The 57,671-nt window shown below is 35.4% G+C and carries 50 protein-coding genes (1 of these 50 only partly in view); 32 read left to right on the top strand and 18 right to left on the bottom strand.

Going from position 1 to position 57,671, the window contains the following annotated elements; genetic code table 11:
* Positions 1 to 34: 34 nt before the first annotated feature.
* The 7 genes from LV89_RS03735 (at position 35) to pdxH (ending at position 3,542) form a co-directional block, all read left to right on the top strand.
* A complete protein-coding gene (locus tag LV89_RS03735) occupies positions 35 to 1,531 on the top strand; it encodes a glycine--tRNA ligase (RefSeq protein WP_109741531.1) in 1,497 nt (498 codons plus the stop codon).
* A 29-nt stretch (positions 1,532 to 1,560) separates the two neighbouring features.
* Positions 1,561 to 1,773, top strand: coding sequence for a hypothetical protein (locus LV89_RS03730; RefSeq protein ID WP_109741530.1), 213 nt, complete (start codon positions 1,561 to 1,563; stop codon positions 1,771 to 1,773).
* Positions 1,763 to 2,038 carry a type II toxin-antitoxin system RelE family toxin gene (locus LV89_RS03725; protein ID WP_109741529.1) on the top strand — a complete coding sequence of 92 codons (276 nt, stop codon included), beginning with the start codon at positions 1,763 to 1,765 and terminating at the stop codon, positions 2,036 to 2,038. The genes LV89_RS03730 and LV89_RS03725 overlap by 11 nt, the downstream gene beginning before the upstream one ends.
* An 82-nt stretch (positions 2,039 to 2,120) precedes the next feature.
* On the top strand, positions 2,121 to 2,249 hold the full coding sequence (locus tag LV89_RS03720) for an Rpn family recombination-promoting nuclease/putative transposase (protein ID WP_109741528.1): 129 nt from the start codon (positions 2,121 to 2,123) through the stop codon (positions 2,247 to 2,249).
* Positions 2,250 to 2,282: 33 nt separating this feature from the next.
* Positions 2,283 to 2,504 (top strand): hypothetical protein, encoded by a 222-nt coding sequence (locus tag LV89_RS24860; RefSeq protein ID WP_146199068.1) that lies wholly within the window; start codon positions 2,283 to 2,285, stop codon positions 2,502 to 2,504.
* Between the two features lie 136 nt (positions 2,505 to 2,640).
* Positions 2,641 to 2,805, top strand: coding sequence for a hypothetical protein (locus tag LV89_RS25480; RefSeq protein WP_170117750.1), 165 nt, complete (start codon positions 2,641 to 2,643; stop codon positions 2,803 to 2,805).
* A 92-nt stretch (positions 2,806 to 2,897) separates the two neighbouring features.
* Complete coding sequence (pdxH, locus tag LV89_RS03715; RefSeq protein ID WP_109741527.1) at positions 2,898 to 3,542, top strand: pyridoxamine 5'-phosphate oxidase; 645 nt, start codon at positions 2,898 to 2,900, stop codon at positions 3,540 to 3,542.
* Between the two features lie 65 nt (positions 3,543 to 3,607).
* On the opposite strand, the gene bshB1 is transcribed toward pdxH, so the two are convergent.
* Positions 3,608 to 4,327, bottom strand: coding sequence for a bacillithiol biosynthesis deacetylase BshB1 (gene bshB1, locus LV89_RS03710; protein WP_109741526.1), 720 nt, complete (start codon positions 4,325 to 4,327; stop codon positions 3,608 to 3,610).
* Between the two features lie 302 nt (positions 4,328 to 4,629).
* On the opposite strand from bshB1, the gene LV89_RS03705 reads away from it, so the two are divergent.
* Positions 4,630 to 5,262 carry an NAD(P)H-dependent oxidoreductase gene (locus tag LV89_RS03705; protein WP_211321141.1) on the top strand — a complete coding sequence of 211 codons (633 nt, stop codon included), beginning with the start codon at positions 4,630 to 4,632 and terminating at the stop codon, positions 5,260 to 5,262.
* Between the two features lie 338 nt (positions 5,263 to 5,600).
* On the opposite strand, the gene LV89_RS03700 is transcribed toward LV89_RS03705, so the two are convergent.
* Positions 5,601 to 6,725, bottom strand: a complete 1,125-nt coding sequence (locus tag LV89_RS03700; protein ID WP_158279502.1) for a peptidoglycan DD-metalloendopeptidase family protein — start codon at positions 6,723 to 6,725, stop codon at positions 5,601 to 5,603.
* A 104-nt stretch (positions 6,726 to 6,829) separates the two neighbouring features.
* Complete coding sequence (gene trxB / locus LV89_RS03695; RefSeq protein ID WP_109741523.1) at positions 6,830 to 7,765, bottom strand: thioredoxin-disulfide reductase; 936 nt, start codon at positions 7,763 to 7,765, stop codon at positions 6,830 to 6,832.
* A 323-nt stretch (positions 7,766 to 8,088) separates the two neighbouring features.
* Between trxB and LV89_RS03690 the strand changes: the two genes are divergently transcribed.
* From LV89_RS03690 to tcuA, 5 genes are all read left to right on the top strand, one after another.
* Positions 8,089 to 8,670, top strand: a complete 582-nt coding sequence (locus LV89_RS03690) for an RNA polymerase sigma factor (protein WP_109741522.1) — start codon at positions 8,089 to 8,091, stop codon at positions 8,668 to 8,670.
* 67 nt (positions 8,671 to 8,737) lie between these two features.
* Positions 8,738 to 9,307: an RNA polymerase sigma-70 factor gene (locus tag LV89_RS03685; RefSeq protein ID WP_109741521.1), complete on the top strand. Its 570-nt coding sequence runs from the start codon at positions 8,738 to 8,740 to the stop codon at positions 9,305 to 9,307.
* 197 nt (positions 9,308 to 9,504) lie between these two features.
* A complete protein-coding gene (locus LV89_RS03680; RefSeq protein ID WP_109741520.1) occupies positions 9,505 to 10,503 on the top strand; it encodes a FecR family protein in 999 nt (332 codons plus the stop codon).
* A 192-nt stretch (positions 10,504 to 10,695) separates the two neighbouring features.
* Positions 10,696 to 13,710: a TonB-dependent receptor domain-containing protein gene (locus tag LV89_RS03675; protein WP_109741519.1), complete on the top strand. Its 3,015-nt coding sequence runs from the start codon at positions 10,696 to 10,698 to the stop codon at positions 13,708 to 13,710.
* Between the two features lie 87 nt (positions 13,711 to 13,797).
* On the top strand, positions 13,798 to 15,288 hold the full coding sequence (gene tcuA / locus LV89_RS03670; RefSeq protein ID WP_109741518.1) for an FAD-dependent tricarballylate dehydrogenase TcuA: 1,491 nt from the start codon (positions 13,798 to 13,800) through the stop codon (positions 15,286 to 15,288).
* On the opposite strand, the gene LV89_RS03665 is transcribed toward tcuA, so the two are convergent.
* Complete coding sequence (locus LV89_RS03665; RefSeq protein WP_109741517.1) at positions 15,280 to 15,912, bottom strand: hypothetical protein; 633 nt, start codon at positions 15,910 to 15,912, stop codon at positions 15,280 to 15,282. The two genes, tcuA and LV89_RS03665, sit on opposite strands and share 9 nt — an antisense overlap.
* A gap of 59 nt (positions 15,913 to 15,971) precedes the next feature.
* On the opposite strand from LV89_RS03665, the gene LV89_RS03660 reads away from it, so the two are divergent.
* From LV89_RS03660 to LV89_RS03615, 10 genes are all read left to right on the top strand, one after another.
* Positions 15,972 to 17,147: a 2-methylaconitate cis-trans isomerase PrpF family protein gene (locus tag LV89_RS03660; protein WP_109741516.1), complete on the top strand. Its 1,176-nt coding sequence runs from the start codon at positions 15,972 to 15,974 to the stop codon at positions 17,145 to 17,147.
* Entirely contained in the window at positions 17,134 to 18,039 is a 906-nt protein-coding gene (locus LV89_RS03655; protein WP_109741515.1) for a DMT family transporter, read from the top strand. Before LV89_RS03660 ends, LV89_RS03655 begins: the two co-directional genes overlap by 14 nt.
* Positions 18,040 to 18,068: 29 nt before the next feature.
* Positions 18,069 to 19,328 (top strand): MFS transporter, encoded by a 1,260-nt coding sequence (locus LV89_RS03650; protein ID WP_109741514.1) that lies wholly within the window; start codon positions 18,069 to 18,071, stop codon positions 19,326 to 19,328.
* Positions 19,321 to 19,530, top strand: a complete 210-nt coding sequence (locus tag LV89_RS03645) for a hypothetical protein (protein ID WP_109741513.1) — start codon at positions 19,321 to 19,323, stop codon at positions 19,528 to 19,530. Before LV89_RS03650 ends, LV89_RS03645 begins: the two co-directional genes overlap by 8 nt.
* Before the next feature lie 130 nt (positions 19,531 to 19,660).
* The gene (locus LV89_RS03640; RefSeq protein WP_211321140.1) at positions 19,661 to 20,641 is read left to right on the top strand and encodes a FecR family protein; all 981 of its coding nucleotides are present in this window, start codon (positions 19,661 to 19,663) and stop codon (positions 20,639 to 20,641) included.
* A gap of 426 nt (positions 20,642 to 21,067) precedes the next feature.
* Positions 21,068 to 24,133 carry a TonB-dependent receptor gene (locus LV89_RS03635; RefSeq protein ID WP_109741511.1) on the top strand — a complete coding sequence of 1,022 codons (3,066 nt, stop codon included), beginning with the start codon at positions 21,068 to 21,070 and terminating at the stop codon, positions 24,131 to 24,133.
* Between the two features lie 167 nt (positions 24,134 to 24,300).
* The gene (locus LV89_RS03630; RefSeq protein WP_109741510.1) at positions 24,301 to 25,206 is read left to right on the top strand and encodes an AEC family transporter; all 906 of its coding nucleotides are present in this window, start codon (positions 24,301 to 24,303) and stop codon (positions 25,204 to 25,206) included.
* A 296-nt stretch (positions 25,207 to 25,502) separates the two neighbouring features.
* Entirely contained in the window at positions 25,503 to 26,771 is a 1,269-nt protein-coding gene (locus LV89_RS03625) for a cation:dicarboxylate symporter family transporter (protein ID WP_109741509.1), read from the top strand.
* Between the two features lie 391 nt (positions 26,772 to 27,162).
* On the top strand, positions 27,163 to 27,807 hold the full coding sequence (locus tag LV89_RS03620; protein WP_109741508.1) for a hypothetical protein: 645 nt from the start codon (positions 27,163 to 27,165) through the stop codon (positions 27,805 to 27,807).
* Positions 27,808 to 28,144: 337 nt separating this feature from the next.
* Positions 28,145 to 29,197: a sensor histidine kinase gene (locus tag LV89_RS03615; protein WP_109741507.1), complete on the top strand. Its 1,053-nt coding sequence runs from the start codon at positions 28,145 to 28,147 to the stop codon at positions 29,195 to 29,197.
* On the opposite strand, the gene LV89_RS03610 is transcribed toward LV89_RS03615, so the two are convergent.
* Positions 29,183 to 29,734, bottom strand: a complete 552-nt coding sequence (locus LV89_RS03610; protein WP_109741506.1) for a GNAT family N-acetyltransferase — start codon at positions 29,732 to 29,734, stop codon at positions 29,183 to 29,185. The genes LV89_RS03615 and LV89_RS03610 overlap by 15 nt on opposite strands.
* Before the next feature lie 63 nt (positions 29,735 to 29,797).
* Between LV89_RS03610 and LV89_RS03605 the strand changes: the two genes are divergently transcribed.
* The 4 genes from LV89_RS03605 (at position 29,798) to LV89_RS03590 (ending at position 37,931) form a co-directional block, all read left to right on the top strand.
* The gene (locus tag LV89_RS03605) at positions 29,798 to 30,571 is read left to right on the top strand and encodes a LytR/AlgR family response regulator transcription factor (protein ID WP_109741505.1); all 774 of its coding nucleotides are present in this window, start codon (positions 29,798 to 29,800) and stop codon (positions 30,569 to 30,571) included.
* 503 nt (positions 30,572 to 31,074) lie between these two features.
* On the top strand, positions 31,075 to 33,666 hold the full coding sequence (locus LV89_RS03600; protein ID WP_109741504.1) for a TonB-dependent receptor: 2,592 nt from the start codon (positions 31,075 to 31,077) through the stop codon (positions 33,664 to 33,666).
* Between the two features lie 267 nt (positions 33,667 to 33,933).
* A complete protein-coding gene (locus LV89_RS03595) occupies positions 33,934 to 34,224 on the top strand; it encodes a hypothetical protein (RefSeq protein WP_109741503.1) in 291 nt (96 codons plus the stop codon).
* 665 nt (positions 34,225 to 34,889) lie between these two features.
* On the top strand, positions 34,890 to 37,931 hold the full coding sequence (locus tag LV89_RS03590) for a TonB-dependent receptor (RefSeq protein WP_109741502.1): 3,042 nt from the start codon (positions 34,890 to 34,892) through the stop codon (positions 37,929 to 37,931).
* A 221-nt stretch (positions 37,932 to 38,152) separates the two neighbouring features.
* Here the strand turns inward: LV89_RS03590 and LV89_RS03585 are convergent, their stop codons facing one another.
* The 7 genes from LV89_RS03585 to dusB form a co-directional block, all read right to left on the bottom strand.
* A complete protein-coding gene (locus LV89_RS03585) occupies positions 38,153 to 38,953 on the bottom strand; it encodes an energy transducer TonB (RefSeq protein WP_109741501.1) in 801 nt (266 codons plus the stop codon).
* A gap of 105 nt (positions 38,954 to 39,058) precedes the next feature.
* On the bottom strand, positions 39,059 to 41,668 hold the full coding sequence (locus LV89_RS03580) for a TonB-dependent receptor (protein WP_109741500.1): 2,610 nt from the start codon (positions 41,666 to 41,668) through the stop codon (positions 39,059 to 39,061).
* Positions 41,669 to 42,410: 742 nt separating this feature from the next.
* The gene (locus tag LV89_RS03575) at positions 42,411 to 43,091 is read right to left on the bottom strand and encodes a pirin family protein (RefSeq protein WP_109741499.1); all 681 of its coding nucleotides are present in this window, start codon (positions 43,089 to 43,091) and stop codon (positions 42,411 to 42,413) included.
* 10 nt (positions 43,092 to 43,101) lie between these two features.
* Positions 43,102 to 43,860 (bottom strand): dioxygenase family protein, encoded by a 759-nt coding sequence (locus tag LV89_RS03570; RefSeq protein WP_109741498.1) that lies wholly within the window; start codon positions 43,858 to 43,860, stop codon positions 43,102 to 43,104.
* A gap of 240 nt (positions 43,861 to 44,100) precedes the next feature.
* Positions 44,101 to 44,802 (bottom strand): LytR/AlgR family response regulator transcription factor, encoded by a 702-nt coding sequence (locus tag LV89_RS03565; RefSeq protein ID WP_109741497.1) that lies wholly within the window; start codon positions 44,800 to 44,802, stop codon positions 44,101 to 44,103.
* Between the two features lie 3 nt (positions 44,803 to 44,805).
* Entirely contained in the window at positions 44,806 to 45,885 is a 1,080-nt protein-coding gene (locus LV89_RS03560) for a sensor histidine kinase (protein ID WP_109741496.1), read from the bottom strand.
* An 89-nt stretch (positions 45,886 to 45,974) separates the two neighbouring features.
* Complete coding sequence (gene dusB, locus LV89_RS03555) at positions 45,975 to 46,976, bottom strand: tRNA dihydrouridine synthase DusB (protein WP_109741495.1); 1,002 nt, start codon at positions 46,974 to 46,976, stop codon at positions 45,975 to 45,977.
* Between the two features lie 118 nt (positions 46,977 to 47,094).
* On the opposite strand from dusB, the gene LV89_RS03550 reads away from it, so the two are divergent.
* The 5 genes from LV89_RS03550 (at position 47,095) to LV89_RS03530 (ending at position 51,229) form a co-directional block, all read left to right on the top strand.
* A complete protein-coding gene (locus LV89_RS03550) occupies positions 47,095 to 48,030 on the top strand; it encodes a CPBP family intramembrane glutamic endopeptidase (RefSeq protein WP_109741494.1) in 936 nt (311 codons plus the stop codon).
* Between the two features lie 12 nt (positions 48,031 to 48,042).
* Positions 48,043 to 48,252, top strand: coding sequence for a putative signal transducing protein (locus LV89_RS03545; protein WP_109741493.1), 210 nt, complete (start codon positions 48,043 to 48,045; stop codon positions 48,250 to 48,252).
* A gap of 219 nt (positions 48,253 to 48,471) precedes the next feature.
* On the top strand, positions 48,472 to 49,305 hold the full coding sequence (locus LV89_RS03540) for a phosphatidate cytidylyltransferase (protein ID WP_109741492.1): 834 nt from the start codon (positions 48,472 to 48,474) through the stop codon (positions 49,303 to 49,305).
* A gap of 293 nt (positions 49,306 to 49,598) precedes the next feature.
* A complete protein-coding gene (locus tag LV89_RS03535) occupies positions 49,599 to 50,378 on the top strand; it encodes a carboxypeptidase-like regulatory domain-containing protein (RefSeq protein WP_109741491.1) in 780 nt (259 codons plus the stop codon).
* 122 nt (positions 50,379 to 50,500) lie between these two features.
* The gene (locus LV89_RS03530) at positions 50,501 to 51,229 is read left to right on the top strand and encodes an acyl-[acyl-carrier-protein] thioesterase (RefSeq protein WP_109741490.1); all 729 of its coding nucleotides are present in this window, start codon (positions 50,501 to 50,503) and stop codon (positions 51,227 to 51,229) included.
* A gap of 58 nt (positions 51,230 to 51,287) precedes the next feature.
* Here LV89_RS03530 and LV89_RS03525 read toward each other — a convergent pair whose 3' ends face one another.
* The 6 genes from LV89_RS03525 to LV89_RS03500 all read right to left on the bottom strand — a co-directional run.
* Positions 51,288 to 51,794: a HEAT-like fold family protein gene (locus tag LV89_RS03525; protein WP_109741489.1), complete on the bottom strand. Its 507-nt coding sequence runs from the start codon at positions 51,792 to 51,794 to the stop codon at positions 51,288 to 51,290.
* A gap of 54 nt (positions 51,795 to 51,848) precedes the next feature.
* On the bottom strand, positions 51,849 to 53,003 hold the full coding sequence (locus LV89_RS03520; RefSeq protein WP_109741488.1) for an endonuclease/exonuclease/phosphatase family protein: 1,155 nt from the start codon (positions 53,001 to 53,003) through the stop codon (positions 51,849 to 51,851).
* Between the two features lie 104 nt (positions 53,004 to 53,107).
* Positions 53,108 to 54,049 carry a DUF8428 domain-containing protein gene (locus LV89_RS03515; protein ID WP_109741487.1) on the bottom strand — a complete coding sequence of 314 codons (942 nt, stop codon included), beginning with the start codon at positions 54,047 to 54,049 and terminating at the stop codon, positions 53,108 to 53,110.
* Positions 54,050 to 54,216: 167 nt separating this feature from the next.
* Positions 54,217 to 55,605: a sensor histidine kinase gene (locus LV89_RS03510; RefSeq protein ID WP_109741486.1), complete on the bottom strand. Its 1,389-nt coding sequence runs from the start codon at positions 55,603 to 55,605 to the stop codon at positions 54,217 to 54,219.
* Positions 55,605 to 56,282, bottom strand: a complete 678-nt coding sequence (locus LV89_RS03505; RefSeq protein WP_109741485.1) for a response regulator transcription factor — start codon at positions 56,280 to 56,282, stop codon at positions 55,605 to 55,607. Before LV89_RS03505 ends, LV89_RS03510 begins: the two co-directional genes overlap by 1 nt.
* A gap of 222 nt (positions 56,283 to 56,504) precedes the next feature.
* Positions 56,505 to 57,671, bottom strand: partial view of an OmpA family protein gene (locus tag LV89_RS03500; protein ID WP_158279501.1) — the 3' portion only. Its footprint extends 741 nt past the window's final position; 1,167 of the gene's 1,908 nt are visible here — the last part of the coding sequence; the start codon falls outside the window, past its right edge — the gene reads right to left on this strand; it ends in the stop codon at positions 56,505 to 56,507.

Genomic DNA, 57,671 nt, shown 5'->3' with positions numbered 1-57,671 from the left:
TAACTGATTACTGATAATTGATAACTGAATAACAATGGCAGAGCAAAAACAACAAGATACCGCTTCAACGTTAAAAGACATTATTTCGCACGCCAAAGAATATGGCTTTGTGTTCCCTTCTTCTGAAATTTATGATGGTCTTCAAGCCGTTTATGACTACGGTCAGAATGGTGTTGAACTAAAAAATAACTTAAAAACGCTATGGTGGAAAGCCATGACAATGCTTAACGATAACGTAGTTGGTATTGATGCAGCGATTTTTATGCACCCGCTTACATGGAAAGCGTCTGGTCACGTGGATTCATTCAACGACCCGATGATTGACAACAAAGATTCTAAAAAACGTTATCGTGCCGACCAATTATTGGAAGCTAAAGCTGAACAATACGAAGCAGAAGGAACACCAGAAAAAGGAAAAGCATTATTAGAAGCGATGGCTGCTGCCATGACTGCCGATGATATGTCGGGTTTACGCCAAATTATTTTAGACGAAGGCATCAAATGTCCAATTTCAAATACAGCAAACTGGACGGAAGTTCGTCAATTTAACTTGATGTTCTCAACGCAAGTAGGTGCGGTTTCGGAAGATGCTTCTTTGATTTATCTTCGTCCAGAAACGGCACAAGGTATTTTTGTAAACTTCTTGAACGTTCAGAAATCAGGACGCATGAAGGTGCCTTTTGGTATTGCACAAATCGGTAAAGCATTCCGTAACGAAATTGTGGCTCGTAACTTCATCTTCCGTATGCGTGAATTTGAACAAATGGAAATGCAATTCTTTGTTCGCCCTGGCACTGAAATGGAATGGTACAACAAATGGAAAGAAACTCGTTTGAAATTCCACCAAGCCATTGGTTTACCTGCTGAAAATTTGAAATATCACGACCACGAAAAATTGGCTCACTACGCCAATGCTGCGGTGGATATTGAATATAAATTTCCATTCGGATTTAAAGAAATGGAAGGAATTCACTCACGTACTGCTTTTGACTTGACGGCTCACCAAGAGTTATCACGCAAAAAACAACAGTATTTTGACGCTGAATTAGACGAAAATGGCAAACCTTACGGAAATTATATTCCTTACGTTGTAGAAACATCTGTGGGTGCAGACCGTCTTTTCTTGGCTATTTTGTGTAACGCTTATACCGATGAAGTAGTTGGAGAAGGTGAAAATGCCAAACAAAGAACATATTTAAAATTCCATCCAGCAGTTGCCCCTATCAAAGCAGCCGTGTTGCCATTGGTGAAAAAAGATGGTTTGGCTGAAAAAGCACAAGATATTTACCATGCTTTAAAACGTTCATTTAATGTAACTTACGATGATGGTGGGGCAATCGGAAAACGTTATACTCGTCAAGATTTGATTGGAACGCCATACTGTATTGCGGTAGATTACCAAACAATGGAAGACGAAACCGTAACCATCCGTCACCGTGATTCAATGGAACAAGAGCGGGTTGCTATTGCTGACTTACGTGATAAAATTGGGTTTGCGGTGAGTATGGAGAGGGTTTTTGAGGTTTTGTAGGTAGAATTTTTACAATAAATTGTAATTCAATGAAAAGTATAGTCATAACTCCGCAAAATAATGATGAATTAAGAGCAGTTTCGAGTTTCTTGAAATTGCTTAAAATCAAATCTCAAATTCTTTCTGATTCTCAAAAAGAAGACATTGGGCTTTGGACTTTGATGCAAGAGGAAAAAGATTCTCCAATTTTAAATAAAACAGAAAAGGTGAATTTTGAAAATTGGTTGAGAAATGGAATATGAATATCAATCAAGTTTTGTCAGAGATGCAAAAAAACTGCCGAAAAATATCAAAGAAGGCATAGTTGAAATCATTGATAATATTCAATCTGCAGAACAGTTATCTGATATTGAAGGTGTTACTAAAATGGTGGGTTACAATAATTCATACCGTATAAAAGTAAAATCAATCAAAGATTTTAGAATTGGCTTTTTCTTGAATGAAGATGGAGTAATTATACTTTCCAGAATTTTAGCGAGAAAAGATATTTATAAGGTTTTTCCTTAAAATTTATTTTCCAAAAGGCTTCGTATTTATGCGAAGCCTTTTCTATTTTTATGATTATTTACACTATTAAAAATATCTAACTATGCCCCAAATAAATAATCCACATGATAAGTTCTTCAAACAAACACTTTCAAGATTAGATGTTACTCAGAGTTTTATCGAAGAAGTTTCACCTTCGGATATTCGAGAAAAAACAGCACCAATTCATTGAAAATGAACACATTACCTAAACGTAACCATCAACTTGACAAGCAATGAGTTAATCATTATCTTTACCAAAGTTTCAACAACAGTAAATAATATCGCCATGACAGCCGTAGAAGAAATAACAGAAAATCTAACCTTCAATCATATTAGAGGCTTATGGGAGAAAGGTTTAGATGCAAATTTCATTGCCGATGCCTTCAAACTTCCAGTAAAAAAGGTAGAAGCGATTATTAAGAGGTTAAAAAGCTCTTCCAATTAATTTAGCACTAACAAGAGTTCATTAATAAAAGAGGGAATTAAATACTTTCTCCTAATTTAAACAAATTTTCATTTCCACAAAAGCCCACGAATAATCCGTGGGCTTTTGTATTTTTGTACCTCAAACAAGACATTCCATGAAAGAAATAAAAAACGAATCTGATTATGAAAAAGCTTCTGACCGTGCAGATGCTATTTTCAACGCAAAAAAAGAAACGCCAGAATACGCTGAACTTCAAGATTTATTGAAGGCTCTGAAACAATACGAAGACGACTTTGTGAAAATGTTAAAAGGGATTTAGATGATATTTGTTAGGTTTTGAGAATAAAGAATGTACTAAATTGCAAACAAATCCTGAACCTAAAATTCATCCTTCGTAAACCCTAAAATAAAATGACAAAAACAGAATTAGCGGCTCTTAGAGAAAATTATACCAAAGGTAGTTTAGATGTAAAAGACGTTGCATCAACTCCTATCGAACAGTTTCAAGCATGGTTTGACGAAGCCGTAGCCAGTCAATTGCTTGAACCAAATGCCTTTTTACTTTCAACAGTATCGAATGAAAATAAGCCTTCTACACGAGTGCTTTTATTGAAAGGACTTGACAATGGTTTTACTTTTTATACCAACTATCTAAGTCGAAAAGGAACAGAATTAGCAGAAAATCCAAATGCTTGCATCACTTTTTTTTGGGTAGAATTGGAACGTCAAATAAGAATTGAAGGCACAATAGAAAAAGTTTCTGACGAAGATTCAGATACCTATTTTCACAGTCGCCCACGAGGAAGCCAAATTGGTGCTTGGGTTTCTAACCAAAGTATGATTATTGAAAATCGTGAGGTTTTGGAAGAAAGAGAAAAGCATTTAATCGAAAAATTCGGTGATGCTCCTATTCCACGTCCTCCGCATTGGGGTGGTTATAGACTCGTTCCCAACTATATTGAATTTTGGCAAGGTCGCCCATCACGTCTCCACGACCGTATTGCTTATACTTTATTGGAAAACGGCGAATGGAAAATAGATAGACTTTCACCGTAGTTTTAACCGCAAAGACGGGAAGACGCAGAGGAAAATTATTTGCGTCTTCCCGTCTTTGCGGTTCTTTAAATCAAACTCCCCAAATCCTTCACGCCCAATTTTTTATAACTTGTAAAGCCTTCGCCAAATTCAACACCAATGGCGTGTCCCATTTCACGATTACGAGCCTCCACAAATTTCAAAAATGCAGGTGATGAAAGATAAGATTCTGGGTCAGAAGACGTTGGGTCGTAAAATTGACTTCTAAAAGCTCTGATGGATGCTTCTTTTTTATCCCAAAATTCAGAAATGTCAACCACAAAATCTGGAGAAATATATCGGTCTTGAATGTAGTGATAAACATTTTTAGGTCGCCACTCCTTCTGTTGATTTCCATCATCTTCAAAAGTTTCTATCATTCTCAAACCCGACTTAAAACAAGCATCTACTGCTAATTCGCAACCTTTTATGTGGTCAGGATGGCGGTCGAAAGGTGCATTTGCCAAAACAATTTCAGGTTGGTAACGTCTAATGACACGGATTAATTTCATCAAATGCTCTTCATCATTGACAAAAAAGCCATCTCTAAAACCTAAATTTTCACGAGCATGAACACCTAAAATTTTAGTAGCCTCTGCTGATTCTGCCAAACGAATTTCGGGAGTTCCACGAGTGCCTAATTCCCCACGAGTAAAATCGACAATTCCAACTTTTTTGCCTTGGGCAATATGTGAACAAATTGTTCCTGAGCAACCTAATTCGGCATCGTCAGGATGTGCCGCCATTACGAGTATATCTAATTTCATGTTTTTATATAATCAATTATTAAAATGAAACTCTTTTGTTCTAAAAATGATTCATTAAGCATAAAACCTATTTAAAGATTCGGAAGTCAATACTTACTGACGCAACACAAAATATGACTTCAATAACCTCTGATGGGTTGCGTTAATAAGTACATTTTTCCGTAAAGATTACAAAAGACGAAAGTAAATAAGCCTGCCGATATTTCTGCTATCTCAAAAAAAAATTGATTTAATGAACTTATCAATGAATTCGATGTTAATATAGTGTAAATACATTTAATGTCATAACATTAGTTAATATCATGAATTTTATAGAACAATTAAATTGGCGTTATGCCACAAAGAGAATGGTTGCTGATAAAGCCGTTCCACAAGAAAAAGTTAATACGATTGTTGAAGCATTTCGTCTTTCAGCTTCATCTTATGGTCTTCAACCTTATAACTTATTAATAATTGAGGATAAAGAATTATTAAAGCAAATCCAACCGCTTGCCTTCAATCAACCTCAAATAGTAGAAACAAGCACATTATTGGTATTGGCAGTTTGGGACAAAGCAACCCAAGAACGCATTGATGCTTTTTTCAATTTAATCGCTTCTGAAAGAGGGATTCCTGTGGAAGCTTTAGCGGGTTACAAAGCTATGGTTGAAGGAAGAGTTAATGGAGCTGATGAAGCCAGCGTATTTAACTGGATGGCACGCCAAGCATACATTGCTTTAGGCACTGGTTTGGCAGCGGCAGCTATTGAAGAAGTAGATGCTACTCCAATGGAAGGTTTTAATCCTGATGCTTTAGATGAATTATTAGGTTTATCGGCAAAAGGTTTAAAAAGTGTAGTAATTGTACCTTTGGGCTACCGTGACGAAGCTAATGACCCATTAGCAAATGCCAAAAAAGTAAGAAAATCAACAGAAGATTTTGTGGTTTCTTTATAGTAATTAGGTCTTAGGAGTTAGGTTTTAGTTGAATTGATTTCATAGGTTATCAGCAAAGAGAATTCTCTTTCTATCGATGATTCAATGATAACAATCTAATAAACCAATCTATTTATACTAATTTAAAAAAGTTATTGCGTATCTGAGTCTCAACGGAAGTCGTCGTTCAAAACGACGACTTCCGTAAAGTACGCATCAAATCTTTAATATGGGTATTAGTTGTTTAAATTCCATTTTGGCAAAACAAAAAAGCGTGCTTTAAGTGTTAAAGCACGCTTTTTTGTTTTTATAAAGAAGAAAACATAACTCCTAACCACTAAAACCTAACCCCTAATCTATTATTGAATTCTTAAACGTCTTCCTGCTCTTAAACTTGAAGACAATCTCATTCCATTCATTCTTGCCAATTTTTCTACTGAAATGCCAGCACGGTTAGCAATTGAATAAAGTGTATCGCCATAATGTGCCGTTGTCCACGCAGTTCTACGAGTCATAACCTTGTTACCTGCATCTCCATATTCGTTACCTAAAGCCAAACCATAAGTATCAAAAACTCTTGCCGAAATCAAAACGTGGTCAGACGTTGGTTCAGAACCTGCTCCTGTAAAATTGAACACATAAGTTGGATTGAATGGATTTCCTTCATAACGAGTTTCAAAGTGCAAATGAGAACCTGTACTTCTACCTGTATTCCCTCCCAATCCGATTTGGTCACCTGCTTTTACGTAAGCTCCTGATTCAAGACCTTTTGATGAAAGGTGACCATATAACGTCTCTATTCCGTTATAATGACGAACTACTATAAAATTACCATATCCTCTTCCATCATAACCTGATACTCTAACAATTCCATCAAATACAGAATACACAGGGTCGCCTGTTTCTAAATCTAAATCTACTCCTGCGTGCAAACGATGCCATCTTGGACCAAAAGGTGATGTCATTTTGGGAGCATTGTTTGGCACAGACCAAAAACGCCCTTGGTCTTTATTATACAATTCTACATCAACCACATCATCAAAATCTTTCGGTTCAATTCCGTAAGGGTCAATATTTGTAGCATCCCAAACAGAATAATAAGTAGCCACTGACACAAAATCATCACTTCCTTCTGGGCGAGTTTCTTCTTCAATTTCAATAATTAAAGGTTCTCTTTCATCCACAGAAGTTGTATCAAATGTACTTACCGAAGAATTTAAGGGCTTTGCTGGTTCGTATTTGTTAGATGCGGTGATAGCAGATGGAGCGTCTGAGACAGGCTCAACAGAGTAATCAACTCTGAATTGAAGTTTTGGCAACTCATCCAGAATATCATCTTGTTTTTTCTCCTTTTCTTTATACAGACCTGTATTATTCTTGACATTAATCTTAGGGTTTTTCTTAAAATTCCCCGATTCTTGTGCCGAGACTGTAAATGAGCCTACACAAAATAGAAAAAATAGTATCTTGTTAATCTTTATCATAAGTATTTTAGATGTTAGAGAATAGAGTTTAGAGAACATATTTCGTATTATTTAGGAGACAATTTCCTCTATAATCTATTCTCTAAACTCTATTTTCTAAATAACTAATCTTCTTGTTCCGTCAACCATCTTTCTGCATCTAAGGCTGCCATACAACCAGAACCCGCAGCAGTAACAGCTTGACGATAAATATTATCTTGGGCATCGCCAGAAGCAAAAACACCTTCGATATTGGTACGACTTGAACCTTTTTCTGTAATTAAATAACCAGCTTCATCCATATCCAAGAATCCTTTAAATATGTCTGTATTTGGTTTATGACCAATAGCAACGAAAAATCCTGTTACTGCAATCGTTTTTTCTTCGCCAGTTTTAACATTCTTAATTTTTGCAGAAGTTACCCCTGCGTCATCTCCTAAAATTTCTTGTGTTTCAGAATTCCAGTGTACTTCAATTTTAGGATTTGAAGTAACTCTTTTCTGCATAATCTGCGAAGCACGTAATTCATCACGACGCACAATCATGTGTACTTTCGAGCAAAGATTTGCTAAATAAGTTGCTTCTTCAGCAGCGGTATCGCCACCACCAACAATGGCAACTTCTTGATTACGGAAAAAGAAACCATCACAAACGGCACAAGCTGAAACCCCACGACCGTTAAATACTTCTTCTGATGGCAAACCTAACCATTTTGCCGAAGCACCTGTTGCAATTATAACGGCGTCCGCATGGATTTCGTGTGTATCATCAATAAAAACTTTCTTCGGACTTGTTGAAAAGTCAACTTTTGTTGCTAATCCGTAACGAACATCTGTTCCAAATCTACGAGCCTGTTTTTCAAGGTCTTGCATCATTTCTGGTCCTTGAACTCCGTCTGGATAACCAGGGAAATTTTCAACATCATTCGTAATTGTCAATTGTCCACCTGGTTGTGGGCCTTGATACATTATTGGGTTTAATCCTGCCCTTGAGGCGTAGATTGCTGCGGTATAACCTGCCGGTCCTGAGCCTATAATTAGGCATTTGGTATGCTCTGCCATTCTAAGTTTTTGTACTTTATTAGTGTTTTTGAAATATCCGAATTACAAGATTCGAGCTATTTTTTTAACAAAAAAATTTATACAAAAATTGCACATTTATTTAGATTACACAAGGAAATATTAGGTAAGGAAGGGCGGAAAATGATTTACCATGCTGAAAATCAACACAATAACACTTTTTTATTATTTGGCGGGATAAAAGTAATTATGTAAAATATTTGCGTATCCAAAAATAGTAGTAAAACATTGCTCTAACAAGCATTTACAACATTTTTTAAATAGTTATTTTGCCACAAAAAAATTGTATTATCTTGCGATAAAAAATGATTAGTCCAATATTTGATACTGACCAAAAAATTCTTAGTCACCTTGCAAAAGGTGATGTAACTGCTTTTGACTTTTTGTATCAAAAATACTTTTCTAAACTTTATGGGGCTGTTTATAAACGTCTTCAAAATAGAGAATTGACAGAAGAGATTGTCCAAGAATTATTTGTTTCTCTTTGGGAGAGACGTACCGTTTTATCTATTTCTACAACAATTGAAGCCTATCTTTTTTCTTCGGTCAAATACTTGGTCATTGCACAATATAAGAAAAACAACCTTTTTGAACAGTACTCTACTAATATAGAAACTGACAATAAAGATGAAAATTTTACGGAACAAGCAGTTAGTTTTGACGAACTAAATGAGGCTTATCAAAAGGCTTTATTAATATTGCCTGAACGTTGCCGAGAAGTTTTTTTATTGAAACGTAGTGGACTTTCTCAACGAGAAGTTTCTGAAAAATTAGACATATCAGAAAAAACGGTTGAAAATCAAATGACGAAGGCTCTAAAAATACTTCGTGAGGTATTGAAAGATTATACGTTACTCTTTATTTTATTAAATACTGCTTGTAATTGATTGTTTTTTTTACAATTCCAAGATTTTATTGTAATATAGCATCAAAATAATTTCTTTAAAACTTCCCATGAATTTTTCCACGTTTTCAGACGAGACTTTGATAACGCTTATCGCCATAGATGATGAGGTTGCTTTCCGTGAAATTTATGACCGTTATTGGAAGAAATTATTTTCATTGGCTACCTTCAAAACGGGTTCAAGAGATGCTTCAGAAGAGATTGTACAGGAGTTATTCACAAAACTTTGGGAAAGGCGTAAAGGATTAGAAATTGCCCATTTGGAAAGTTATTTATTTACAGCTCTCAAATATCAGATTATTAGTCACCTTCGTCAAGTCATTGTACAAAGAAATTCTTTGGAAGTTTCTTACCATGAAGCCTCATTTCAAACAGAAGATTTTTTAACAGCCGAAGCTATTCAAGTGGCTATTGAAAAAGCTATTTATCAATTACCTGATAAAACACAGACGGTTTTTAAAATGAGTAGATTTGAAGAAAAATCACATAAAGAAATTGCCATTGCTTTAGATTTATCTGAAAAATCAGTGGAATATCACATCACGCAGGCTCTAAAATTTCTACGGATTTATCTAAAAGATTACCTCACGATTTTACTTTTTTGGCTTACATTTAGTTAAGATTTCTGTCTTGCTATTTTCTTTAGATACGCCTCACTTCCTCCACTTCTCTTCCATATTACTTTATTTTTTAAATGTCATTTTTCAAGAATATTTATCTTGAATGTGGACTTTTATTGTATTTTTCAAATATTTTTTATTTTCTTTTAGGGGTGAATACTTATTTAACGACTTTCAGAATATAAATCAATAAATCTATGAGCAAACAATCATTTGAGTATTTATTAGAAAAGTATCTGTCGGGTAAATGTAATGCTGAGGAAAAAAAGGTAGTTGAACAATGGTTTGAATTAGTTGGCAATGATTCAAAAATACCTACTACCGAGCCTGAATGGAATCATGTGAAAGATAGAATGTGGAGTAGAATTCATAAAGGAGCAACCCCAATAACTAAACCTGTATCTATCTGGCGTAAACAATCTTTCAGATTGGCGATTGCTGCCAGCATCACTATTTTGTTAGGTCTTGGTATTTATTTTAATTACGTTTTAAATACTCAAAATCATCTTATTATAAGTGAATATGCGGGGGTTGTTACGCAAGAAAATGCAACCAATAAAATTATTGCTCTCAAGTTAGAAGATGGTAGTGTTATCAAACTACACCCGAAGGCAATCTTATCTTATCCAAAACATTTTTTGGCTGATAAACGAGAAGTAACCTTGAAAGGAAATGCGTTTTTTGACATTAAACGAAATCCTAACAAACCTTTTATGGTGCTTTGTGGTGAAACAATTACGAAGGTTTTGGGGACGAGTTTTTTAATAAAATCAGATTTGAGTTCAAAAATTCAAGTAGAAGTTAAAACAGGGAAAGTGTCAGTTTATGAAAAAGGGGCGAGTAATCCGAAAGAAAATGGTGTGGTATTAACGCCAAATGAAAAAGTGGTTTATTTCGACGAAGACAACCATTTTGTGACAGGGTTAGTAGAAAAACCTGAAGTTTTGGTGACAGTGAAAGACAAAATCAATTTTGATTTCAGAAATGCACGTTTATCTGAAGTTTTACAAAAATTCAAAGATGCTTATGGAATTGAGATTTTCTTGGAAGATGAAAAAATTGCCAATTGCACTTTTACAGGCGACTTAAACGCCATGCCAATTTATAATCAATTAGATTTTTTATGCCAGACCCTCAATGCCAATTATCAGATTAAAGGCACTGATATTATTGTGTCGGGCAGAGGATGCTTTTAGTAAAAACCATTACCAATGAGGATGTTACCAGCGTCTGATTTGGGCAGTATTATTACCCATTATTTTATCAATAAAAAAGACCGATAATGTTACCAGCATTATCGGTCGAGAATATCCTTCAATCATCTCTTGGAAAAGTCATTGAAGGGTAAATTTTGTCACATTCAAAACAACAAAATCATTAGTAAAAGTATGAAAAAACAACTCACTAATCAAACGATTCTCTTTAAAATCATGAGATTTTCAGTGGTACAATGCCTTTGGCTGGCTATTTTTATTAGCAACGCATTCGCCCACGATGGCAAAAGCCAGAATTATTTAGACAAAACGATTTCATTGTCTTTACAGAATACCGAAATTCAAACAGCATTAAGCCAAATTGAAAAATTGGCAGAAGTAAAATTCATTTACAGTCCAAGCATGATAAATGCAGAGAGAAAAATTAGTTTAAAAGTTCAAAATCAGAAATTAGCTGAAGTTTTATCACGACTTTTTAGTCCGCTTGCTATCAACTACAAAAATTTTGGCAACCAAATAATATTGAGTACAAATGAAAAAGTTGGGAATACCAGTTTACCGATTTTCCCAAGCCCTCCCGTTTCAGAGCCTGTCAATGGCAAAGTAAACGATGCCAAAGGTCAGGCTCTACCAGGGGTAAGTATTGCGGTAAAAGGAACAAAACGTGGCACAACTTCTGATGCCAATGGTGATTTCAAGATTAATGCTGATAAAGGTGAAACTTTAGTTTTTTCATTTATCGGTTTTAAAACTACGGAAGTTACCGTTGGAGAAAGCACACCCATTAATGTGGCATTGGCAGAAGAAAATTCGCAGTTGAGCGAAGTAGTAGTGGTGGGTTCACGTTTTGCCAAAGCACGTACCGACGTTGACCGTCCCGTAGCGGTTGATGTTATTTCAGCAAAAGATATTCAAACTTCTGGACAGGTAGATTTGGGACAATCCATTACTTATACAGCACCTTCATTTAATGCCGTAAAATTTGGGATTAATGACTCTGCTCCCTTCGTTGACCCTGCTACATTGAGAGGTTTAGGTCCAGACCAAGTATTGGTTTTGGTGAATAACAAACGTCGTCATAAAGTATCATTTTTGAGTATTAATGATGGTGTAGGAAAAGGACAAGTAGGAACAGACATCAATGTGGTGCCTTCTTTATCGTTGAAAAGAGTAGAAGTTTTGCGTGACGGAGCAGCAGCTCAATATGGTTCTGATGCCATCGGTGGAGTAATTAACATGGAATTGAACGACGCTTCGTCTGGCGGTTCGGTTACCGTTTATACAGGTATGGGATACTCAAAACCAAACTTAGATATTACAGGTGCAACTGCTCCGAAATTAACTACTGATGGGAAAACGTATAATTTGGCTGCCAACTTTGGGTTAAAATTAGGTAAAAAGGGATTCGTAAATACTACCTTAACTTACAATCATACAGATGGTTATGACCGTTCGGGTACCTATAAAGCCTCTGCTGGGTTTTATGTGAAAGACCCCGTAGCTGATGCAGCTTTGGTGGCTCAAAATGGTATTAATTTAGACCGTGCAGTATTGGGTTCTGCCGAAAATACCACGTATGGACTATTTATCAATGCGGGTTTGCCCCTTAATGATAAATGGAATTTATATTCTTTTGGAGGTTTCACTAAAAAGCACGTTGTAACGGGTATCTTTACTCGCCCACCTTCAAATACCAAAAGAAATGCACTCACGATTTTCCCGAATGGATATAATCCTATTGCTCCTGCTGATATAAATGACTTTTCTATTACGGCTGGTTTGAAAGGAAAACTTGGCTCTGACTGGAATCTTGATTTCAGTGTTGGACAAGGAGCTAACAAAGTTGATTTTTATGCTGAAAATACAGTCAATCCAAGTTTAGGAGCAGCTTCGCCAACCTCTTTTTATGTAGGACAAACAGGCGTTACACAAACATTGGTGAATGCAGATATTTCTAAGAGCTTCAATAAAAACACCTATCCAAATTTAAGTATTGGTGCTGGTACAGAATTTCGTTATGAGACTTTTGCACAAATAGCAGGCGATGAAGCTGCTTGGAAAGCAGGTTCGTTATTCAAAACCAAAGACGTTGGGTCAAGCGGAAGAGAAGGTTTTAGCCCTGCCACAGCAGGAAATTGGAACAGAACAAATGTTGGTTTGTATGTAGAAGCAGAAAGTGACATTACTAAAAATTTCTTGGTTGGTGCGGCTATTCGTGGAGAAAATTATAGCGATTTTGGCTCTGATTTTTCTTATAAATTAAATTCAAGATTAAGAATTGCTGAACCATTTGCCATTCGTGCATCTATCAGTAGAGGTTTTAGAGCTCCATCAATGGTACAAAGTCATTATAGTAATTATGTCAATATTTCATTTGATAACGCAGGAAATTCAATTATTAATCCTGTTATTCCTGCTACTTCTGACTTAGCTAAATTAATCGGTGTGAATGGTTTAAAGAAAGAAACTTCATTGGATTATTCTGCGGGTATCACTTCAAAAATTGGCGACCATTTCACGCTTACCGCTGATATTTACCAAATTGATGTGGATAACCGTATTATGCTTTCGGGACAAATTGATGTATCTAAAATTCCAGCTTTCGTAGCGGCTGGTTTTCCTCAAAACGCTACCGTTTTTGTCAATGCGATTGATACAAGAACGAATGGGTTTGAGTTTGTAGCCAATTACAACAACAAATTAGGAGAAGGAAAAATAAACCTAAACGCAGCGTTTTCATCAATGGTTACCACTTTGAGAGCAAACCGTAAAACTGATACAGGCGTGGAAGTTGCTGATGCTGTGGCTACTTTATTTATCACTGACGGGCTTCCGAAAAATAAATTGATTTTTTCTGCCAATTATGATATTAATAAATTGGGCGTTTTACTTAGAATGTCTCGTTTCGGAAAAGTATCTGACCCAACCGCAACTTTAGCTGTAAAACCAACAGACCCTAATGCTGTCTTGTATCAAGTATTCAGCGAAAAAACAGTAACTGACATTGCTTTGACATACAGAGCTACCAAATCATTAGGAATTACTTTTGGTGTAAATAATATTTTTGACGAATATCCAGATTTATTACAAGTACCACAAACAAACAATGAAGTTATCTTCTCTCGTAGAACCAACCAATTTGGTACACAAGGACGCTTCTTGAATCTTGCTGTTAATTATAAATTTTAGTGTTGTGATTTTTTGTGATTTAGTGAGTTGTGATTTAGTGAATTTACAACTCGCTAAACACAATTCACTCATCACAGCTTACTCATCATGGACTCAAAAAATATTATCATTATCGGAAGTGGTTCTGCCGCTTTGTGTGCAGGAATTGCCAGTTTAGAAAAGGGAGCGTCAGTAATTATGCTTGAAAAAGCCGACGAACATGAATTTGGAGGGAATAGTCGCTATACCGCAGGAGCAATGCGATTTGCCTATAATTCTTTTGATGATTTAAAGCCCTTACTTCTCAATCCCAACGATGAACGTTTAGCTATTTCTGATTTTGGCAGTTATACTAAAGAGAAGTTTTTAGCCGACCTCAAATACTTTAATCAAGAAGTAGAAATTACTGATTTACAACAGTATTTAGTAGATGAAAGTCTGCCTACTTTGCAATGGTTGGGGTCGCATAATATCAAATTTGCTCCGATATATTCTCGTCAAACTTTCATAAAAGACGGCAAATACATCTTTTGGGGTGGTTTGTCGCTCGAAGCAGAAGGCGAAGGAGATGGTTTAGTACAAGCTGAATTAGCCGAATTTTTAAGAATTGGAGGTACAATAAAATATAATTGTGACGTACAAGAATTATTAACCGAAAATGGAAAAATCACAGGCGTAAAATTCTTGGAAAATGGAGAAGAAAAAACGCTAAATAGTAATGCTGTAATAGTAGCCTGTGGGGGTTTTGAAGCCAATAAAGAATTAAGAATAAAACACTTAGGCGAAGTTTGGGCAAAAGCCAGAGTAAGAGGGACACGCCACAATATGGGCAAAGGTTTGGAAATGGCAACTGCCGTTGGAGCAGCACTAAATGGTAATTTTGAAGGATGCCATGCCACACCAATGGACTTTAATATGCCCGAATACGGAAATCTCGACATTCCATTTATTGAAAGAAAACATTATCGTAAAATCTCCTATTTATTTGGTGTGATGCTCAATGCAAAGGGCGAGCGTTTTGTGGACGAAGGCTTGGATTTTAGAAATTATACTTATGCCCAATTTGGGGCAGCAGTATTGAATCAGCCTGATAATTTAGCATGGCAAATTTTTGATTCCAAAGTAGATAAATTGCTTTATAGCGAATACAAAACCCACGATGCCAGCTTTGTAGAAGCTGATACTTTGGAGGAATTAGTCACCAAACTTCATGGCGTAAATCCGCAACAGGCATTAGCAACCTTGCAAGATTATAATGCTTCGATAGACACAGAAACGCCTTTTGACCCAACGATAAAAGATGGAAAAGCTACCAAAGGATTGCCCCTCAATAAAACCAATTGGGCAAATATTTTGGATACGCCACCTTTCAAAGCCTATCCCGTTACGGGTGGAATCACCTTCACGTATGGTGGTGTAAAAGTGAATACTTCGGCAGAGGTTTTGGACGAAAAAGGAAATGCCATTGCAGGGCTTTTTGCTTGTGGTGAAATGGTTGGAGGTGTATTTTTCTATGGTTATCCCGGTGGTTCTGGACTAACTTCTGGGGCAGTTTTTGGACGAAGTGCAGGGTATTCGGCGGCTGAGTATTTAGGATAAATGTAGGTTTTCAATGTTGATACAAACTTGTTTTAGAATAGCGATAATTTTGTAAATATCCTCATCAGATGAGTTAAAAGCATTACTTACAACGTATTCGGGACCATCAAGTATCACAAAAAACCAATTACGACCAAGTACATAACAACCATAAAGCGGAAATTTGTTTTCGTTGCGTGTTTGAGCCACTAAAAGTTCTGCCAATAATTGCCCTTTGGGGTCATTAGAGCCTCTTTTAGTTTCTTGCTTGTATTCGTGGATAAAAAAATAGGGTTCAATAGGTTTTTGTCTTCCTTTGGCAAGCATAAAATCAACTCTACCTCCAATTTCAATCCCATTAATAGTAGCAGAAAGTGGACGTTGCGAAAATGATTTGAAGGCATCAGAAGTAAAATTAGCCATTTCAATAATGCTGGCAATGGATTGAAGTTTTAATTCATCTTCATTCCAAAATTCAACATTTCTTAAAATTCTAATTCTAATGCGTTCTATTAGTTCAATTTCAAATTCAGAAAAAGTAGCAGTAGCAGAAAGCCAATCAGTAATCAGTTTATTATCCCAAACCTGATTTAAACCAAAAGTTATTTCTAAGTCTTGGGTTTCCCAATTTTCAAAGTTTCTCATATCTGTTTTTTTGTTACAAAATTACGAATTTTATCCATTCCAGATACCATAATGATAAGATGAATAACAACTTCAAAAATTACATACTTCTTTTCCTTTTATCGGTAAATCTGTTGGCTTGTAAAACAACTCAACAATTCGCTGATAATCAAAGAGCGATTAATCTTCAAAAAAGACAAATCCCTTGTACATATATGCGTGGCGGTACGTCTAAAGGTCCATTTTTTGATAAAAGAGAATTGCCTTCTAATAAAAAAGAACGTGATGCCATTATTCTAAAAGTGATGGGGTCGCCAGACCATAACCAAATTGATGGTTTGGGGGCTGCCGTTACGGTTACGAGTAAAGTTGTCATGGCTGAACCTTCCAAAAGACCCAATATCGACGTGGATTATCTTTTTGCCCAAGTAGATATTGACAATCCGATTGTGGACACCCTCCCACCCTGCGGAAATATGATGGCGGGCGTTGGTCCTTTTGCTATCGAAAAAGGTTGGGTAAAAGCAACTATCCCAGAAACGAGAGTTCGCATTTTTAATATTAATACCAATTCTGTTATTGAAGAAATTGTACAAACTCCCAATGGCGTTGTTGAGTACAATGGCAATGCTCAAATTGACGGTGTTCCTGGAACTGCCGCTCCAATCATCATGAATTTATCTGACCAAGTGGGCGGAAAAACAGGCAAACAATTACCAACGAGCAATTTAAAGGAAATTATCAATGGCATTGAGGTTTCGATACTTGATGCGGGCAGTTTGATGGTCTTGATGAAAGCCAAAGACTTTGGTTTGATGGGCAATGAAAACAAAGAATTCTTTGAAAATAATAAGGAATTAATGGCAAAATTAGAAGCTATCCGTTTGGAAGCAGGTTTGCGGGCAGGCATGGGAGATGTCAAAGATAGTGTACTGCCCAAAATTGGTATTTTATCCAGCCCAACCGATGCAAAACATCATATTCGTTCGCTGTATTTTACACCCAAAACACTCCATCCGAGCCATGCGGTAACGGGGGCAATTTGTGTTGGAACTGCCTTGAAATTAAAAGGAACGGTGGCTTCGGAAGTTGGAAAAGAGAATGGACAAAACCGAGAATTTGTCATCATAGAACATCCTGCGGGCGTTATTGAGGTAAATATTGAAATGAAAAATACAAACAAAGGACTCGTTTTAGACAAAGCAGGTACGTTGAGAACAGTCAGAAAAATAATGGAAGGATATGTATTCTACTAAGAAAACGAGCGAGAATAAAACATTCTCATGGAGTCAGGGCATGACGTTTATGCTTATCAGCACTTTTTGTTTTTCTATGATGCAAGCATTTATCAAAATGATGCCTCAATTCAATAGTTTTCAGCATATCTTTTTTAGGTCAATTATTGGTTGGATTTTAAGTGTCTCTTATCTCAAATTTTACCATATTCCCTTAATTGGCAAAAACAGTAAATTATTAGTTTTAAGAGCTTTAGTAGGTTCGGTTTCGATGTTTTCATTTTTTTATATTCTCACCAGAATACCCTTTGCGTCGTCGGTGGCTTTAAAATATTTATCGCCCATTTTTACCACCATTGCGGCTATTATATTCTTAAAAGAGAAAGTCAAACCCATTCAATGGTTATTCTTTTTAATGTCGTTTATTGGTATTTTAATCATGAAAGGTTTTGATACTCGTATCAGTTTTTTTGATTTGAGTATCGGTATTCTTTCGGCAGTTTTTGGCGGTTTACTTTTTATCGTTATCAAAAAAATTGGCGACGACGACCACCAGTTGGTTATCCTTCATTACTTCATGTTTATTTCAGCAACGGTTAGCGGCATAATATGTCTTTTTCAGAAAGGAGATAAAGTTTGGCAATTGCCCACACCAACCGAAAGTTTAGGATTATTATCTATTGGTTTAGTTGGCTTTTTTGCCCAAAATTATTTCACAAAAGCCGTTCAGAGTTCAGAAAAAGCAAGTATTCTCTCCAATCTTAGATATTTAGAAGCCGCTTACGCCTTCATTATCGGTTATTTCGTATTCAATGAAACCTACAATTTGCAGAGTTTCATGGGACTATTTTTAATCTTCACGGGTTTGTTATTATCACTAAAATTTAGAACAAAAAATGTTCCTATCGACTAAGGAATATTCACTAAAATATCTTTCTTATCATGAAAAAACGGTATCAATTATTATTAGTATTTGTCATTTTTGCCATCATCACGTACTTAGATAGGAATTCCATTTCTGTCATCGGAACAAAAATTACGGATGAATTGCAATTGAGCGACAAGCAATGGGGTTTGGTTTTGGGAGCATTCTCCTTAGCTTATGGGGCATTTGAAATTCCTACGGGGATGTTAGTGGACAGATACGGACCTCGCATTACGCTTTTCAGAATTGTTATTTGGTGGTCAATTTTCACGATTCTTACAGGTTTTGTACAAGGATTTTATATGCTCTTAATTGTTCGTTTTCTCTTCGGAGCAGGCGAAGCAGGGGCATTCCCGACGGCATCAGTTGCCATTGCACGGTGGTTTCCTGCCATTCAAAGAGGTAGTATTCAGTCGGTTGTATGGATGGGTAGCCGTCTGGGTGGAGCATTAGCTCCATTCTTATCAGTTATGTTGGCAAATGCGTATGGCTGGCGAATGGTTTTCTATATTTTTGGGTCATTAGGGGCAATCTGGGCTATTTATTGGTGGTTTTGGTTTAAAGACGAACCAAGAGATATGAAAGGAATTACTGCCGAAGAAGTAAAAGAAATTGAAGAAGGAAGAAGCGTAAAAACCATTTCTCATAGCTTATTACCTTGGAAAACCTTTTTGAAAAGTGCCAACCTTTGGGCATTGATGGGTATGTACCATTGTTTATTGTACGGTGCTTATTTCTATATGTCATGGATGCCTAAATATTTAGAAAAAGGACGTGGTATCGACAAATCGGATTTAAGTTGGATGGTTTCGCTTCCGTTCGTTTTGGGAATGGCAGGTTGTTTGGCAGGAGGTTTTGCTTCTGATTATTTATCGAAAAAGAGAGGTTTAAAATTTGGCAGACGCTACGTCGGAATGTTCGGCTTGGTAATGGCAGGAATTTGTATGATTACGGGTTCATTAATTGCAGATACCAGTTGGGCAATTATTTTCCTTGCTCTTGGACTTGCCTTCAAAGACTTTACCTTGCCAGTAGCATGGGCAGTAGCCACCGATATTGGCGGAAAAAACGCAGGAACAGTAGCAGGAACAATGGGCTTGGCAGGGCAATTAGGCTCGGCAATTATGGCATCGGCTTTTGGCTTTATTCTTACCAGCACAGGTAGCTACGAAATTCCTGTCAGAATTATTGGTTGTTTAGTAATTGTAGGCGGTTTATTATGGTTCAAAATTGACGCTTCAAAACCTTTGGAAACCGAAACGGAGTATAGTGTTTAATATTCAACTTCCCGAAACAATATCCATTGCGGGTAAAAAACTTTCGGGAAGTGAAGTTGGGGTTTTATACTTCTCGAAAGTTCCTTCTACTTTCGAGAAGTTCTTTCAGAGAATTAGACTTCCCCAAAATCTTGTAGAACTTCCCGAAAGTAGAAAAAACTTTCGGGAAGTAAAAAAACTTATTAAACACTGTACTGAGTAGCCTATCTTTTTATTTTGTTAGAATTTTTAAAAACTTCTTTTGAGCTTCAAAAGAAGTTTTTTTATTTTTTTTCAAAACGGCATAGGGGAAAAATCTTTTTCGATTCACTTAGTCTATGAAAGCCAATAAAATGAGACTAAATCAAGAAATAATTGCAAAATATCTTAACAACGAATGTTCTGAAGGAGAACAAATGTTGGTAGAAGCATGGTATAAGTCATTTGAGAATAATCCTGATGGCATCAGTGATTTATCGGAAGACGAATATTCTGAATTGTATTATCGAGTACGCAAAAATATTGACCATAAAATCAATCCAATCAAACTCTATACGCCGCCACGTTGGGTTTGGTATGCTGCAAGTATGGCGGCTATCGTACTGATTGTCTTTGGATTATCTTTTTATTGGAATCCTGATTCGGTTGAAAACTTAGCAAAAATAAAGTCAGATATTCCGCTTTCAGATTGGGCTAAATATGAAAACTCATCTGCTAAGATTTTGAAAGTTTCGCTTCCAGATGGTAGTAGCGTTTGGCTTCATCCCAAAACACAATTATCTTATAATCAATCAGATAGAGTATATCGTCAGGTGAATTTGAAAGGAGAAGCTTTTTTTGATGTAAAACGAGATGAAGGTCGCCCATTCTTGATTTATTCTGGAAAAATGACCACCAAAGTTTTAGGAACAAGTTTCAATGTGAAAGCATATCCAGAAACAGAAAAATTTGAAGTTTCGGTGGTTACAGGAAAAGTTTCGGTAACGAATGAATCTGAAAAGGAGGTTTTTGTAACGCCTAAACAACAAGTTGTTTTAGAAAACAAATCTGACGTATTGACAATCAACGAATTACCAAAAGATAAAACTTTTTACTGGGAACTCGCCTCTTTAAATTTCGATAATACTTCCATGCAGAGTGTGGTGGATAATATTGAGCAAAATTTCAATGTAAATATCCACCTCAACCCTGCATTAAGAAACTGCCGTTTGTCGGGTAATTTCGACCAAGAACATCTTTCAACCATTCTCGAAATAATTTGTCGGTCTATTGATGCAGAATATGAAATCAAAGGCAATGAAATTTATCTAAAAGGAAATGGCTGTGAGCAGTAACAGTTATTAGTGAATAGTTATTAGTGAATAGTTATTAGTGAACAGTTAGCAGTGAATAGTTTAATTGTCATTGATTTGTAAATCACACATTTTTTAACATTAAATACCCAACCACTATTTTTTAACATTAAATATCCAACCACTATTTTTTAACATTAAATACCCAACCACTATTTTTTAACATTAAATATCCAACCACTATTTTTTAACATTAAATATCCAACCACTATTTTTTAACATTAAATATCCAACCACTATTTTTTTCTAATTATCACCAATAACTAATAACTAATAACTAATAACTAATAACTATTCACTAATAACTGTTCACTGCTAACTGTAATTAATCTTTTCTAAAAATTCATATAAGAAGGTTCTCTCCGTAACAAGAGAGAACCGAAAAAATTAAAATCCAAAAACAATCTTATGAAACCATCTTTATTCTCAAAGCAAGCTCTGCTTACTCTTATGAAAATCGCTATTTATCCCTGTATTCTCATTACGCTTTGTACCGTAATGGCGTTTGCTCGTCCAACCAAAGCACAACAAATTTTAAATCGTGAAGTATCCATTAAAGTTTCAAATGTGAGTTTAAAAACAGTTTTACAAGAAATCGAAAAGCAAACAAATGTTCGTTTTGTGTATAGCAACAATACGGTAGAAGCTAACAAAAATGTAAGTTTACAAGCTAATAACGAGCCTTTAACATCTGTTTTGCCCAAATTATTATATCCAAATAAACTTCGTTATGAAGTAGTTGAAGAGCAAATTGTTTTGAAGAAAAATAAAGAACAATCGGCTTTAATTATAGATGAAAAAGAAAATTTACCAGTCATTATTGAAGATAGAGTTTCGGGAAAAGTAACCACCGAAAAAGGAGAAGTTTTACCGGGTGTGAGTGTTTTAGTAAAAGGGTCGCCAAGAGGAACTGTCACTAACAACGATGGCGAATTTAATATTGCCGCCAAAGAAGGTGACGTTTTAGTATTAACGTTCGTGGGTTTTGAGAAACAAGAAGTAAAAATTACGGCTTCTAATCAAAACATGACGGTTGTTATGAAAGAAGATATTTCACAATTAGGGGAAGTTGTCGTAATTGGTTCACGCTCAACAGTAGCACGTACTAACGTAGAACGCCCTGTACCTGTGGACGTTATCAGTGCCAAAGAATTACAAACAACTGGACAAACTGAATTGGGACAACAGGTTCAATTTATGTCGCCTTCGTTTAATTCGGCTAAAAATGGTATCAATGGCGTAGCTAACTATGCAGACCCTGCTTCATTGAAAGGACTTTCGCCCGACCAAATGTTGGTTTTAGTGGACGGAAAACGTCGTCATCAATTTGCCGCTTTGAATAGTAACGTAACCGTTGGAAAAGGAACAGTTGTAACGGATTTAAACTCAGTTCCATCATTGGCATTAGAAAGAATGGAAATCTTGCGTGATGGAGCTGCTGCTCAATACGGTTCAGATGCCATTGCAGGTATTGCTAACTTAGTTTTGAAGAAATCTGTTAATAACGGAACGGCACAAATTCAATACGGCGTAACCTCAAAAGGCGATGGCGGAGGCTATACAGTTGGCTTAAATTATGGTTTTGATTTAGGTAAAAAAGCATCATTAAACATCACAGGGAGTTATCAAGATGTAAAAGGAACTGACCGTTCGGACGCATACAATCCACAACCCGTAGCGGGCGGAACTTACACTGGAATTTATACCAACGTAGCCGCAACTGACCAAGCCTTATTGAAGTCAAGAGGATATTGGGGAGACGGTACTTATGGTTCTTTTCACCCAACATCTTATGGAAGTAACGCCATGAAATCGACACAAGTTTTTTACAATCTTGATGTTCCTTTAAACAAAGAATGGACATTGTATTCATTCGGTGGATTTTCGCAAAAAGATGTATTTGCACAGGCTTTTTTAAGAACTGCATTGGCAACCAGTGCAACGTCAAACCCAGATTTATATCCTGATGGTTATGTACCTCAATTACCGGGAACATCGGTTGATTTATCGGGTTTTGCAGGAATAAAACGTAAAACTTCAACAGGTTGGAATTGGGATATTAGTACAGGTTATGGTAAAAACTATCTTGACCAAAACGCCAATAACACCTCAAATGCGTCAATGGGAGCAAGTTCTCCAAAGGATTTTTATATCGGTAGAATCGGTTTTGGACAAAGTTTGACGGAAGTAAACCTTTCTAAAACTACGCTTGGTTTGTGGGGAACAAAATCGGTAAACGTAGCTTTGGGAGCTCAATATAGAGTGGATAATTTCACTTTAACTCCTGGAGACGATGCCGCTTCTTTCGTTGGACCTTTATCTGCTACCAAAAACAAAACACCAGGTTCGCAAGGACGTGTGGGTATCGACAAAGCTGATTTAACCAATAAAAGTCGTTCAAATATTGGTATGTATTTAGACTTAGAAAGTGACATTACCAACCGTTTGTTAGTAGCAGGAGCATTACGTTATGAAAATTATAGTGATTTCGGTAGTAATATTTCTGGGAAATTGGCAACTCGTTTAAAAATTACCGACGACCTTTCAATCAGAGGTTCTATCAATAAAGGTTTTAGAGCTCCATTGCTTCAACAAATTGCCAATGCTGCTACAACTTCTACGGTACAAAATGGCGTAATTCGTAGCACCAAACAATTACCATCTGACGACGCACGTTTGGCAAAAATCGGGATTGAAGACCCAAAACCAGAAACCTCATGGAACTACAACCTCGGGATTACGGCAAAAGCAGGAGCAAATTTCTTATTTACCGTTGATGCTTACCAAATTGATATTACCGACAGAATTATCGTAACTGAAAACTTGAACGTTAATAATATCACCGCTCTGAAAAACAACTTTGCAGGTTTTCAAGAAATTACCTTTTTCACCAATGCCATTAATACAGGAACAAAAGGAATTGACATTGTGGCGTCTTACAAAAAATCAGTTGGAACAAATAGCAGATTTACTGCAAGTTTAGCTTTAACGGTTAATAAAACTGAAATTACAGGCGTAAAAGCAACGCCATCAGCTTTACAATTAGACACCAAAAACCCAATTTTATTGATTGATACCGTAAGTAGAGCATTGATTGAAACAAGTCAACCACACTCAAAAGTTTTACTTTCATTGGGTTATCAAGTTGGCAAATTAAGCTTAAATTTACGTAGTTCGTATTTTGGAGAAGTAACTGCTTGGGAAAAATTGAGCAAACCTGTAACAGGAACAAGCAATTTGCACCAAAGCCAAACATTTGGTGGTAAAAATTTATTCGATGCGTCGGTGGTTTATAGCTTAAATAAATTCTTGACAATCACGCTTGGAGGCAATAACATTACCGATGTATATCCTGATAAAGTTTATAGTAATTATGTTTCGTATGCCAACGGTCAAGTGCCTTATACTCGTAACGCCAACCAATTTGGATTCAACGGTTCATATTATTACGGAAACTTAACGTTTAAGTTTTAAGATTTATAGCACGTAGATAACGTAGATTTTCGCAGATTTTTAAAACAATTATAACAAAAGAAGTTTTTAAAGCCTGTACACATCTGCATTTTGAAATTTATGTAATCTGCGTGCTAAATAACATCAAGCACATTAATAAGTACAACTAAATATATAATCAATTTCTCTTGACCAATTTGTTACTACTTTTAGCCTGTTTATTGTTGGGGATTATTCTTCAGCGGTTAAAAGGATTTCCGAAAGACGCTCATTTGGTCTTGAATTCTTTCATTATATACGTCTGTTTGCCCGCCCTGACTTTGCTTTACACTACTGAAATTCATTTTCAACGTAATAAAGCACTGCCCATTTTAATGCCTTACATTTTGTACATTGGGTCATTTATTTTCTTCAAAATATTAGCTCCAATTCTACAACTCGACCGTAGCACTACGGGAGCATTAACCCTCACGGCGGGCATCAGTAGTATATCATTTGTGGGTTTTCCTATTTTTGAATTACTCTTTGGTAAAGAAGGTTTGCAGGTAGGCGTACTCATGAGTCAAGCAGGGTCATTTGTGGTTTGCGGGACGTTAGGCATATTTACGGCTTCGTATTATTCCGCAAAAGAAGTATCTGCTAAGAAAATCATTAGCGACATTGTTCAGTTTCCACCATTTTTATCATTTTGTGTGGCTTTAGCATTGAATTTATCAAATTGTCATTTCCCCGCTTGGAGCATTGAAATTTTGCAAAAAATTGGTAGTCCTTTTGGCATTTTAGCCTTAATTTCGATAGGATTACAAATAAGTTTCAAAAGAGAAGATTTACAAGTGAAACCTCTTTTATTTGGACTTTTTTATAAATTATTGATTGCCCCAATGTTGATTTTCATTTTATATATCCTCATAATCGGCGAACATTCATTTATTGGAAAAATATCAGTAGTTGGTGCAGCCTTAGGCTCAATGAATACAGCCACAATTATCGCTATCAATTACGGTTTAAACCCTAAACTGGCTACTCAAATGGTCAGTATAAGCATTCCTTTGTCACTATTAAACGTTGGCATTTGGTATTTAATAGTAAGCTAAATGGCACACGAATTTTACAGATTAGACACGGATTAACATAAAAATTTAATTATTAAATACAGTGTTTAATAAGTTTCTTCAACTTCTCGAAACAATATCCATTGTGGGTAAAAAAACTTTCGGGAAGTGAACCTCTCGACTACTTCCCGAAAGTTCTTTACCCACAATGGATATTGTTTCGGGAAGTTATAAAAGATTTTGGAATAAAAATTATCCAGATAACTTATTAAACAGTGTATTAAATCCGTGTCTAATCCGTAAAATCTGTGTTCAATCAACCCCATCAAATCACATATATGAAAAATATTTTCAAAAATCTAACCTTTTGGGTACTAACCGCTATTGTATCGGGGGTATTGTTGGGACATTTTTATCCCGAAGTAGCCCTGCAACCCATTTTAGAAAAACCGATAAAATTCAGTCTATATTTTTCCGAATTTGAGATAAAAACTACTTTTAGCGAACTTCTAAGCAGTATTTTTATCAGTATCGTCAAACTATTCATCTGCCCAATTATCTTCCTGACCATCACTTTAGGGATTATTTCAATGGGAGATTTGAAGAAAGTCGGAAAAGTCGGAGCAAAAGCATTATTGTATTTTGAAATAGTAACAACCGTAGCACTTTTCATTGGCGTTGTGATTGCCAACGTTTTACGCCCAGGTGACGGCGTGGTAACTTCCGAAATCAAAGGTGGCGATATTTCAAAATACACAAAATCAGCAGAAGCATTCAGTTGGATGAAATTCTTTTGGGACAATGCTACCTTACAAGTTTTGCTTTTAGCCATTATTTTAGGAGTGGCTTTGAGTAATTATGCAGGTCGAGATAAAATTGTAAATACCCTCTCTCCCATTTCCAAAAAAATATTTTGGGCTTTGCATAAAGTGATGTTGCTTGCACCAATTGGAGCATTTGGCGGCATGGCGTTCACCATTGGAAAATACGGAATCCAGACACTTTTACCTTTGGCAAAATTGATGGTAACAGTTTATTGTACAATGGCTTGCTTCATTTTTGTGGTACTTTATTTGATTTTGAGAACGTATAAAATCGACCTTTTAAAATTCTTAAAATACATCAGAGAAGAATTATTAATTGTATTAGGAACATCATCTTCAGAAGCGGCTTTGCCATCTTTAATGGAAAAGTTAGAGAAAATGGGCTGTTCAAAATCGGTAGTTGGTTTGGTAGTTCCTGCGGGATATTCTTTCAATTTGGACGGTACAACGATTTACCTTTCAATGGCAATTATTTTCTTGGCACAGGTTTTCAATGTTCATTTAGATTTACAACAAATCCTGACCATCATCGGTATTTTGATGGTAACTTCAAAAGGTGCGGCAGGTGTAACAGGAAGTGGTTTTATTGTTTTGGCATCAACGCTTACGGCTATTAAAGTAATTCCCGTAGAAGGTTTAGCTTTACTTTTGGGGGTTGACAGATTCATGTCGGAAGCTCGGGCTATCACCAATTTTATAGGAAACGGAGTGGCTACGGTTTGGTTAGCCAATAATGAAGGTGAATTTGATAGAGAGAAGATGCAAGAAGCTTTTGCTGAGTAATCAATCAGAACGATAAACCATTTTTCGCAGACAAATTTAGACCACAGATTGAACGGATTTTACTGATTTACACTGGGAGGCAGTCAGATAGAATAAAGAAAAATCAGCAGTCTATCCTTTGTCTTTTGACAAACCCTTGACAATTCCGTTAAGTATTCTAAATTGGTATTTAAAAAGAGTGAGGATAATAATGATTATAAAACAAATCATTATTATCCTCACTCTTTTTAATTTTTGAATATCTACCTAAATACAAGCCACACTTAAAAACAGGCAATTCACGCCCAAAAATCCACAGTTTGTCGGATTCCTATTCATTTCCTTTCAATACGTCACTACTTTTGAATCATCAAACAAGGAAATAATTTCTAAATTTTAAAAACATCAAATCATGAAAAATTTAATCTTCACAATCGTATTACTTATTGCTTCTTTTATCACAAAAGCTACTGACAATGAACGTTTTAACAAAGCTATGGGAGCAACTTTAATGGAATTGGGACAAGCCCAAGATGTAGCAAGTTTACAAGAAGTTGCCAACAAATTTGAAAGAATAGCTAATTCAGAAACAAGCGAATGGCTACCCAATTATTACGCTGCATTGTGCTATAATTTAATCGCCCAAAAACAAAAAGAAGGCTCAGAAATTGACAAATATTTAGATAAATCTGAAGCATTTATCACAAAACTTAGCCAACAAAATGTAAACACTCCCGACGAAATTGAGGTATTAAAAGCACAAGTTGCCATGATGCGAATTTCAGTAAATGGAGCTGCTCGTTGGATGAAATTTGGTTCAGCTTTTGAAGGTGCGATTGCCAAAGCAAAGGAAATAAATCCAGAAAACCCACGAGCATATACTTTAAAAGCACAAATGGTTTATTATACGCCAGAACAATTTGGTGGTGGAGCAGAAAAAGCCTGTCCTGAAATACAAACCGCTATCCAAAAATTTGCTAACTTCAAACCAACAAACCCTCTTGCTCCAAAATGGGGTTCAGAGCAAGTAAATGGCTTGGCAAAAGCTTGTAAATAAGTAGGTGCTGGCATACTTAGTATTAAAGAAGAGGCTGTTTAAAAGTCAATAAGTCTTTAAGTTATAAGTCGTATAGAGTATGATATAACATATTAAAATAGGAACTTCCCGTAAGTTTAAAACTTTCGGGAAGTTGAGCCGAAATACTAAATTTCACTTCTAATAAGTTATGTTGCAGTCTATAATACAAAATATTATTTTGGAAATAATCAACCATCCAAATAGCATTTTACTTAAACTTATCTAAAAAATACTATTAGGGAATAATTCCTTACGACTTATTCCCTATGACTTTTAAACAACCTTTTCTAAACATTTTCTTCAAAATAACAACAATATGAAATCAAGCTTTTGGGGGCGTTTTTGGCTTTTGGGATTCTTCACGGTTATGGCATTTAACGGTCATATCTACTTTATCATTGGAATGCTCAGAGGGAAATCTCAATACCGTGAATTTATCATTAATATCATTTACAGCAATATTTTTGATGCCTCCTCTATGCTCTTGGGTTGTTGGTTGATGGTCAAGTTTGGAAGAAAAATAAAGTCTCTATTTTTACGCCATTTTGCACTTACTTTTTTTGCCATCAATGCGGTAATGTTCAAGTTCTATACGTTTACACTTATGTATCGATTATTTGACGAAAAAGAATATCACAATATTGATAATACCGTAAGAGATTGGTACGATGCCCTGTTTACTTTAGGACCAATTTTAGGAATAAATATCATCTATTATTGGTTTACTCGTGAACGTAAACAAATTATCAAAATGACGGAACAAGAATATGAAATATTACAGATGAATGACCTCAAAACCAAAGCAGAATTAGCGGCTTTGGAGGCAAAAATCAATCCTCACTTTTTGTACAATTCCTTGAATTCTATTGCGTCCTTAGTGCATGAAGACCCTGATAAAGCCGAACACATGGTCATGAATTTGTCAAAGTTTTATCGGTTCTCAACAGGTAGAAATAATGAGCATTATGATTCTCTGAAGAACGAATTAGAAATTGTAAAAACCTATTTAGAAGTTGAAAAAGTGCGTTTTGATGAACGTTTAGCTTATGCAGTAACTTTTGAGAAGGATAATCTACAAAATTGTCAGATTCCAAGATTTTTGATTCAGCCTATTGTTGAAAATTCTATCAAACATGGCATTTCAAAATTAGCGGGTAATGGTGTCGTAAAAATTCATATTTCGGAAGAAAAGGAAAACTTAATCATCAAAATTCATGATAATGGTGTCCCTTTTCCTGACAATATTTTTTCTGGATATGGTTTAAAATCTATCCAAGATAAACTTCGACTTTTATCGGGTGAACAAGCAACAATGAGTATTGTTAATGAACCCGAAAAATCCGTAATTTTATCATTACCGAAGCGATAATTTCCAGTTTTTCAATTGAATTTTCTGATTAATATGTTCCGTTTCACTAATAGAAAACTCTCTGAAACCTAATTTTTTCAGTACATTTTGAGACGGAAAATTAAAAAAAGGTGTATCGGCAATGATAGTTTTTAGGCTTGGTTCTAACTTTGCCCAGTCTATCAAACAAGTGAGAGCTTCGGTGGCATAACCTTTTTCACGGTGATTTCCATCAATAAAATAACCCACCATCGTAACGCCATCTTGGTCAGGGAAACCCGCAAAACCAATACCCCCAACAGAGGTATTTTCTGTTTCCAAAACGATTTCCCAATTGGTGTACCAAAAAAAATCAGCAGGATTTTGCTCGGTCATTGGCAACCAAAAATTTTGAAGTGCATCTTGTGTTTCAGCCAAATGAAACTCATCAATATTCCAGTCACAGGCATTCAGTCCTAATTTTGCGGTCATGTCTGTGCGTCCTTGAGTGTTCCAGATATGAAGTAAATGATTATCAAGCGGTATCAATCGCAAACGTTCTGAGTATATTTCTATCATTGATTGTAAAACGATTATTATCAATCGTAATTTTTAATTAAATACGGGATTTCAACCCATAAAATGATGTTCAAAACCATTTTAATTGACGATGAAAAATTAGCCATTAGTCGCCTTGAACGATTATTGGGCAAATATACCGATACTTTTGAAATTATCGGGCGAGCAAACAACGGAGCAGAAGGCTTGTCGATGGTAGAATCACTACGTCCTGACTTAATTTTTTTAGATATTGAAATGCCCGTAATGACAGGTTTTGAGATGCTTGCTCATCTCAAACATTTACCGCTTGTGGTTTTTGCAACGGCTTACGACGAATACGCCATTAAAGCTTTTGAAGAAAATTCAATTGATTATTTGTTGAAACCCATCGAAAATGAGCGATTGGAGAAAACGGTACAAAAACTTAACCTTTGGAAGTCGGCACAAGAAAACCAGACAAAAAGCCCTTTTGATGAAAATATTTTGAAAATGATAGAAGCGATGCGTCCTAAAAAAGCCATTAGCTCTATTTCTGTAAAAACAGGAAATAAAATATTACTAATTGATTTACAGGACATTAGCCATTTTGAAGCAGAAGACAAATACGTATTTTTAGTAACCCTTGACGGCAATAAATACCTGACGAGTTATACCATTTCAATTCTATCCGAAAAACTTCCTGATACTCAATTCTTGCAAATAAGCAGAGCCAATATTATTAACACGCAGAAAATCAAGGAAATAGAAAAGCATTTCAACGGTAAATATCAAATTACGATGAAAGACAAAGCTCAATCTAAAATGATTTCGGGAGGCACATTTGGTGATGCTATCAAAGAGCTTTTTGAGATATAGATTAATAGGCGTTAGGATTTAGTTGTTGGGCATTGGTGTTTGGACTCGCTATTAATCAGGGGATTCCAATTTAGACGGTATTTTGCAATGCCATAAATCATTGATAATCAAGCTTATGAAAAAACTAAATCCTAATCCCTAAATCCCTACTAACATTAACAATTTAAGAAATATATCTAACGCTGACAGCACATAAAACCGTCAGCGTTGAAACTGAAATTACTGATTCTACACCTTCTAACTCCCCAGAAAGCAATTCTCTTGATACCCTAAAAACCCCCTCTCATCGGCACACTTTCTATATTGGTCGAAAATTGTCAAAAACTAAGGCTAACAAGTGCAAATTTGTGTTATAAATATGTCTTAAATAAGTAAAAAGAGACATTTTCCGCTTATCGAAAAAACAACCCATTTGTACTATTTTAATTTTATCAGTTAAGAAAATACAGCAACTTTGCAAAAATTACGTAACATCAAAACGTAAGTAACATTTATCAGAATTCATGAAAAAGCTATTACTATTATTAACAATTTTAAGTCTTTATGCCAATAGCACCTCTGCTCAGTTTCCAATGGGTGGTGGTTTTGGTGGCATGGGAGGCGGTAGAAGAACCGAACAAGCAGCCATTCCAGGTACTGCACAGGCTACACCAAAAGGTTCTGCTAAAATCATAGGGTATGTGATTGACTCTGCTGCCTCACAAGCAGTTGAGTATGCAAGTGTTGCCTTAATGAATAAGGCTGACAAAAAACCTGTTGATGGTGCAATTTGCGACGACAAAGGGAAATTTTCGTTGACAAAAATCGCAACAGGCGAATACATTTTATCAATTTCATTTATGGGTTTTCAATCAAAAAAGGTTGAAGTGAAAATCGTAAATAAAAACGATGAAATTGATTTGGGCGTTATCAAATTAAACCCAAGTACACAAGTGCTTCAAGAAGTTACCGTTGAAGGTCAGCGTTCGTTGATGGAAGACAAAGTGGATAGAATGGTTTATAATGCTGAAAAAGATGCCAGCAATAAAGGTGGTGACGGTGCGGACGTTTTAAGAAAAGTACCTTCTTTGACGGTAGATTTAGACGGAAACGTTTCGTTAAGAGGTAGTCAAAACGTAAGAGTTTTGATTAACAATAAACCATCTACTATCATTGCAAGTAGCGTTGCAGACGCTTTAAAGCAAATTCCTGCTGATATGATTAAGTCGGTTGAGGTAATCACTTCTCCATCTGCTAAATATGATGCAGAAGGTTCGTCGGGTATTATTAACATCATCACTAAGAAAAATACTTTACAAGGGCTTACCTTAAATTTAGATACAAGTGTTGGTATCAGAGGTGGTAATTTATCTTTAAACGGAAATTATCGTAGAGGAAATATGGGTTTCTCTTTGGGAGGTTTCGGTAGAGCAAATTATAATATAAACGGTCGTTTTGAAAACAATCAGATTACAACAGGTACTGACGGCGTTAAAACAACTAACAACCAAAGTGCAGAAACTCGTAACAGTGGTTTATTCGGAAACTACCAATTAGGTTGGGACTGGGATATTAACAAAACTAACTCAATTACGGCTTCTGTACGTTTAGGAGCAAGAAATCAATCAAGTTTTCAAGATGGATTATTATCTCAGATTTACAGAAATAATCTTTTATCGAGTTCAACAACTCGTAATGTAGAGTCATTAGACAATTCAAATAACGTTGATGCCAACTTTGACTATACACACACTTTCAAGAAGCCACAACAAGAATTTACTTTGTCGGGACAGTATAGTAGAAACAACCGTGATAACAATTTCACAAATACTATCTTAAACCTTCCAGATTCGTTAGTAAAATTAGGTCAAAATATTATTACCAATACCAATCCAAGTTATAACCAAGAATCAACTGTTCAGGCAGATTACCAAACGCCAATCGGTAAAACGCAAATGATTGAATTTGGTGGAAAAGGAATTTTCAGACAAGTAAATTCAGTTTTCAGACAACTTGGTAACAATGGTTCATTAGATTACGACCAAAACATTGCAGCATCGTATTTTTCATATACCCTTACTACCAAGAAAAAATATAGCTTAAAAGTAGGTGGTCGTTATGAATACACGAATATTGATGCAACACAAACTTCAGAAGGTGGCGTAGCTAAAAACATTGATATTGCTGACTACGGGACATTTGTACCGAGCATTAACCTTTCAAAAAGTTTGAAAGGCGGAACAACTTTAAAAATTGCTTATAACCGTCGTATTCAAAGACCTTCGTTACAATTCTTGAATCCAAACCGTAATGCTTCTAACCCTTCAAACGTTACAGAAGGTAATCCGAATTTGGCTCCAGAATTTACGAACAACTATGAATTTACGGTAAATACATTCTTCAAAAATACCTTCTTGACCACAGCACTTTTCATGCGTAATACTACTGGAGGTATTCAAAGTGTACGTACAAGTACCACTGACGCACAAGGAAAACCAATCATTTTGACTAATTTCTTTAACATTGGTAATGAAGATGCTTACGGTGTAAATCTTTTTGGAAACGTAAATATTTCTAATAAACTTCAATTAGGTGGTGGTACAGATGTTTACTATACCGTTTTGAAAAACAATAATCCAAACCCACTTTATAATGCAACCAACCAAGGTTGGGTAGCAAGTTTCAGATTATTTGGTAGCTATAACCTTGCTAAAGGTTGGGGCTTACAGACTTTCGCATTTTATAGAGGAAATCAGGTTCAATTACAAGGAAATCAAGGTGGATTTGCGATGTATAGTTTAAGTGTGAAGAAAGACTTTTTAAACAAAAAAGGAAGTATTGGTTTTGGTGCAGAAAACTTCTTTACACCAGATGGCTTTGTTATCAAAAGCAATGTCGATTCTCCAACAATTACACAAAACAGCACAACCACTTTGCGTAACATGAACTTCAAAATCAATTTCAGTTACAGAATTGGTAAGATGACATTCACAGATACGAGGAAGAAAAAGAAATCTGTAAACAACGACGACTTGAAAGACGGTGGCGGAGACGGTGGCGGTCAGCAAGCTGCTCCTGCACAAGCTGCTCCAACTGGCGGTGGTCGTCCAAGATAATTTTAAATTACACTAATACATCAATCAAACGAAGTCTAAGTCCTACGATAGAAATATTGTAGGACTTTTTTTATGCAAAAAGCATTCATTATACTAATTTTAAAAAGATATTGCGTGTATGAGTTTCTACGGAAGTCGTCGTTTTGAATGCTACGGTTTATACGAATAAAAAAGCCGTAGGCTTGACCGATTTTGTAGCGGTGGGTTTTAACCCACCGAAAAAGAAAATGACCATTTTTTGAGTTCCGTAGGAACGAGGCATTTAAAATGGGTCGAGCATCTGGCTCTAAAATGGGTTTTCGCATCATTTTCGGTGGGTTAAAACCCACCGCTACAAAATTTAACCGAGCCTACGGCTCTAAATCGATATTCAAATACTTGTGTATAAACCGTAGCGTTTTGAACGACGACTTCCGTAAAATACGCACCGAATATTTAAAACTGGTATTAAATGATAATAAGGTGAAAATTGGCACAAAAAAATTTGGCGAGCCTCAAAGAGACTCGCCAAAATATATCACTAACACACCAAAATATAGTTATGAGTTCAAATATTAATCAATCCCTCACAACATATTTTATATTCTAAATATTATCATTAAGTATTCGTTAAGAATTAGTTTATGTTTGACACATGTTGCAATATCCTGATTAATAGCGAGTTCCAACACTAATACCTAACAACTAAACCTTACCCCTACTTATGTACAAAATTGTTGTACTTAAAATCAAGAAGTCGAAATTATAAAATCTTTAATCCAAAGAGATTTTATAGAATATTAAGTCGTACTCAGTATTCTGACAAACATAAAAATTTAACTCCGTAATTCAAATATTTTTCATTGCCTTTTTATTATACGGTTGCATACTCTAACGTTTATTGACATTTGTTAAGCATTTAATCACAATAAACGTTGTAAAATTGTAATTACTATTTAAAAAAAAATTTGATAGTTTTCATTTCGTAATTATCTACTAAATTTTAAATTAACAAATAGTACAAATGTTGAAAAAAGAATTTTAATAAAAAAAATAATACATTTACATTTCTTTTCTAAAAACTACCACACACACTTCAAACTATATTTTCAGTTATCCCAATCAAGCACATTAAAATATATTTTTAGCTATCTAATCGGTATTTTAATGCTGTTTTTCATTTAAGAATCCCTCGCTTATTCAGTTTTTATATTTTAATAATTCATCAAATCAAAATCCATTTTATGAACAAAACGTACAGATTATTAACTTTCATAGCAATCGTATTGTTGGGAAGTTTTGGAGTTAATGCACAAGGCATTAAAGGAACAGTCAAAGACTCAGAAACAGGAGCAGGTATTCCCGGAGCATCAGTTACCATTGAAGGGCGTTCAGCAGGAACAGCAACCGATGGCTCAGGCGTTTATAGTTTGCGTGTTTCAGCAGGCACATACAAACTAAAAGTGTCTTCGGTAGGTTACACAGCAAACACTATTTCGGTAACGGTAGGGTCTGAAGGTATCACGCAAGACATTGTTTTGACACAATCCAATGCTTCACTCAATGAAGTAATTGTAACAGGTACTCGTAGCGGTGGACGTGTAAAAACGGAAAGCCCTGTACCTGTTGACATCATCAACGTAAAAGAATTAACAACCCAAGTTCCACAAAACAATTTAACGCAAATCTTGAACTCAGTTGCTCCTTCTTTTACCTCAAACTCTACCACAGTAGCCGACGGAACTGACCACATTGACCCTGCTCAATTACGTGGTTTGGGTCCAGACCAAGTTTTAGTGTTATTAAACGGAAAAAGAAGACACACTTCATCTTTAGTAAATGTAAATGGTTCGCCAGGTCGTGGGTCGGTTGGAACAGACTTAAATGCCATTCCTTCATTTGCCATTGATAAAATTGAGGTTCTTCGTGACGGTGCAGCCGCCCAATACGGTTCTGATGCCATTGCAGGTATTGTAAACGTTGGCATGAAAAAAGCCACTGGAAAACTTGAATTAGCCTTGTATTCGGGTGCAAATTTCTCGTCGGGTGCTAATAATCATAAAGGTGGCGTAGATGGTGCGAAACATCAAATTGATGCCAATTATGGTTTTAATGTTGGTAAAAAAGGTGGTTTTATCAATATTACTGCTTCTGGAACAATTAGAGACGCTACAAGTCGTGCTAAAACGGCAACCGACCAAATATTTAATGGTTACAATGCCGTTGAATACCAAGCCATGAAAGGTGGTTATGACTTAAATAAATTATTCACCGATGTTAATGCTATCAAACAATTTGGTGCTGCTGTTCCATATTTTGATAACGCTACTAAAAGTGCCATCGGTGCTGCTACAACGATTGCTGATTTACAAAAAGCATTGAATATCAACGTATCTGACCAAGAAATTGCGTTAAGAGGTATTTCAAGAGATGATTTCAACATGAAGGTTGGGCAATCAACTTTACAAAGCGGTCAATTATTTGTAAACTCTGCTTTCCCAATCAATAAAGACCACGAAATTTATGCTTTTGGTGGTTATGGTTCAAGACAAGGTGATGCTTCTGGTTTTTATAGAAGACCATTCCAAAACAGAACTTACACGCCATTATTTATCAATGGATTTTTGCCAACAATTCAATCAAATATTACTGATGGGTCGTTTGCGGCAGGTATTCGTGGCGTTTTAGGAAAATATAATTACGACTTTAGTAATACTTTCGGAACAAACAGTTTTGACTATACCATCAAAAATACAACCAACGCCACAATGTTGGGTAAATCTCCAACATCTTTCAATGCAGGAGGTTTACAGTTTAGTCAAAATACTATCAATGTAGATTTTTCTCGCAAATTTGACTTTTTACAAGGTTTAAATATTGCCTTCGGAGCAGAAGGTCGTTTTGAATCTTATAGAATTAAAGCAGGAGAGCAAAATTCATGGGCTAATTATGACGCCTCTGGAAATTTAATTACTGCTGCTACACAAATTACGAGCAAAGATTTCTTTGGAAACACAAGACCGGGTGGAGCTCAAGTTTTTGCAGGATTTAAGCCAATTAGTGCCGCTGCAACCAGCAATGCCAACAGACAAAGTATGGCATTGTATATTGATGGTGAACTTGACGTTACCAACAGATTCTTAGCAGAAGCAGCTATCCGCTTTGAAAATTACGCTGACTTCGGAAGTGTTTCTATCTTCAAATTGGCTTCACGTTATAAATTGACAGATAATATCAATATTCGTGCGGCTGCTTCAACAGGTTTTAGAGCTCCTTCATTGGCTCAAATCTATTACAATAGTACATCAACATTATTTAACAATGGTGTACCAAATGAAGTTGGAACATTCACCAATACGTCACAAGCAGCTAATTTATTAGGAATTCCGAAATTGAAACAAGAAGAATCTCAAAGTATTAGTGCTGGTTTTACAGCAAAAATTCCTACGGCAAATCTAACCATTACCGCTGATGCTTATTTAATTAGAATTAACGACCGTGTTGTTTTAACGGATAACTTTTCAAGACCATCAGGCGTACAAACAGGTAGTGGTTTGGTATTACAACAAATCTTCGACCAAGCTTATGCAACGGCTGCGAACTTCTTTACAAATGCCATCAACACCGAATCAAGAGGTTTAGACCTTGTCATTACGCACCGAGTAAATTTGGGAAGTGGTGTTAAATTAAGAAATGATTTAGCGGGTACTTTATCAAAAACAATTGACGTTGGTGGAATTAAAGCAAGTGAGATTTTAGTTCAAAATGGACAAATTAATAATTATTTCTCAGAAGCAAGCAGAGTTTATGTAGAAGAAGCAATTCCACGTGTAAAATTCAATTTGAGTAATAATTTAACAGTTGGGAAATTCGATTTCTTTATGAGAAATGGCTATTTCGGAGAAGTTACTGACCCTAACGTTGTTGATGTGAATGGCGATGGCAAAATCAGTGCTATTGTCGTAAATGGAAAAGCGGTTGAAAACGAACACCCAATTTGGGGAGCAAAAATCATCACGGATTTATCTTTTGGCTATGCTATCAATAACGCAACAAAATTAGTGGTGGGAGCAAATAACCTTTTTGATATTTATCCAGACATGAATTATGGTCCAGTAAGTGCAAAAAGACCTTCGGGCGTTGGTAGTGATGGCTCAATTTTATATGCCAATGCAGCTTCAACGATTGATTTGTCAAATTCAAACCAATTTACTTATTCAAGAAATACTTCTCAATTTGGTCAAAATGGAAGATTCTTATTCGCTCGTTTAAATTTGACTTTCTAATTGTATTTATTTCAATTACCCAAAAAGTCTTTCCTGAGCATCGGGAAAGACTTTTTTATGCCTCAAAAATCATTATCAACTTAATCAAATTTGAGAAACACCACAAATACAAAGCCCCCTTGAATATCAAGAGGGCTGTAAAAAACAACAAAGTTTCTAAAAGTAAAGTCTTAAAAAATCAGCGGTTAAATTGGTTTAGTTCAACGTCTTTATGAATCTTATTATTCAATTTCGAAATAAATTGGAAGTGTATGCCATGAATTCACATTGTCTTGACCTTCTTTGGCAGGTATCCATGATGGCATTTTCTTGACAACTCTCATCGCTTCGTGATTACAAGCATCGTTTAGTCCTTTTACTAAATATATTCTTGAAATTTTCCCGTATTTGTCAACAATAAATCTTACAAAAACTTTCCCTTTCACTGCTTGTCCTACATTTTCGGGGGTTTCAATATTTTTTACAAAAAATTGTTTCATAGCACTTGCACCACCCGGAAACATGGCTGGAATCTGTGGAATAGCATAAATGGTATCCATTTCTACTTCATCATCAACTATTGCAAGTATATTACCTTTTTTTGTATTCTTCCCTGTGTTGTTAAGTCTTTTTTGCGTAGGTTCTTCTGCTTCGCTTATTTTTATCTTCTCTAAACTTGCGTTAGAAGCCACACGACTATCTTGAGTAGTGCTTCCTTTTTTAACAGGGTCAGTCGTTTTTTCTTTAATTCCTAAAACCTCCTCAATTTCGTCAATATTATTGGTTATAGGTTTAGCAATTTCAATTTCTTGATTATTTTTTTTATCAGATTCTTGTCCAAAGATAATCTCATCTAATAATAAATCAGTTTTTTCTTTTGAAGCAATCTCATTTTCCCAAGCACTTTGAATAGCTTTTGCAACATTAGAAGCATACAAAGCTCTCGACTCAGGTTTGCCAATAAAGGCTGAACTCCACCGTTGTTGGGCAGATGTTACATTTTCTATTAATAATAGCGATATTACAATAAATAAATTCTTCATCGTTATGCGTAGTTTACTTATTTGTTATGATTTAGTAAGGAAGTTTGGGTAGTATAAAAACACTTTACACTACCCATTATAATGATTTTAATTAAATTGCATTTTTTAAAACTTCAATTTCAAACGAACTGAGTAGAAAGCTCCTCCAAAACCCATTTGAACTGCTTCGTACATACCACCAGTTTCGGTATTTGTAGGAAGTTGTTTATTTGGATAAACATTAAAAATATTTGAACCATTCAAGACAATTTTTACATTATCCGAAATCTGATAGCCTGCCATTAAATCTGTGGTAACTTTTGCATCGTAATGGTTTGGAGCAACGTTTGTTGAGTTGTAATCAACTAAATCCATTACTGAAAAACCAGACAAACGAACACCCAAAGAAGTCTTGTTCAATTTGTAATCAATAATTGCGTGGTATTTGTATTTTGGAGCAGTATAAGTAACCAAAGAACGCTCTCTTCTTCCCAAGAAGCTCTCTTCTCTACCTACTAATACAGCATTTGTTTTTACAGCTTCAATAGTAAGGTCATTGTAATTAAATGAGAGCGTTGATGTCAATGTTCCTTCACCAATTTTTGCGGTATAATTTCCAACAACATCAAGTCCTATTGTTTTAGTATCTAAAGCATTGGCAAAGAATTGAGCCTCCACTACACCCAAACTATTAAAAGTAGATTCTAAACCTTTATCAGTAGCCGAAAACTCTCCTGTTAATACAATACGGTCTTTTACACTTACTTGATAAGCATCAACTGATAAAGAGAAATCTTTAGATGGTTGTAATACAAAACCAAAACTTCCATTTAATGATGTTTCTTGTTTTAGAGGTTGAATACCAAGTGCTTTTGTAACGGGGCTATTGCTACGTGCCAATAAACGTTCTTCATAAACAGCGGTTGTACTTCCTTCTTCCGTTACAACGTCATTGATTGTTGAGCTAAAAAATACTTGTGCCAATGAGGGTGCTCTAAAACCAGAACTCAACGAACCTCTTAATGAAAAAGCATCACTTAGTTTAATTCTTGAAGCAATTTTACCATTCACTGTTCCTCCAAAATCACTATAATTTTCATAACGTAGAGCTGTTGCAATTAGCCAAGAGTTGGTAACATTTACTTCAGCATCGCCATAAATACCAAAGTTTGTACGAGAAGCCGTCAAGGCATTGTCAGGACGAATACCTGGGAAGTTTTGAGCTCCACCAGCAACAGAAACATCTGTTCCGTATCTTTTCCAAGAAGCTTCTTCTCCTGCTACAATTCCATAAGCATCTGTTCTAAACTCTGAACCCATTGAAATATTAACGCCTGATAACACATTATCTAAATTCTTTGTAAAAGTTAAACCTGTTGTATTTTGCGATAAATTATAACTACCTGCATCAAAATTGATTTGATTTTTAACGTTCGTAAACAATACTTGCGATGGATTAACGGTATTTAAAGTTGATAATTTTATATTATTTTTTCCGTAAGTATTATACAAATCTATCTCCCAACCATTACTTGTTTTTGTTTTTAGCCCAATCGTTAAAGTTCCATCAAAAATATTCGACCCAATTCTTGGTTCATAGCCATTCGGGAAAACTGAGGTTACATTTCTATCACTACCTGCTTCTACGGTAAATCCTTGTGCATCAGTTGTACGAAAATTGATTCCTCCTGATGAATAAAATTTCGTTTTTTCACTTAAAGCAATTTCTGAATTCAAATAAAGACTACTATTTACATAAGACGCATCGCCAAATAAAACTCTCGGCACACTATTGGTTGTCTCATATTGTTTATCAGCTTTTCTAAGCGTTTTATCTTTTGCTAATACTTCGCCAGTAATATTCAAAAAGCCTTTTTCTCCAATTTTAAAACCATAATTTAGGTTGAAATTCGAGATTAAGCCATCACCAGCCGTGTACAATCCTGCATTGGCATTAGCCGTAATTTCCTTTACAGTAGATTTCATCACGATGTTGATTACACCTGCAATGGCATCAGAACCATATTGAGCGGCAGCACCATCACGAAGAATTTCTATGTGGTCAATCGCTCCTACTGGAATTGTGTTTAAGTCTGTTCCTGTATTTCCACGTCCACGAGTACCAAATGTTCCAATCAATGCTGTTTGGTGAAAACGTTTTCCATTGATAAGCACTAATGTTTGGTCTGGGCCTAAACCTCTCAATGAAGTAGGGTCAATATGGTCAGCAATATCAGAACCTGACTGACGGTTTGAATTAAAAGCAGGGACTAAAAAATGAAGAATTTGGTTTAAATCCATTTGCCCAAAAGTTTGTAGTTGTTCAGAAGTAACAACGTCAATTGGAGCAGTTGTTTCATTTTTACCACGTCCTTCTGTGGCACGGCTACCAACCACCACCAAAACTTCATCTTGAGTTGTACTGGTGGCTTCTTCCAAAGAAACATCAGGAAGTGTTATAATAGTCGTAGCAGGAACAATTACTGAAATTATTTTCTTTTCATACCCCGCAAAACTTATACTCATTTTATAGTCTCCCTTCGGAAGTTTTATTGAGTAATTACCTTGTAAGTCTGTTGAAGTGCTGTAAGGGGTATTTTCGATGGTAACTGTTGCACCAACTATACCTTCTTTAATATCTGCATCAATTACTTTGCCTTTGATACCTTGACTGAATGCCGCAGCACTCACTAAAAATGGAATGATTAGAAGGGTTAATTTGAATATTTTTTTCATAATGAGTAAGGATATTGCTTTAAGAAACTTTTTATGGGTAATATATAAACATTTAGACAACCCTATTTTACGATAAGGCTACCTAATAATTTAGCTACTACAAATTGATTGCCAAAGAAATGTTTTTGGCTAAAAATATCATTTTTTATTCCTTCTTGTTTGACCACAAGAAATAGAATAGATAATTTTTCACAACTGACTTAGTGCTTTTCTGGCGGAAAATAAAATTTAAAATGGAGTGTTGATAAATACGGAATTATAGACCCGTACAGAATAAAATACTACGATTTTACGAAAGGAAAAGATAGTCTTTTTTGTACAAGTAAGGATTTTGCGGTTAAATTATTCAAAATGCTTTTCTTAAACGCAAGGAAAATTTAAGATGCTTTTCTGATTAATTCGGGGTAAAATAAGTATTTCGTGGATAATTAAAGAAAATTCGTGAACGGAAATTCCATGATTGGAAACTGAACATCTTTATACTGGCGGGTCAATCCTAAATGCTTAAAATACTGAACAAATATAGGAATATTAGGAGAGGTTGTCAAGTAATTTTGTTTTTTGAAATTGAAATAAATGTACAGTTTAGATAGAACTTGTTTAAACTTTCTGTTTCGGCTGGGTACATCTGGCTACAACTAAGTCTTTTAGAATTCTTCAACCTAAAATTTTACAGAACGATGTACTATCACAAAACAGAAAGTTTAAACAGGTGCATAAAAATCTTTATCAATTCTTAAATCTACAATTTCAATATCAGAATAATGGCATCATTGGAAAGTGCCTCAAAATCAATCATTTCAAAATTAGAAAGAGCTAAACCGTCTCTTGCATGAAGCAGTCGGTCTTGAACTTCAAAAGCTCCGTTGAGAACAAAAATAAATACATTATTTTCTGAATTTTCTAAAGCAATTTCTTCCTTTTCTCTTCCGTCATATTTTCCAATAAAGCCTTTTCGATTGTCTTTTGAAAAAATGGGTAGTAATTGGTTTTTATCTTCAAAATCAAAAGTATTCACTTCAATTTTTGGGGAAAAATCTACCGAAGCATTATTCAGCCAAATTTGCAGAAAATTAATATCCTCCGTTTCATAAGGATTAATAATTTCGTATTCGGTTTCAGCCAATGCAGAAAAAACTTGTATCTGACCTGCTTCTAAAAAGCCTTCTTCTAAAGGGTTACGAAATTCAAGTCCACCTACAATTGGCATAATTATTACCTCTGAATTTTTATCCAATTTCAATTTCAAACTATTTCCAGCCTTCAAGGTATCATCATTGAAAACCTGTAAATTACCGAAAGGCTCTCTACTATCATGAAAATAATTACCAAAATTGAAGGTATGAAAACTACGAAAAAAGCCAACCTGCGAGATGCCCCGCTGGTCGGCTAAATATATTTGAGCTTGGGTTTCTAAATCCATCATCATCCGTTTAGGCACTTACAACGATTGTATGAGTAAGTGTATAACCTGCTGCAACGCTTCCTGTAATTGTTCCTATTTCATTAGCCATAGAATCAGCAAATACATTATCTGAAGCATTATAGGTATAACCAGACATCCCTTTGGTATAACCATTGGCAGACGAAGCATTTACCGCTACAACAGCACTATCACTTGCTTCTGGGAAACCAATTTGTGTTACTAACAATGATTTTCCCGCTGAGTTATAAATATGTACGTGAATATGTGTTGCACGACTTTGGTACCAACCCGGAAAAATAGATTGAAAAGAAACCTGTCCATTGGTATCAGTTACCTGACGCCCTCTCAAGAAATGTACACTTGTAAAATCCTTTTGTTGCATAGACGTTCCTCCATATTCAGAATAATAACCGTCTTTATCACAATGCCAAACATCCACTAATGCACCTGCCAAAACGCCACAACTATTATTAGCATTTTTAATAGTAATGGTGAAAGCAAAAGCAACGCCAGTTCTGTCAGAACGAATATCTTTGATGACTAAACTTGATGGCGTTTTTGTAGGAAAAGGGCCTTCTGTTTCGCTACTTGTAACGGTACAATTGCTGGCAGAACTTCCATTGGTTGAGCCTGTACCTGTGGTTGTTCCTGATGTTGTAGTTGTTGGCTCAACGCTTGATGATTTGCACGCATCCAAAATTGGTAAAACTGCCGCAAATCCGATAAGGCTGTTAAAACCTTTTTTTAAAAATTCTTCTCTTTTCATGTTTTAATAATTATAGTTTTTGAAGAATACACCCATCTGAAATAAATTATACCTCCATAAAAGTTATGTATCGGTCAAATAAATGATTCTATCGGTTAAGAATGATTTTAGGTTATTTTTCTTGAAATTTTAAACAACCTTTTAAGTTTTTGTTTGTATTGGTTAATACGCAAGAAAAGAGGAATACATTGTTCAAATAAGGCATTTTATCGGTTAAATCAGCCAATTTGTCGATGAAACTTATTTCTTCATCCATTCATCAATAAAATCCTGATTGCTATTACTGATAGGAATTGTTTTGCCAGAAATGAGTTCCGCTTTTTTATTCAGAATTGATTTGACATTGATATTTGGCACAATAAAACTCCGATGAATACGGCTAAATTGGTCGGCAGGAAGTTTTTCTAAAACCGCTTTCATGGTCATTAAAGAAAGAATTGGACGTGGTGAACTCAACAAATGTATTTTCACATAATCGACCAATCCTTCGATATAATCAATATCGGTGACATCAATTTTCACCATTTTGTACTCCGACCTAACAAAAAGATACTGAGGTGAGTCTGTTTTTACGGCATTTTTCAACTCAAAATAATCAATTGCTTTTCCAATAGAACGACTAAAACGGTCTAAAGCAATGGGTTTTAATAAATAATCCATTGCTTCCAATTCAAAACCTTCCAAAGCAAATTTTTTGTGAGCCGTCGTGAAAATTATCATTGGTTTTACCGTTAAATTTTCCACCAATTCAAGCCCCGTAATATCAGGCATATTGATGTCGATAAACAATAAATCAACGGAATTATTTGCCAAAAACTCAGCTCCTTCAATGGCATCATTGAAAGTTTGAACAAGCTCCAATTTAGGAAATTGAGCTACATATTGAGTAATTAACGACAAAGCCAAAGGTTCGTCATCAATGGCAACACAACGTAGTTTCATGGTTTAGTTTTGCAAAGATAATTCAACGATATAAAGCCCATTTTCTTGAGAAATGCTCAAAGTATGTCTTTCTGGATACGAATATTCTAATCTCTTTTTTGTGTTTTGAATCCCAATTCCTGTACGTTCAACTTTTCGAGCTTGGGCAAAAAGAGTATTCTGACAAATAAATTTTATCGTATTATTTTCACTCCAAATTTTAATAAAAATTTCTGATTTTTCCCGATTACTCACAGCGTGCTTGAAAGCATTTTCCACAAAAGTCATTAAAATTAATGGAGCAATTTCTTGATGTTCAATTTTCCCTTTTGCTTCAAAATTTATGGTAGTTTTTGGGGTTAAGCGTAATTGTTGCAAATCTATATAATCGCTAATACACTCTATTTCACTGGATAATGGCACAAAATCTTCGGTAACTTCATCCGTTACATAACGCATAATGTGCGATAATTTCATGATACTTGGAGCAGTATTTTCATGATTCATCGTTGCCAAAGTATAAATATTATTCAGTGTATTGAAAAGAAAATGAGGGTTAATTTGTGCTTTTAGAAAAGATAATTCTGCCGTGACTTTATCGGCTTCTGCTTGAACGGCTTTTTTCTCGGTCAATTGCCATTTCAAAGCTACTGTAATTGCCATTCCCAACATCCATATCGTAAAAAATAGAAAAATACTGACAATATCTAAAAATGGTAAGCGAAGCTGCACTTCATGTTGAGGAGGTTCTGGACGATGCTCTCCATGAAATTCTGGGGGTGTTGACATCGGCTGATGTGCAACGTCATTAAATCTTTGAAAGATTAAATTGTCATAAGGTTTAAGCCACCCTACAATCAATAACATCACTATAAATACTCCAAAATAAAGCAAATAGCGTTTTTGGAAATATAACTTCGGAATAAATAACTGAGTATTCAAATAAAATACCGCCAAATAAACCCCAATAAAAAGTAAATAATTGTGAGATAATAAGATACTACCTTGTCTGTTTGGCTCTTGCGACATATAAAAGAACGGCAAAGCCCAAAAAAGTAGCCACCCAAGCAGGTGAATGATGAGGGTATATTTTAATCGAAACATATCCGAATATAGAAAAAACCACCAATATTTACAATTAATATCGGTGGTTTGATGGAATGTAACGGTAAGTAATAATGAGAAATTAACAATTAATTGATAACAGACATTTCTTCATTTTGATAAAATACAGACACTTCGTCTAAAATACCGATGATTTCTTCGTAGCTCATTGAAGTTACCAGTCTCATTCTGAATTCTTTGAAATGCGAAATTCCTTTAAAATAATTGGCATAATGACGACGCATTTCTACAATACCCACATGGTTTCCTTTCCAACGAATACTAAAATCTAAATGTTTTCTACAAACGTCAATACGGTCGTCGATAGTTGGTGGAGCTAATTTCTCACCCGTTTTGAAAAAGTGTTTTATCTCGTTGAAAATCCAAGGATAACCAATCGAAGCACGTCCAATCATGATGCCATCTACTCCATAACGATTACGATATTCCAATGCTTTTTCGGGCGAATCAATATCTCCATTACCAAAAATTGGAATTCTAATTCTTGGATTTTCTCTTACTTTGGCAATCAAACGCCAATCGGCATCACCTTTGTATAATTGAGCCCGTGTACGCCCGTGAATAGTAAGTGCCTCGATTCCAATGTCTTGTAAACGTTCTGCAACTTCTTCAATATTCTTGGTGGTATCGTCCCAACCCAAACGAGTTTTTACGGTAACAGGCAAATGTGTTGATTGAACAACGGCTTTTGTCATATCCACCATTTTAGGAATATCTTGTAATAACGCTGCTCCTGCTCCACGGCAAGCCACTTGTTTTACAGGGCAACCATAATTTATATCAATCAAATCGGGCCCTGCTTTGGTGGCAATTTCACCACAGACACGCATGGTTTCAACATCAGAACCAAAAAGTTGAATTCCGATAGGGCGTTCGTATTCAAAAATATCCAATTTCTGAACTGATTTTGCAGCATCACGAATTAATCCTTCCGAAGAAATAAATTCGGTGTACATCAAATCTGCTCCGTTTGCTTTACAAACAGCACGGAATGGCGGGTCAGAAACATCTTCCATTGGTGCTAACAACAAAGGAAATTCGCCTAATTCTATGTCTTTTATTTTAACCATAACTTTGGGGGTTAGGGGTTTGTTGTTAGGATTTAGAGATGAAATATCTATTTTGCAATAAAACTATCCCCTAAGCCCTAACACCAAACCCCTAATTTTATGTAAATTTACAACCATTATGACACAATTCGATAATTTTCAATCACAAACTGAACGTCCACTGCTTTCTAAAATCCTAATTTTAGTTGGTTTCACTTTCGTATTCATGACTCTTGGGTCGATGATTGGCATTGCTTTCTTTTCTTATATGACAGGAATGCCTCTTCAGCAAGTCGCTGAATTTCAGAAGCACCTCAACGAATATCAAAATATGTACGATGGCGTAATGGCACTTCAAACATTTTCAACGCCTCTTCCGTTTATCGTTGCCTCTTTGTTTTATTGGTATTATATCGAAAAACAAAGCATTCATGCTTTAAGTTTCCACGAAGCAAAACCGCTTGATTTTGTATTAGTGGCTCTTTTGGTGATTGGATTTATGGGTTTTGATGCACTGATTATTGAAATGAATCAGAACATGAAATTGCCAGAAGCATGGAAAGGACTTGAAAAAGCGATGAAAAATAGCGAAAACGCTACTGCCGAATTGACTAAATTCTTAACCGATTTTCATTCAATATCTCAACTAATCGTTGCTTTGGTAGTAGTTGCGGTTTTAGCAGGTGTTAGTGAAGAACTTTTATTTAGAGGTGTGCTACAAAATATCGTGCTAAAAGCTACTAAAAATCCTCATGTAGCTATTTGGTTCTCAGCATTTACTTTTAGTTTTATTCACTTCCAATTTTTTGGTTTTGTTCCAAGAATGTTGTTAGGTGCATTGTTTGGTTATTTGTATTTTTGGACAAAAAGCCTTTGGATTCCAATTGTTGCCCATATCGTAAATAATGGTTTTACACTTATCATGGCTTATCTGAGCGATATGAAAATGGTAAATGTAGATATTGAAGATACAAAATCCGTACCTTTGAGTATGGCGTTAGGGTCTTTAATTATTACTATTTTATTATTGAGATGGTTTTGGATGAATAGAGTTTCCGAAACAAATAAGGCTTAAAATTCTGAATTTATGAACGATTGGAAAAAAATATATGAATCGACAAGCCCAATAAAAGCTCAATTAGCAAAAGCCTTTTTAATTGATGAACATAATATTGATGCTGTCATTATGAACAAACAAGATAGCTCCTATTTATTTGGACTTTGTGAGGTACACGTTCCTCTTCAAAATGCCGTTTTAGCCAAATTTTTAGTAGAAAACGAAGCAGGTCTTATGTAGAGACGTTGCCTGCAACGTCTAATTTGCCTGCAACGTCTAATTTGCCTGCAATGTCTAATTTGCCTGCAACGTCTAATTTACCTGCAACGTCTAACGCTATGTTTTATAGAAATCAAATTGGGTTGACCTGCAATGTCTAACGATATTTATAAAAATCTACGATAATTTAGACGTTGCAGGCAACGTCTCTACGGAGAAAATATTAACCATAATCATTAAATGAATACAAAATTACAATCAATGTCGAACCTGCAACAGCGGGTTATTGCAGCGGTTATTGCTGTACCTTTTCTAATATTTTGCATGGTTTTTAGCGACTGGACGTTTTACGGACTTTTCGCTTTGATTGCTATTTTGGCACAATTAGAATTTTATAAGTTATTAGGTTTAAACGGAAATGAACCACTTACCTATTATGGTACATTTTGTGGCTTTGTGTTGGTTACCATTACATTTTTGATTGAAAAGGGCGTTATTCCAGAGGCAAATTATTATATTCTTTCGCCTTTAATGACTTTGATTTTTTTCATTAAATTATACAAAGCTCAAGACGATAAACCTTTCAGAAACATCGCCTATACATTTTTGGGCGTTATTTATGTGGCTTTGCCGTTTGCTTTGGTTATTATTTTGGCATTTTTAACGTACAGATTTAGCTGGCAACGTCCACTGGGTTGTTTGTTGCTTTTATGGGCGAGCGACACAGGAGCATATTTTGCAGGAACAAAATTTGGCAAGACAAAATTATTTGAGCGAGTTTCTCCTAAAAAATCATGGGAAGGTAGTGTAGGTGGATTTTTAGCCTCAATGATTGTTGCGTTTGTTTTATCTCAATATTTCTTAGACCTTAAATCATGGCAATGGTTCGGTTGTGGAGCAATCATTGTAGTAGCAGGGACTTATGGAGATTTGGTAGAATCACTTTTCAAACGTAGTATCAAAATTAAGGATTCAGCCTCAACAATTCCGGGTCATGGTGGTTTCCTCGACCGTTTTGATGGACTTTTATTGTCAATTCCATTCATTATTACATTTTTGAAATTGTTTTCTTAGCATATATAGAGTATGACATAACTTATTGGAATTGGAACTTCCCGAAAGTTTAAAACTTTCGGGAAGTTGAGCCAAATTATTAAATTTTACTTCTAATAAGTTATGTCGCTGTCTATAAAAGGGGTTAGGAATTGGGTTTTAGGGCTTAGGAATTAATAATCTTCTAAGCCCTAAAACTAATACCTTAATTACGCTAAAGATTAGAAATACGTTAAAATCTGTTAAAGACAAACCATTTTATTATCAGCATCGTTTATTTTGTGTAAGTTTACATTCTTCTATATTATTTTAAGATGTCGAAACAAAATCAACATATATCATTCAGCAAAAAAACAAAAAGAACAGTCAATCGTAAACAGTTGTCTATTAGCTTTTTAGCATTATTTTTTGCAACATTCCTAAGTCTTTCAGCACTTGGTCAGCACAATAGTGGTTCAATAGTATTTCAAGGAAAAGTAGTAGCGGCTCGTACCTCAGAATTCCTCCCCAATGCCTACGTTTTCAACGCACAGTCGGGCAGAGGAGCATTGACAGACGACTTAGGAAATTTCACTTTGTACGTTTATCCGGGAGATAGTTTGGTGTTTAGTTATGTTGGTTATAAGAAGAAATATTATATAATTCCATATATTTTAGAACAGACCCAAAGTGCCATTATTCACATGGCAGAGGAAATCCGTCAATTAGCCGAAGTAAAAGTCTATCCATACAATACCGAAGAGGCTTTCAAAAAGGCATTTTTGGATATGAAATTGGAAAATGAAGCAGGCAGAAGAGCTTTAGAGAAAAATTTAGAGCAATCAAATCTGAATGTTTTGGCTTTGCAAGCTGGTTTGAGTGGAGCAGGAAATTTCCGAAACTTCTCTGACCAAATGACGTATGGAATGGCAAACAGAAATTTCGTTCAAAGTCCAATAATGGCATTGACAAACCCATTTGCATGGATGAATTTCATCAAATCGGTGAAAAATGGAGATTTGAAACGAGACGATTACAAAAAAGCCTACCAAGATGCTCCAACAGAAGGAATTTCTCGTCAGAAATTTATGTCAGAATTGAAAAAAGGAAATTGATTATCAGGGGTTAGGTTTTAGTTTTTAGGGGTTAGTATTCTCAGTCTATAGATATTATCTTTAAAACTAATTTCAGAATTTGCCATCTGATACCCAAAACCTAACTCCTAAAACCACTATTAATGGAATTTATTACCGAATCTTACCGTATCAGAATTACCGAAGTTGATGCTCACAGCAAATTAACTATTCCCGCTCTTAATGGACTTTTACAAGAAATGGCTTGGCGTCATTCGGTCGTAGCCAAAGTTTCAGTTCATGATTTATCCGCCCAACATAATATTTCTTGGGTACTTTCACGCTTAAAAATCTGGATTGACCGCTTGCCCAATTACGACGAAACCGTAACGGTGAAAACTTATGTTCAAGAAATTGACAAATACTTTTATCACCGTGATTTTAAGGTTTTTGACCAAGAAGGTAACGAAATTATCAGAGCCAATAGCGTTTGGGGATTGATGGATATTGTACGCCGAAGAATTACCTCTGTACCCGACTGGATGCGTGCTATTACGCCAACTGATACCAATGAAAAGTACGTAGAGAAGGTATCGGGTAAGATTTTGGGAATCAGTAACGTAGAAACAGAAAGACGATTTGACATTCGCTGGCATGATATTGACTCAAATCAACACGTTAATAATACCAAATATGTAGAGTGGCTTTTGGAAAGTATTCCGACCGACATTTTAAATAATGGTACTCTTCGTTCTATTGATATGATTTTTAAGAATGAAAGCGTTTTTGGCGATAAAATAACCACGCAAAGTCAAGCAATTGAAAATGGGTTCATTCATCGAATCTTGAATCAAAATGGTCAAGAATTGGTAACTGGAGAAACTATTTGGTAGTAGCACAGGAATCCTTGCAGTGTAGTCAAGTGTTAAAGACACAGAAAGGATTCCTATGCTACTTTTTCAAAATTTTACCTGCTCTACTCCTAAATCCTGCCGATTGAAAAGGGAATTGTTCTTCCAAAATAAAGTGTAATTCTTCTTTTAATTCAGGATAAAATTGGGTCAAATTATCAATAATTGTCATCGAAAAAACCTTAATGGCTACCGCTTCAGTAGGATTACTCAAATAAGTAAAACAAATTTCTGCCAATATTCCATGTAAATCTTCTGGAATCTCAATGTTTTGCAAAACCCTCACCGTATTGCGTTTTATAGCATCGTGTAGCCCGTCACTTCGTAAATTCAAAATGAGTTTTTCGATATAAGGTGTTATCAAAAAATCCCAACGGTCGATACAATGAATCATGATACCCGCCGCATATTGATTTTTACGAGTATTTCCATCAAAAAATACGTCCATTAATTCCGCAAAATGTTGTGGAGAACCATCAATCCAATGAAGAATTCTTTGGGTTTCAGCCTGAGAATTGTATTCGGGAAGCGTGTCTTTCAGATTCATTAAATTTGGGTCTAATTTATTAATGACAAATTTAATGAGTTGCTTTGATTAAAATTATCGTTGAGCTACCAAAGCCATTGAAGCAATACTCGGTTTTTTCAAAATATATTGAGCCATTACAGGAAAATGGTCGGAGAAATTAATAGTTGGAATGGTTTTACAAGATTGAACTTGCCAATCTGAACTAAAAAATTGTTGGTCAATCCGCACACAATACGGATGACGATTGAGCGTAAAGCCAAGTCCTTGTCCAGCTTCTTCAAAGGCATTTCTGAAATTTAAACTCAATTTACCATAAGTATAACTGAATGGCGTTTCATTAAAATCTCCACAAATAATAACAGGGTATTTACTACCAACTACGTAAGATTCTACTTCCGCCACTTGTTCATCACGAGCATTAAAACCTTCTTTCAAACGTGTCATGGTATCGGCAATTTCAAAAAAGAAACGTTTAACATCTCCTTGTTTGAAGGCATCAAAAGCCTTGTTTATCCTCACTCCCATCGACCAAAGATGTGTGTTTACAATTCTGACAGTATCATTTCTGTAAACAATATCCATACAAATAAAGCCATTGATATTAGGAGCATTTTCTCTATCCCAAATTTTAGCGTATTGTTTCACGATGGGATATTTGGTAAAAATGGCTAAGCCAACCGCTCTATCTGCTGAGAAATTGGTCAATTTTACCACTTTATTATTGTACTGATTTTCAATTTGTTGGTTAGGTGAATATTCCTGAAAACAGGCAATATCTGCTTGCAAATCAGTTAAATTATTGTCTGCAAATCTTGAAAAACTTTCACTATTAAAGCTCAATACATTTAAAGAATTGGTAGTAATATTTTGTGTCTTTTCGTTGCTAATACCTACAAATCTTTTAAGAATTGGCAAGGCACATAAAACCCACACAATACCAATTGTAGCCATCATTTTTTGTTTTTTAAGCCATAAATAAACAAAGGCAAATGTGGCAAGGATTAATGCAAAAGGCAAAGACATCATGATGAAACCTGCTATCCAATGATTGAAAATGGGATGGTAGCAAAAGGACATCGAAACGAAAAGGTAAATTAAGCAAGAATAGGCTTTTGGATATTGATTAAAGAAGTAAAATGCGTTTTTTAATCCATCAAAAGTACCTCTTGACAACTCTTTGCAAAACTGCAAGAGGAAACTTTTATAATGATGAATTGACGGCAACATATTTTGGGGAATTTATTTTATCAAAAAAGAAATAAGTCCTAAATAATAAATCTTTAGCTTTTGAGCGAGAGAAAGATTATTTAGGACTTAAAAATTACGCTTCATTATTTTACTTCAAAAGCTCCATTTCCAATCTTAAAACCTTCTGAATATAACTCAATGCTATATTTTCCTGCTTTGTAAGGCGAACCTTTTCCGTAAAGAATATCTACTTTTTGGTCATTATTTTCAAATGGAATTCCTTGTTTTACGCTATATCCAACTTCTTTTCCATCAAATTGCAATGTTCCACCTTTTCCGTCTTCGCTAACAACTGCACCATTTTGGTCAAGAATTCTTACAAAAATATCCTTTGTGTTTTTCTCAGCAACAGGATTTGAAGGCATGATAAATGAGATTTTCAAACGGTCAACTTTTGAAGATTTATACAATCCACCTTCACGAAGTTTTCCATTAGATGCCATTGCAGCCACTTGTACATTAATTGCTTTCATGGCAGTTGCTAAAGTTACTTTACGTTTCAAATCGTCATTCTGAGCAGTATAAGAAGCAACCGTTTGTGTTAAGCCTTCTTTCTCAGTTTTCAAACCTGTATTTTCAGTAATTACTTGTTGTTTCTCTTCTTCAAGTGTTTTTGTACGAGCCAAAAGAGTACCGTTTTCTTCTTTCAATTTTCTGATGTCATCATCTTTTACTACTAAGAAGTTTTCGTATTCTTTGATTTTTGCATCGTATTTAGCCACTGAGAAATTGAAATCTGACTTCAATTTTTTCTTATCTGCTTCTAATTGAGCTTTTACGTTTTCTAATTCTTTAATATTTCCACCTAATTGTTTCACTTCGGCAATTTTAGTATCTAATGCACGTGAAATTGAATCAAGTTTAATTTGAGTTGATGACAATTCTTCAACTTTAGTAGTTAATGATTTTTGGAGTTCAAAAGTCTCGTTTCTTGCTCCCATGAACAAATAACTTAATAAAGCGACTACTCCAATTAATACGCCAATGGCAATTTTAAAAATACCTTGATTGTTGTTAGATTCCATGTTGAGTTGATTTTGAGATGGTTTTGTTTTACAATACAAATCAACAAAATGGAAGTTAAAGAGGGGTTAAAGCCAAATTAAAATTAGCTTAAAGTGTAGCTGAGCATGATAAATTATTAGGTAGTGGCGAATAGCATTCGCCAATTGTATAATTCTACTGGCAAATACTATTCGCCACTACTTGACTGATTTGGCAACACAACCTTAAACGTTGTGCCTTCTTTTACGGAAGTTACTGAGATTTCGCCTTGATGCAAACGAAGAATTTGAGACACAATGGCGAGTCCAACACCGTGTCCATGAGCAGCTTTTGCGGTGGCGTTGCTTCTGTAAAAAGGTCGGAAAATATACGGTAAATCAGCTTCTGGAATGACAGCACCTTTATTAAAGACTTGAATGATAATGTGAGTATTTGTCACAGAGAAATCAACTTTGGCAGAATTATTCTCCGAAAATTTACAAGCATTATCCATTAAATTCATGAATACAATTTTCAAAGAAGCCTCACTTCCTTGTACAATCAGTAACTCTTCATTATCAGGGAAATCGTTGAAATTTAGCTCAATTACATAATCATCATGCCATTTTTTCAATTGCATTTTAGCATCCCAAAGTAATTCATCAACTCTAATTGGGGCTTTTTGAATACTATCTGGACTAACAACGGTATTTGCCAAATTCAATAAAGTATTCGTTAGTTGAATTAACGTTCTGGTATCCTGTTGCAGCGACCGAAAGTCTTGTTCATAATCTTCTACGTTTCGTTTTTGCAATAAAGTAACTTCAATTTGAGAATAAATTTTTGTCAATGGATTTTTCAACTCGTGCGAGACATTGGCGATAAACATTTTTTGCATGACAAGTGCATCTTCCGTTCTGTCGAGCAATTGATTGAAAGTGGCAACCAACAAACCAATTTCATCTGAACGGTTGGGGTGTTCTACTCGATTTTCAATATTGTCTGGAAAAATCTGATTTACTTGTTTAATAATTCCCGACATTGGAGCGAGTGCTTTATCAGCAAAAAACCAGCCCGAAATCCCTAATAAAAGGATTCCGACCAAAATCATGACAAGCAGAATTTTCCGTAAATCTTCCAAAGCATCGTTACCGTTCGTATCAATGGCACTCACAAAAACCCAATTGGTATCGTTACCATTTTTTACTTTTACGCCAATAATTTGGTACTGATTAAAACGCTTGTAAATAGTTTGGGGATTGCCTTGAAGCAGTGGAATAAATACTTCGGCTGTCAATGAATTTGCTTGATTGGCAGAGAAAACAACTTTTTTGAGGCGTTCATTATAAACGGCAATACTTTCATCAGTGAGTAATTCTCGGTCAGAAATATTGACCAATTTCATAACCGTTGTATCCGCAGCATTGAGGTCAAAAAGTAGCGTAGTGGTAGTAATGGCACGTTCTTGGAGACGTTTGTAAAAGCGTTTTTCAAGATATAATCTGCTAAAAAAATAAACGCCCACAGAAAAAATCAGCAAAATAGCCGTAGCCAATGCCATAAATTGATAAGTAAGTCGTGAGCGAATGTTGAGCATTACGAGACAATTTTTAGTACATAACCCATGCCTATTTGTGTATGAAGTAATTTCGTATCGAAGTCTTTATCAATTTTTTTACGTAAAAAATTCATGTAAACTTCAATCACATTGGTACCTGTATCAAAAGTAATATCCCAGATTTTTTCGGCTAATTCAACCTTAGAAATTACTCGACCTTGATGACGGATAAAATATTCTAACAAAGTAAATTCTTTGGCTGTCAATGGAATTTCTTTGCCCGCACGTACAACGGTTTTAGTATCTAAATCCATTTCTAAATCGGCAACTTTCAACAAATTTGTATGAACAATACTTCCCATTCTGCGAGTTAAAGCACGAACTCTTGCCATTAACTCTTTGAATTCAAATGGTTTAGCTAAATAATCATCAGCTCCAGCATCTAATCCCGTAATTTTATCGTCGGTAGTTCCTAAAGCAGTTAAGAGAAGAATTGGCGTATCGACGCCTTCTTGGCGAAGTTTTTTGCAGAGTTCCAAACCGTTGAGCATCGGTAGGATAATATCAGAAATAATTAGAGCATATTGATGACGAGTTGCCAACTGAAAACCCATCGAACCATCGTAGGCAATATCAACCTCCCATTGCTGTTCCTCCAAACCTTGTTTGATGAGTTGTAGCGTTTTTACTTCGTCTTCAATTACTAAAATTTTCATCTGCTTAATTTGTGCGTTATTAAAAGTAACACAGACTTTAGTCTGTAAATGATTATACAGACTAAAGTCTGCGTTACGAACTACCCTCAAAATTAGGCAATTAAATAGAAAAACGGATTCAAATACAGTGATTTGAGTCCGTTTTTAAGGTAATTTTAATATTAGATTTTAATAGCCAAAGTTGCTAACTTTCTTAAAAGTTAACAACTTTCAAAATTCATTTTACAAAAACTTCACTTCTATTCTACGGTTCAATTTTCGGTTTTCGTCAGAAGTATTGGGTAAATATGGACGATTTTTTCCGTAACCTTCCGATTTCATTTTGGTAGGATTTATACCTTTTTCAACCAAATAATTCACCACTGATTTTGCTCTTTTTTGTGATAGAATTACGTTATCAGCATCTTTTCCAACGTCGTCGGTATGTCCAGAAATTTCGATAGGTATATCAGGGTTTGTTTTGAGTAAAGTCACCAATTTATCCAATTCAACGGTTGATTCGGGCTTTAAATCCCATTTTGCCGTATCAAAAAAGATATTATTTAGAATTTCTTTGGCGTTTTGCTTGATAGGTTCAAGCGGAATATCAAGCACTTTATCCCGACCAATTTTATCGGAAAAATCAAAATTTAAACTCTTGAAAAAATAGCCTTTTTTACTCACAAAAACGGCGTATTCTCCCCCACTCGGCAATACGGAAGTGTATGTTCCTGTTTGCGAATCTGAGTTTATTTTGCCCACTAATTCATTATTTTTCAACAAAATCAACTCAATATCTGCCTGTAATTTTTGCTTGGTTTGAGCATCATAAACTGTTCCTTTCAAGAACGATGTTGCTCTAAACTTTGCTTGTAAACTTTCTGGAACGTCAATTTCTACAATCTTTGCCCGACGATATTTATCATCTTGGTCACGTTCCAAAGAATAATAGGCCTTTTTGCCATCGGCAGTAATAAACAAAGCAACTTGGTCTTCGTGGGTGTTAAGAGGGAAACCTAAATTTTCGGGATTTGTCCATTTACCATTCTGATTTTCAGAAAAATACAAATCTAAACCGCCCATTCCCACGAGTCCTTCGGACGAATAAAAAAGCGTTTTTCCGTTGGCATGAATAAAAGGCGAAAGGTCGTCTTCGATAGTATTAATGGTTGTGCCTAAATTAACAGCTTTCCCCCAAGCATTCGTCGAATCAATTTTAGAAACCCAAATATCCCGTTTTCCCAAACTACCTTTTCTATCCGAAACAAAGTATAATGTGCGACCATCGGCGGACAATGAAGGCTGAGATTCCCATTCGTTAGAATTAATATTTGAACCTAAATTTTGGGGTGAAGTCCAATTTTCTCCTTGTTTATAAGAAATGAATAAATCGCAACTTCCAAAACCTTT

The sequence above is a fragment of the Arcicella aurantiaca genome, assembly GCF_003148625.1.
Taxonomy (GTDB): Bacteria; Bacteroidota; Bacteroidia; order Cytophagales; family Spirosomataceae; genus Arcicella; species Arcicella aurantiaca.
The sequence above is the reverse complement of the archived record's forward strand: the minus strand, read 5'-3'. Positions and strand labels throughout refer to the sequence as shown.

What these genes read in the sequence shown, in the direction of transcription:
- LV89_RS03560 (WP_109741496.1), bottom strand. Translation starts at nt 45,885, where the DNA reads ATGTTTCGATTAAAATATACCCTCATCATTCACCTGCTTGGGTGGCTA.
- LV89_RS03620 (WP_109741508.1), top strand. Translation starts at nt 27,163, where the DNA reads ATGAAAAATTTAATCTTCACAATCGTATTACTTATTGCTTCTTTTATC.
- LV89_RS03680 (WP_109741520.1), top strand. Translation starts at nt 9,505, where the DNA reads ATGAGCAAACAATCATTTGAGTATTTATTAGAAAAGTATCTGTCGGGT.
- LV89_RS03535 (WP_109741491.1), top strand. Translation starts at nt 49,599, where the DNA reads ATGTCGAAACAAAATCAACATATATCATTCAGCAAAAAAACAAAAAGA.
- LV89_RS03690 (WP_109741522.1), top strand. Translation starts at nt 8,089, where the DNA reads ATGATTAGTCCAATATTTGATACTGACCAAAAAATTCTTAGTCACCTT.
- LV89_RS03685 (WP_109741521.1), top strand. Translation starts at nt 8,738, where the DNA reads ATGAATTTTTCCACGTTTTCAGACGAGACTTTGATAACGCTTATCGCC.
- tcuA (WP_109741518.1), top strand. Translation starts at nt 13,798, where the DNA reads ATGGACTCAAAAAATATTATCATTATCGGAAGTGGTTCTGCCGCTTTG.
- LV89_RS03565 (WP_109741497.1), bottom strand. Translation starts at nt 44,802, where the DNA reads ATGAAACTACGTTGTGTTGCCATTGATGACGAACCTTTGGCTTTGTCG.
- LV89_RS03675 (WP_109741519.1), top strand. Translation starts at nt 10,696, where the DNA reads ATGAAAAAACAACTCACTAATCAAACGATTCTCTTTAAAATCATGAGA.
- LV89_RS03735 (WP_109741531.1), top strand. Translation starts at nt 35, where the DNA reads ATGGCAGAGCAAAAACAACAAGATACCGCTTCAACGTTAAAAGACATT.
- LV89_RS03705 (WP_211321141.1), top strand. Translation starts at nt 4,630, where the DNA reads ATGAATTTTATAGAACAATTAAATTGGCGTTATGCCACAAAGAGAATG.
- LV89_RS03505 (WP_109741485.1), bottom strand. Translation starts at nt 56,282, where the DNA reads ATGAAAATTTTAGTAATTGAAGACGAAGTAAAAACGCTACAACTCATC.
- LV89_RS03665 (WP_109741517.1), bottom strand. Translation starts at nt 15,912, where the DNA reads ATGAGAAACTTTGAAAATTGGGAAACCCAAGACTTAGAAATAACTTTT.
- LV89_RS03585 (WP_109741501.1), bottom strand. Translation starts at nt 38,953, where the DNA reads ATGAAGAATTTATTTATTGTAATATCGCTATTATTAATAGAAAATGTA.
- trxB (WP_109741523.1), bottom strand. Translation starts at nt 7,765, where the DNA reads ATGGCAGAGCATACCAAATGCCTAATTATAGGCTCAGGACCGGCAGGT.
- LV89_RS03610 (WP_109741506.1), bottom strand. Translation starts at nt 29,734, where the DNA reads ATGATAGAAATATACTCAGAACGTTTGCGATTGATACCGCTTGATAAT.
- pdxH (WP_109741527.1), top strand. Translation starts at nt 2,898, where the DNA reads ATGACAAAAACAGAATTAGCGGCTCTTAGAGAAAATTATACCAAAGGT.
- LV89_RS03525 (WP_109741489.1), bottom strand. Translation starts at nt 51,794, where the DNA reads ATGAATCTGAAAGACACGCTTCCCGAATACAATTCTCAGGCTGAAACC.
- LV89_RS03720 (WP_109741528.1), top strand. Translation starts at nt 2,121, where the DNA reads ATGCCCCAAATAAATAATCCACATGATAAGTTCTTCAAACAAACACTT.
- LV89_RS03515 (WP_109741487.1), bottom strand. Translation starts at nt 54,049, where the DNA reads ATGGAATCTAACAACAATCAAGGTATTTTTAAAATTGCCATTGGCGTA.
- LV89_RS03725 (WP_109741529.1), top strand. Translation starts at nt 1,763, where the DNA reads ATGGAATATGAATATCAATCAAGTTTTGTCAGAGATGCAAAAAAACTG.
- LV89_RS03640 (WP_211321140.1), top strand. Translation starts at nt 19,661, where the DNA reads ATGAGACTAAATCAAGAAATAATTGCAAAATATCTTAACAACGAATGT.
- LV89_RS03540 (WP_109741492.1), top strand. Translation starts at nt 48,472, where the DNA reads ATGAATACAAAATTACAATCAATGTCGAACCTGCAACAGCGGGTTATT.
- bshB1 (WP_109741526.1), bottom strand. Translation starts at nt 4,327, where the DNA reads ATGAAATTAGATATACTCGTAATGGCGGCACATCCTGACGATGCCGAA.
- LV89_RS25480 (WP_170117750.1), top strand. Translation starts at nt 2,641, where the DNA reads ATGAAAGAAATAAAAAACGAATCTGATTATGAAAAAGCTTCTGACCGT.
- LV89_RS03595 (WP_109741503.1), top strand. Translation starts at nt 33,934, where the DNA reads ATGGGTCGAGCATCTGGCTCTAAAATGGGTTTTCGCATCATTTTCGGT.
- LV89_RS03545 (WP_109741493.1), top strand. Translation starts at nt 48,043, where the DNA reads ATGAACGATTGGAAAAAAATATATGAATCGACAAGCCCAATAAAAGCT.
- LV89_RS03635 (WP_109741511.1), top strand. Translation starts at nt 21,068, where the DNA reads ATGAAACCATCTTTATTCTCAAAGCAAGCTCTGCTTACTCTTATGAAA.
- LV89_RS03730 (WP_109741530.1), top strand. Translation starts at nt 1,561, where the DNA reads ATGAAAAGTATAGTCATAACTCCGCAAAATAATGATGAATTAAGAGCA.
- LV89_RS03510 (WP_109741486.1), bottom strand. Translation starts at nt 55,605, where the DNA reads ATGCTCAACATTCGCTCACGACTTACTTATCAATTTATGGCATTGGCT.
- LV89_RS03655 (WP_109741515.1), top strand. Translation starts at nt 17,134, where the DNA reads ATGTATTCTACTAAGAAAACGAGCGAGAATAAAACATTCTCATGGAGT.
- LV89_RS03575 (WP_109741499.1), bottom strand. Translation starts at nt 43,091, where the DNA reads ATGGATTTAGAAACCCAAGCTCAAATATATTTAGCCGACCAGCGGGGC.
- LV89_RS03570 (WP_109741498.1), bottom strand. Translation starts at nt 43,860, where the DNA reads ATGAAAAGAGAAGAATTTTTAAAAAAAGGTTTTAACAGCCTTATCGGA.
- LV89_RS03520 (WP_109741488.1), bottom strand. Translation starts at nt 53,003, where the DNA reads ATGTTGCCGTCAATTCATCATTATAAAAGTTTCCTCTTGCAGTTTTGC.
- LV89_RS03600 (WP_109741504.1), top strand. Translation starts at nt 31,075, where the DNA reads ATGAAAAAGCTATTACTATTATTAACAATTTTAAGTCTTTATGCCAAT.
- LV89_RS03550 (WP_109741494.1), top strand. Translation starts at nt 47,095, where the DNA reads ATGACACAATTCGATAATTTTCAATCACAAACTGAACGTCCACTGCTT.
- LV89_RS03615 (WP_109741507.1), top strand. Translation starts at nt 28,145, where the DNA reads ATGAAATCAAGCTTTTGGGGGCGTTTTTGGCTTTTGGGATTCTTCACG.
- LV89_RS03605 (WP_109741505.1), top strand. Translation starts at nt 29,798, where the DNA reads ATGATGTTCAAAACCATTTTAATTGACGATGAAAAATTAGCCATTAGT.
- LV89_RS03625 (WP_109741509.1), top strand. Translation starts at nt 25,503, where the DNA reads ATGAAAAATATTTTCAAAAATCTAACCTTTTGGGTACTAACCGCTATT.
- LV89_RS03530 (WP_109741490.1), top strand. Translation starts at nt 50,501, where the DNA reads ATGGAATTTATTACCGAATCTTACCGTATCAGAATTACCGAAGTTGAT.
- LV89_RS03590 (WP_109741502.1), top strand. Translation starts at nt 34,890, where the DNA reads ATGAACAAAACGTACAGATTATTAACTTTCATAGCAATCGTATTGTTG.
- LV89_RS03700 (WP_158279502.1), bottom strand. Translation starts at nt 6,725, where the DNA reads ATGATAAAGATTAACAAGATACTATTTTTTCTATTTTGTGTAGGCTCA.
- dusB (WP_109741495.1), bottom strand. Translation starts at nt 46,976, where the DNA reads ATGGTTAAAATAAAAGACATAGAATTAGGCGAATTTCCTTTGTTGTTA.
- LV89_RS03580 (WP_109741500.1), bottom strand. Translation starts at nt 41,668, where the DNA reads ATGAAAAAAATATTCAAATTAACCCTTCTAATCATTCCATTTTTAGTG.
- LV89_RS03660 (WP_109741516.1), top strand. Translation starts at nt 15,972, where the DNA reads ATGAATAACAACTTCAAAAATTACATACTTCTTTTCCTTTTATCGGTA.
- LV89_RS03650 (WP_109741514.1), top strand. Translation starts at nt 18,069, where the DNA reads ATGAAAAAACGGTATCAATTATTATTAGTATTTGTCATTTTTGCCATC.